50 protein-coding genes, 9 tRNA genes and 1 riboswitch (2 of these 60 only partly in view) are annotated in these 56774 nt (G+C 69.2%); of the genes, 31 read left to right on the plus strand and 28 right to left on the minus strand.

All coding sequences use genetic code 11. From position 1 onward, the window contains the following. The 6 genes from ACFYZR_RS09060 to ACFYZR_RS09085 all read right to left on the minus strand — a co-directional run. Window positions 1-2: a 2-nt sliver of an ABC transporter ATP-binding protein gene (locus tag ACFYZR_RS09060; RefSeq protein ID WP_391907155.1), read on the minus strand. The gene continues 949 nt to the left of window position 1, outside the view; just 2 of its 951 coding nucleotides fall inside the window; only part of the start codon is in view: it crosses the left edge, with 2 bases visible at window positions 1-2; the stop codon falls past the left edge of the window. 144 nt (window positions 3-146) lie between these two features. After that, window positions 147-219, minus strand: a tRNA-Gly gene (locus ACFYZR_RS09065). 78 nt (window positions 220-297) lie between these two features. Continuing rightward, window positions 298-369 (minus strand) — tRNA-Gly (locus ACFYZR_RS09070). Window positions 370-420: 51 nt separating this feature from the next. Beyond that, window positions 421-492: transfer RNA gene (locus tag ACFYZR_RS09075), tRNA-Gly, on the minus strand. A 45-nt stretch (window positions 493-537) separates the two neighbouring features. Further along, a tRNA-Gly gene (locus tag ACFYZR_RS09080) sits at window positions 538-609 on the minus strand. A 154-nt stretch (window positions 610-763) separates the two neighbouring features. Continuing rightward, window positions 764-1081, minus strand: coding sequence for an Lsr2 family protein (locus ACFYZR_RS09085; RefSeq protein WP_391907157.1), 318 nt, complete (start codon window positions 1079-1081; stop codon window positions 764-766). A gap of 317 nt (window positions 1082-1398) precedes the next feature. Between ACFYZR_RS09085 and purS the strand changes: the two genes are divergently transcribed. The 6 genes from purS (at window position 1399) to purM (ending at window position 8314) form a co-directional block, all read left to right on the plus strand. Beyond that, a complete protein-coding gene (gene purS, locus ACFYZR_RS09090) occupies window positions 1399-1644 on the plus strand; it encodes a phosphoribosylformylglycinamidine synthase subunit PurS (protein ID WP_042151546.1) in 246 nt (81 codons plus the stop codon). Further along, window positions 1641-2321 (plus strand): phosphoribosylformylglycinamidine synthase subunit PurQ, encoded by a 681-nt coding sequence (gene purQ / locus ACFYZR_RS09095; RefSeq protein ID WP_391907160.1) that lies wholly within the window; start codon window positions 1641-1643, stop codon window positions 2319-2321. Before purS ends, purQ begins: the two co-directional genes overlap by 4 nt. Further along, window positions 2318-4591: a phosphoribosylformylglycinamidine synthase subunit PurL gene (purL, locus tag ACFYZR_RS09100; RefSeq protein WP_391907163.1), complete on the plus strand. Its 2274-nt coding sequence runs from the start codon at window positions 2318-2320 to the stop codon at window positions 4589-4591. The genes purQ and purL overlap by 4 nt, the downstream gene beginning before the upstream one ends. Before the next feature lie 107 nt (window positions 4592-4698). Next, window positions 4699-5544: a sterol carrier family protein gene (locus ACFYZR_RS09105; RefSeq protein WP_391907166.1), complete on the plus strand. Its 846-nt coding sequence runs from the start codon at window positions 4699-4701 to the stop codon at window positions 5542-5544. 148 nt (window positions 5545-5692) lie between these two features. After that, a complete protein-coding gene (gene purF / locus ACFYZR_RS09110; protein ID WP_391907168.1) occupies window positions 5693-7210 on the plus strand; it encodes an amidophosphoribosyltransferase in 1518 nt (505 codons plus the stop codon). A gap of 39 nt (window positions 7211-7249) precedes the next feature. Then, complete coding sequence (gene purM, locus ACFYZR_RS09115; RefSeq protein ID WP_391907170.1) at window positions 7250-8314, plus strand: phosphoribosylformylglycinamidine cyclo-ligase; 1065 nt, start codon at window positions 7250-7252, stop codon at window positions 8312-8314. Window positions 8315-8488: 174 nt separating this feature from the next. On the opposite strand, the gene ACFYZR_RS09120 is transcribed toward purM, so the two are convergent. Both ACFYZR_RS09120 and ACFYZR_RS09125 read right to left on the minus strand, forming a co-directional pair. After that, entirely contained in the window at window positions 8489-8752 is a 264-nt protein-coding gene (locus ACFYZR_RS09120; RefSeq protein WP_229350151.1) for a DUF3073 domain-containing protein, read from the minus strand. A gap of 385 nt (window positions 8753-9137) precedes the next feature. Further along, complete coding sequence (locus tag ACFYZR_RS09125; protein ID WP_391907173.1) at window positions 9138-10292, minus strand: Leu/Phe/Val dehydrogenase; 1155 nt, start codon at window positions 10290-10292, stop codon at window positions 9138-9140. 192 nt (window positions 10293-10484) lie between these two features. Here ACFYZR_RS09125 and ACFYZR_RS09130 point away from each other — a divergent pair, with 192 nt between their 5' ends. Both ACFYZR_RS09130 and bldC read left to right on the plus strand, forming a co-directional pair. Continuing rightward, complete coding sequence (locus ACFYZR_RS09130) at window positions 10485-11342, plus strand: hypothetical protein (RefSeq protein ID WP_391907175.1); 858 nt, start codon at window positions 10485-10487, stop codon at window positions 11340-11342. Between the two features lie 492 nt (window positions 11343-11834). Then, window positions 11835-12041, plus strand: a complete 207-nt coding sequence (bldC, locus tag ACFYZR_RS09135; protein WP_003949541.1) for a developmental transcriptional regulator BldC — start codon at window positions 11835-11837, stop codon at window positions 12039-12041. 483 nt (window positions 12042-12524) lie between these two features. On the opposite strand, the gene ACFYZR_RS09140 is transcribed toward bldC, so the two are convergent. The 6 genes from ACFYZR_RS09140 to ACFYZR_RS09165 form a co-directional block, all read right to left on the minus strand. After that, window positions 12525-12707 carry a DUF6274 family protein gene (locus ACFYZR_RS09140; protein ID WP_391907178.1) on the minus strand — a complete coding sequence of 61 codons (183 nt, stop codon included), beginning with the start codon at window positions 12705-12707 and terminating at the stop codon, window positions 12525-12527. A gap of 188 nt (window positions 12708-12895) precedes the next feature. Next, window positions 12896-12970: transfer RNA gene (locus ACFYZR_RS09145), tRNA-Asp, on the minus strand. Between the two features lie 122 nt (window positions 12971-13092). Next, the gene (hrpA, locus tag ACFYZR_RS09150; protein ID WP_391907180.1) at window positions 13093-17052 is read right to left on the minus strand and encodes an ATP-dependent RNA helicase HrpA; all 3960 of its coding nucleotides are present in this window, start codon (window positions 17050-17052) and stop codon (window positions 13093-13095) included. 141 nt (window positions 17053-17193) lie between these two features. After that, window positions 17194-17267, minus strand: a tRNA-Phe gene (locus ACFYZR_RS09155). A gap of 25 nt (window positions 17268-17292) precedes the next feature. Then, window positions 17293-17367 (minus strand) — tRNA-Asp (locus ACFYZR_RS09160). A gap of 38 nt (window positions 17368-17405) precedes the next feature. Then, window positions 17406-17478 (minus strand) — tRNA-Glu (locus ACFYZR_RS09165). 138 nt (window positions 17479-17616) lie between these two features. On the opposite strand from ACFYZR_RS09165, the gene ACFYZR_RS09170 reads away from it, so the two are divergent. From ACFYZR_RS09170 to ACFYZR_RS09190, 5 genes are all read left to right on the plus strand, one after another. Next, window positions 17617-17967: a metallopeptidase family protein gene (locus tag ACFYZR_RS09170; protein WP_391907345.1), complete on the plus strand. Its 351-nt coding sequence runs from the start codon at window positions 17617-17619 to the stop codon at window positions 17965-17967. 188 nt (window positions 17968-18155) lie between these two features. Then, window positions 18156-18665, plus strand: a complete 510-nt coding sequence (locus ACFYZR_RS09175; protein WP_391907183.1) for a hypothetical protein — start codon at window positions 18156-18158, stop codon at window positions 18663-18665. Between the two features lie 252 nt (window positions 18666-18917). Further along, window positions 18918-21134: a DEAD/DEAH box helicase gene (locus ACFYZR_RS09180; RefSeq protein WP_391907186.1), complete on the plus strand. Its 2217-nt coding sequence runs from the start codon at window positions 18918-18920 to the stop codon at window positions 21132-21134. 168 nt (window positions 21135-21302) lie between these two features. Continuing rightward, a tRNA-Lys gene (locus ACFYZR_RS09185) sits at window positions 21303-21375 on the plus strand. A gap of 392 nt (window positions 21376-21767) precedes the next feature. Beyond that, window positions 21768-22190 (plus strand): YjbQ family protein, encoded by a 423-nt coding sequence (locus tag ACFYZR_RS09190; protein ID WP_391907189.1) that lies wholly within the window; start codon window positions 21768-21770, stop codon window positions 22188-22190. A 21-nt stretch (window positions 22191-22211) separates the two neighbouring features. Here the strand turns inward: ACFYZR_RS09190 and ACFYZR_RS09195 are convergent, their stop codons facing one another. After that, complete coding sequence (locus ACFYZR_RS09195) at window positions 22212-22688, minus strand: DUF5994 family protein (RefSeq protein WP_391907191.1); 477 nt, start codon at window positions 22686-22688, stop codon at window positions 22212-22214. A 310-nt stretch (window positions 22689-22998) separates the two neighbouring features. Between ACFYZR_RS09195 and ACFYZR_RS09200 the strand changes: the two genes are divergently transcribed. The 3 genes from ACFYZR_RS09200 (at window position 22999) to ACFYZR_RS09210 (ending at window position 24276) form a co-directional block, all read left to right on the plus strand. Next, on the plus strand, window positions 22999-23559 hold the full coding sequence (locus ACFYZR_RS09200; RefSeq protein ID WP_391907193.1) for a DUF5994 family protein: 561 nt from the start codon (window positions 22999-23001) through the stop codon (window positions 23557-23559). Between the two features lie 88 nt (window positions 23560-23647). Then, window positions 23648-23932 (plus strand): hypothetical protein, encoded by a 285-nt coding sequence (locus tag ACFYZR_RS09205; RefSeq protein ID WP_189455805.1) that lies wholly within the window; start codon window positions 23648-23650, stop codon window positions 23930-23932. A 95-nt stretch (window positions 23933-24027) separates the two neighbouring features. Further along, complete coding sequence (locus ACFYZR_RS09210; protein ID WP_126914869.1) at window positions 24028-24276, plus strand: hypothetical protein; 249 nt, start codon at window positions 24028-24030, stop codon at window positions 24274-24276. A 568-nt stretch (window positions 24277-24844) separates the two neighbouring features. On the opposite strand, the gene tuf is transcribed toward ACFYZR_RS09210, so the two are convergent. Beyond that, complete coding sequence (tuf, locus tag ACFYZR_RS09215; RefSeq protein ID WP_391907197.1) at window positions 24845-26038, minus strand: elongation factor Tu; 1194 nt, start codon at window positions 26036-26038, stop codon at window positions 24845-24847. Between the two features lie 396 nt (window positions 26039-26434). Between tuf and ACFYZR_RS09220 the strand changes: the two genes are divergently transcribed. The 9 genes from ACFYZR_RS09220 to ACFYZR_RS09260 all read left to right on the plus strand — a co-directional run bounded on the left by ACFYZR_RS09220 (window position 26435) and on the right by ACFYZR_RS09260 (window position 37493). Next, on the plus strand, window positions 26435-27871 hold the full coding sequence (locus ACFYZR_RS09220; RefSeq protein WP_391907200.1) for an MFS transporter: 1437 nt from the start codon (window positions 26435-26437) through the stop codon (window positions 27869-27871). A 218-nt stretch (window positions 27872-28089) separates the two neighbouring features. Further along, entirely contained in the window at window positions 28090-28929 is an 840-nt protein-coding gene (locus ACFYZR_RS09225; RefSeq protein WP_391907203.1) for a DUF6227 family protein, read from the plus strand. 197 nt (window positions 28930-29126) lie between these two features. Then, window positions 29127-29330: a cold-shock protein gene (locus ACFYZR_RS09230; RefSeq protein ID WP_086571010.1), complete on the plus strand. Its 204-nt coding sequence runs from the start codon at window positions 29127-29129 to the stop codon at window positions 29328-29330. 208 nt (window positions 29331-29538) lie between these two features. Continuing rightward, window positions 29539-31221 (plus strand): DEAD/DEAH box helicase, encoded by a 1683-nt coding sequence (locus ACFYZR_RS09235; protein WP_391907207.1) that lies wholly within the window; start codon window positions 29539-29541, stop codon window positions 31219-31221. A 209-nt stretch (window positions 31222-31430) separates the two neighbouring features. Then, a complete protein-coding gene (locus ACFYZR_RS09240) occupies window positions 31431-32657 on the plus strand; it encodes a PP2C family protein-serine/threonine phosphatase (RefSeq protein WP_391907210.1) in 1227 nt (408 codons plus the stop codon). Window positions 32658-32796: 139 nt separating this feature from the next. Next, window positions 32797-32932: riboswitch (cyclic di-AMP (ydaO/yuaA leader) on the plus strand. 11 nt (window positions 32933-32943) lie between these two features. Continuing rightward, window positions 32944-34161: a M23 family metallopeptidase gene (locus tag ACFYZR_RS09245; protein WP_391907213.1), complete on the plus strand. Its 1218-nt coding sequence runs from the start codon at window positions 32944-32946 to the stop codon at window positions 34159-34161. A 148-nt stretch (window positions 34162-34309) separates the two neighbouring features. Next, window positions 34310-35782, plus strand: a complete 1473-nt coding sequence (locus ACFYZR_RS09250; RefSeq protein ID WP_391907215.1) for an MFS transporter — start codon at window positions 34310-34312, stop codon at window positions 35780-35782. A 53-nt stretch (window positions 35783-35835) separates the two neighbouring features. Beyond that, on the plus strand, window positions 35836-36774 hold the full coding sequence (locus ACFYZR_RS09255; RefSeq protein WP_391907218.1) for an aldo/keto reductase: 939 nt from the start codon (window positions 35836-35838) through the stop codon (window positions 36772-36774). A 77-nt stretch (window positions 36775-36851) separates the two neighbouring features. Next, a complete protein-coding gene (locus ACFYZR_RS09260; protein WP_391907221.1) occupies window positions 36852-37493 on the plus strand; it encodes a disulfide bond formation protein DsbA in 642 nt (213 codons plus the stop codon). A 55-nt stretch (window positions 37494-37548) separates the two neighbouring features. Here ACFYZR_RS09260 and ACFYZR_RS09265 read toward each other — a convergent pair whose 3' ends face one another. Continuing rightward, window positions 37549-37854, minus strand: coding sequence for a hypothetical protein (locus tag ACFYZR_RS09265; RefSeq protein WP_391907223.1), 306 nt, complete (start codon window positions 37852-37854; stop codon window positions 37549-37551). Between the two features lie 88 nt (window positions 37855-37942). Between ACFYZR_RS09265 and ACFYZR_RS09270 the strand changes: the two genes are divergently transcribed. Continuing rightward, entirely contained in the window at window positions 37943-38962 is a 1020-nt protein-coding gene (locus ACFYZR_RS09270; protein WP_391907225.1) for a methyltransferase, read from the plus strand. A gap of 35 nt (window positions 38963-38997) precedes the next feature. Here ACFYZR_RS09270 and ACFYZR_RS09275 read toward each other — a convergent pair whose 3' ends face one another. Together ACFYZR_RS09275 and ACFYZR_RS09280 are read right to left on the minus strand one after the other, a co-directional pair. After that, window positions 38998-39609, minus strand: a complete 612-nt coding sequence (locus tag ACFYZR_RS09275) for a hypothetical protein (RefSeq protein WP_391907228.1) — start codon at window positions 39607-39609, stop codon at window positions 38998-39000. A 92-nt stretch (window positions 39610-39701) separates the two neighbouring features. After that, window positions 39702-39950, minus strand: coding sequence for a hypothetical protein (locus ACFYZR_RS09280; RefSeq protein WP_391907230.1), 249 nt, complete (start codon window positions 39948-39950; stop codon window positions 39702-39704). Between the two features lie 561 nt (window positions 39951-40511). On the opposite strand from ACFYZR_RS09280, the gene ACFYZR_RS09285 reads away from it, so the two are divergent. Further along, a complete protein-coding gene (locus tag ACFYZR_RS09285) occupies window positions 40512-40916 on the plus strand; it encodes a VOC family protein (protein WP_391907233.1) in 405 nt (134 codons plus the stop codon). 1 nt (window position 40917) lies between these two features. On the opposite strand, the gene ACFYZR_RS09290 is transcribed toward ACFYZR_RS09285, so the two are convergent. The 3 genes from ACFYZR_RS09290 to ACFYZR_RS09300 form a co-directional block, all read right to left on the minus strand. Beyond that, window positions 40918-41613 (minus strand): DUF6597 domain-containing transcriptional factor, encoded by a 696-nt coding sequence (locus ACFYZR_RS09290; protein ID WP_391907236.1) that lies wholly within the window; start codon window positions 41611-41613, stop codon window positions 40918-40920. 31 nt (window positions 41614-41644) lie between these two features. Then, window positions 41645-42511 (minus strand): hypothetical protein, encoded by an 867-nt coding sequence (locus ACFYZR_RS09295; protein ID WP_391907239.1) that lies wholly within the window; start codon window positions 42509-42511, stop codon window positions 41645-41647. A gap of 721 nt (window positions 42512-43232) precedes the next feature. Beyond that, window positions 43233-43397 (minus strand): hypothetical protein, encoded by a 165-nt coding sequence (locus ACFYZR_RS09300; protein WP_391907242.1) that lies wholly within the window; start codon window positions 43395-43397, stop codon window positions 43233-43235. A gap of 352 nt (window positions 43398-43749) precedes the next feature. Here ACFYZR_RS09300 and ACFYZR_RS09305 point away from each other — a divergent pair, with 352 nt between their 5' ends. From ACFYZR_RS09305 to ACFYZR_RS09315, 3 genes are read left to right on the plus strand one after another with little or no spacing between them, the layout of a single operon-like run. Next, window positions 43750-45825, plus strand: coding sequence for a helix-turn-helix transcriptional regulator (locus ACFYZR_RS09305; protein WP_391907245.1), 2076 nt, complete (start codon window positions 43750-43752; stop codon window positions 45823-45825). Continuing rightward, the gene (locus tag ACFYZR_RS09310) at window positions 45822-46793 is read left to right on the plus strand and encodes a hypothetical protein (protein WP_391907247.1); all 972 of its coding nucleotides are present in this window, start codon (window positions 45822-45824) and stop codon (window positions 46791-46793) included. Before ACFYZR_RS09305 ends, ACFYZR_RS09310 begins: the two co-directional genes overlap by 4 nt. Next, the gene (locus ACFYZR_RS09315; protein WP_391907249.1) at window positions 46790-47725 is read left to right on the plus strand and encodes a DUF6339 family protein; all 936 of its coding nucleotides are present in this window, start codon (window positions 46790-46792) and stop codon (window positions 47723-47725) included. Before ACFYZR_RS09310 ends, ACFYZR_RS09315 begins: the two co-directional genes overlap by 4 nt. Here the strand turns inward: ACFYZR_RS09315 and ACFYZR_RS09320 are convergent. The 6 genes from ACFYZR_RS09320 to ACFYZR_RS09345 all read right to left on the minus strand — a co-directional run bounded on the left by ACFYZR_RS09320 (window position 47694) and on the right by ACFYZR_RS09345 (window position 56117). Next, window positions 47694-48920 (minus strand): DNA cytosine methyltransferase, encoded by a 1227-nt coding sequence (locus ACFYZR_RS09320; protein WP_391907252.1) that lies wholly within the window; start codon window positions 48918-48920, stop codon window positions 47694-47696. The genes ACFYZR_RS09315 and ACFYZR_RS09320 overlap by 32 nt on opposite strands. Window positions 48921-48997: 77 nt before the next feature. Further along, window positions 48998-50002 carry a DNA cytosine methyltransferase gene (locus ACFYZR_RS09325; RefSeq protein WP_391907254.1) on the minus strand — a complete coding sequence of 335 codons (1005 nt, stop codon included), beginning with the start codon at window positions 50000-50002 and terminating at the stop codon, window positions 48998-49000. A 50-nt stretch (window positions 50003-50052) separates the two neighbouring features. Continuing rightward, a complete protein-coding gene (locus ACFYZR_RS09330) occupies window positions 50053-53031 on the minus strand; it encodes a Z1 domain-containing protein (protein ID WP_391907256.1) in 2979 nt (992 codons plus the stop codon). A 46-nt stretch (window positions 53032-53077) separates the two neighbouring features. Then, on the minus strand, window positions 53078-54058 hold the full coding sequence (locus tag ACFYZR_RS09335; RefSeq protein ID WP_391907259.1) for a PD-(D/E)XK motif protein: 981 nt from the start codon (window positions 54056-54058) through the stop codon (window positions 53078-53080). Beyond that, window positions 54048-55586, minus strand: a complete 1539-nt coding sequence (locus ACFYZR_RS09340; RefSeq protein ID WP_391907348.1) for an ATP-binding protein — start codon at window positions 55584-55586, stop codon at window positions 54048-54050. Before ACFYZR_RS09340 ends, ACFYZR_RS09335 begins: the two co-directional genes overlap by 11 nt. A gap of 144 nt (window positions 55587-55730) precedes the next feature. Continuing rightward, the gene (locus ACFYZR_RS09345; protein ID WP_391907350.1) at window positions 55731-56117 is read right to left on the minus strand and encodes a very short patch repair endonuclease; all 387 of its coding nucleotides are present in this window, start codon (window positions 56115-56117) and stop codon (window positions 55731-55733) included. 181 nt (window positions 56118-56298) lie between these two features. Here ACFYZR_RS09345 and ACFYZR_RS09350 point away from each other — a divergent pair, with 181 nt between their 5' ends. Then, window positions 56299-56774 carry the 5' portion of a DNA cytosine methyltransferase gene (locus ACFYZR_RS09350; protein ID WP_391907261.1) on the plus strand. The gene runs 685 nt beyond the window's last position, so only the first 476 of its 1161 coding nucleotides appear in the window; the start codon lies at window positions 56299-56301; the stop codon falls past the right edge of the window.

Below are 56774 nucleotides of genomic sequence, written 5' to 3' on the forward strand. Positions count from 1 at the left end.
ATGCCTCCAGGCTCCCGGCGAATTCCGCCGGGGCTCAGTGCGGGCTGTCATGACTTCGGATGACGGATGTCATGAGGACGCTCCGGAAGGACATCCCGGAAAACGCCGAAGGCCCCAGTCGCGATGACTGGGGCCTTCGTTCTCTGAGCGGACGACGAGACTCGAACTCGCGACATCCACCTTGGCAAGGTGGTGCTCTACCAACTGAGCTACGTCCGCATGCCTCCGACCGGCTTTCACCGGGCGGCGCGTGCACCACTCTACCTGATCCACAGCGGTGGTCGGTAAAGCGATGAGAGCGGGTGACAGGAATCGCACACTGCGCCTCCCCCTTGGAAAGGGGGCGCTCTACTACTGAGCTACACCCGCGCGCCCATCCAGCCGGTCCACTGGTACTGACGTGGACCGTTGAACGGTCAGAGCGGGTGACAGGAATCGCACACTGCGCCTCCCTCTTGGAAAGAGGGCGCTCTACTACTGAGCTACACCCGCGCGTCCACCCAGACGATCCACGGATGTGGACCACTGGACGGTCAGAGCGGGTGACAGGAATCGCACACTGCGCCTCCCCCTTGGAAAGGGGGCGCTCTACTACTGAGCTACACCCGCAAGACACACCCCGAAGTTCCGGCCGGTTTCCCGGCGTTGCCCCTCGGCGTTGATCCAGACTCTAGCTGATCACCGGGGGCGGTTGGCAAATCCGATGATCGACGGGCCGCGCACCGGTGCGGGCGCGGCCCGTGCGGGCCCCGGGGCGGCCGGCTCAGGCCCCCGCGTTGAACGCCTCGTAGACCTTCTTGGGGATGCGGCCGCGCGGGGGCACCTCCATGCCGTGCGAGCGCGCCCAGGCGCGGACCGCCGCCGGATCGGGTGCGACGGACGTACGGCGGTAGACGCGGCCCGACCGGGACTGCTTGCGTCCGGCGTCCATGTAAGGCTCGAAGATGCCCCGCAGTTTCTTCGCATTGGCAGAGTTCAGATCGATCTCGTACGACTTGCCGTCGAGTCCGAAGATGACGGTCTCCGCGGCAACCCCGCCATCGATGTCATCGGAGAGTGTGACCACTACACGCTGCGCCACGGAAATCGGTCCTTTCGGCCAGTATCACCGCTCTGACCTGCGGTGACGTGTCGGTTCCGGTTGTTCTCAGACCATACTTATTCATGTGTGCGACAAAGGGCAATGCATGACGCGGCCCAGTTAATTCCGTCGCGCCACCCCACCGCAATCGACATCGGGTGATCCCCCGGGATTTTTCCCGGAATTTTCCCGAGTGGGCGCCGTCGCGGCCGAGCAAAATGCGAAGGATAAGCCGAGCATATCTATGCGCGTAGATTTTCCGGGACTGTACGCTGGCGGTACCGCTTCAGCTCACGCACCACACACCGGGAGTGCCAGTGGCACGCGTCGTAGTCGACGTCATGCTCAAGCCGGAGATCCTCGACCCGCAGGGCCAGGCGGTGCAGCGCGCGCTGCCACGCCTGGGTTTCGAGGGGATCGCCGACGTCCGTCAGGGCAAGCGCTTTGAACTCGAGGTGGAGGGCCCGGTCGACGAGGCCGCCCTCGCCCGAATCCACGAGATGGCGGAAACGTTTCTCGCCAACACCGTGATCGAGGACTTCACCGTGCGGGTCGACTCGTGACCGCACGCGTGGGGGTCATCACCTTCCCCGGCACCCTCGACGACCGCGACACCCAGCGCGCCGTCCGGATCGCCGGCCTCGAAGCCGTGCCCCTCTGGCACCGCGACAAGGACCTCAAGCAGGTCGACGCCGTGGTCCTGCCCGGCGGCTTCTCCTACGGCGACTATCTGCGGGCGGGCGCCATCTCCCGCTTCTCGCCGGTCATGGAGAGCGTCATCGACCAGGCGAAGGCCGGAATGCCGGTCCTCGGCATCTGCAACGGCTTCCAGGTGCTCACCGAGACCCACCTGCTGCCCGGCGCGATGCTGCGCAACAACCACCTCCACTTCATCTGCCGCGACCAGAAGCTCCGCGTGGAGAACGCGGACACCGCCTGGACGGCCGACTACGAGGCGGGCCAGGAGATCTCCGTCCCGCTGAAGAACATCGACGGCCGCTACGTGGCCGACGAGCACACCCTCGACGAGCTCGAGGCCGAGGGCCGTGTCGCCTTCCGCTACCTGGACGGCAACCCCAACGGCTCGCTCCGCGACATCGCGGGCATCACCAACGCCGCCGGAAACGTCGTCGGCCTGATGCCCCACCCCGAGCACGCCGTCGAGCCGGGCATCGGCACCGGCCGCACGGACGGGCTCGGATTCTTCACCTCGATCCTGAAGAAGCTGGTCAGCGCATGACTCTCGACACCGTCAAGCACGCCAACGAGACCCCCGACGTCGACCAGCCCTGGGCCGAACTCGGCCTCAAGCAGGACGAATACGAGCGCATCCGCACCATCCTGGGCCGTCGCCCCACCGGCGCCGAGCTCGCGATGTACTCGGTGATGTGGTCCGAGCACTGCTCGTACAAGTCGAGCAAGGTCCACCTCCGCCAGTTCGGCGACAAGGCCCCCAAGAACGATGCCCTCCTCGTCGGCATCGGCGAGAACGCCGGCGTCGTCGACGTCGGCCAGGGCTACGCGGTCACCTTCAAGGTCGAGTCGCACAACCACCCCAGCTACATCGAGCCCTACCAGGGCGCGGCCACCGGCGTCGGCGGCATCGTCCGCGACATCCTCGCGATGGGCGCCCGCCCGGTCGCCGTCATGGACCCGCTGCGCTTCGGCGCCGCCGACCACCCCGACACCAAGCGCGTCCTGCCGGGCGTCGTCGCGGGCATCGGCGGCTACGGCAACTGCCTGGGCCTGCCCAACATCGGCGGCGAGGTCGTCTTCGACTCCTGCTACCAGGGCAACCCGCTGGTCAACGCCCTGTGCGTCGGTGTGATGAAGCACGAGGACATCCACCTCGCCAAGGCCTCCGGGGCCGGCAACAAGGTCATCCTTTACGGCGCCCGCACGGGCGGCGACGGCATCGGCGGCGTCTCGGTCCTCGCGTCCGAGACGTTCGATGCTGCAGGCGATAGTGCCTCCGGCACGGGGAAGCCCACCAAGCGCCCCGCCGTCCAGGTCGGCGACCCCTTCCAGGAGAAGCTCCTCATCGAGTGCACCCTGGAGATCTTCCGCGAGGACCTGGTCGACGGCATCCAGGACCTCGGCGGCGCCGGCCTGTCCTGCGCCACCAGCGAGCTGGCCAGCGCCGGCTCCGGCGGCATGCGCGTCGAGCTGGACCACGTACCGCTGCGCGACGCGACGCTCTCGCCCGAGGAGATCCTCATGAGCGAGTCGCAGGAGCGCATGTGCGCGATCGTCGAGCCCGGCAAGGTCGACCGCTTCCTGGAGATCTGCGAGAAGTGGGACGTCATCGCCACCGTCATCGGTGAGGTCACCGACGGCGAGCGGCTGGAGATCTTCTGGCACGGCGAGCAGATCGTGGACGTCCCGCCGCGCACCGTCGCCCACGAGGGCCCGGTCTACGAGCGCCCGTACGCCCGCCCGGAGTGGCAGGACGCCCTCCAGGCCGACGACGCGAACAAGCTGGCCCGCCCCGGGACCGCCGAGGAACTGCGCGCGCAGGTCCTCAAGGTGATCTCCTCCCCGAACCAGGCCTCCAAGTCCTGGATCACGGACCAGTACGACCGCTTCGTCCAGGGCAACACGGTCCTCTCCCAGCCCGAGGACTCCGGCATGGTCCGCATCGACGAGGACACCAACCTCGGTGTCGCCGTCGCCACGGACGGCAACGGCCGCTACGCCAAGCTCGACCCGTACACGGGCGCCCAGCTCGCGCTCGCCGAGTCGTACCGCAACGTGGCCGCCACCGGCGCCCGCCCGCTGGCGATCTCCAACTGCCTGAACTTCGGCTCGCCGGAGGACCCGGCGGTCATGTGGCAGTTCGCCGAGGCCACCCGTGGCCTGGCCGACGGCTGCCTGGCCCTGGGCACCCCGGTGACCGGCGGCAACGTCTCGCTCTACAACCAGACGGGCGAGACCGCCATCCACCCGACCCCCGTGGTCGCGGTCCTGGGCGTCATCGACGACGTCGACCGCCGTACGCCGATGGCCTTCGCCGACGAGGGCCACCTGCTCTACCTCCTCGGTGACACCAAGGAGGAGCTGGGCGGCTCGGCCTGGTCCCAGGTGATCCACGACCACCTCGGCGGACTGCCGCCGGCCGTGGACCTGGGCCGCGAGAGGCTGCTCGCCGAGATCCTGATCGCCGCCTCCCGCGACGGCATGATCGACGCGGCGCACGACCTCTCCGACGGCGGCCTGGTCCAGGCCCTGGTGGAGTCGTGCCTGCGCGGCGGCAAGGGCGCCCGGATCGTCGTTCCGGACGCACTGGACCCGTTCGTGTTCCTCTTCTCCGAGTCCGCCGGCCGCGCGGTCGTCGCCGTGCCGCGCAGCGAGGAGCTGCGTTTCACCGACATGTGCGGGGCGCGGGGGCTGCCGGCGACGCGGATCGGCGTTGTCGACGGCGAAGAGCTGGACATCCAGGGCGAGTTCGTGATCCCGCTGGCGGAGCTGCGCGCCGCCCACGAGGCCACGATTCCCTCGTTGCTCGTGTAACGCTCGTTCGTAACGCCCGCTCAACTCTCTTCACCAGTACGGGACGGGCCCGGCCGGTTGTGCCGGTTGGGCCCACCCGAAGCCTGGCCAAGGATTAGGCTCGCGCCATGCCTTCCGCACCGCGCAAGCCCCGTGTCCGCAGCTTCGATCCCGCCAAGGTGCGGGCCGCCCTGGAGGGGCAGGTCCGTGCCGTGCGTGACGTGGTGGCCGTGGTGTGCGCCGAACCGGACGCCGCGGCGCTGCTCGCCGCACCCTCCGGGGTGGGCAAGTGGACGGCGGGAGAGCTGATCACGCATCTCACCGGCGCGTTGGAGCTGTTGCCGCGGCACATCGAGGCGCAGCGCTCCGGTGAATCCCCGTCCGTACGGGCCGATATCACCCTGCCGGAGTACGCGGCGGGCAGCGGCGCGCGGGCCGCGGAAGTGGCGGAGAGGGCCGTCGCCGCCGCCGAGGGGCTCGCCGGCCGGGAGCCCAACTCCCTGGTGGACGCGCTGGATCGGGTCGCCGAGCGGCTGTCCGCCGCGCTCGGCGACACGGGCTCCGTCAAGGCCGTCCCCACGGGGCTCGGCGCCATGTCGCTGTCCGACTATGTGGTGACCCGACTGCTGGAGGCCGTGGTCCACGGCGACGATCTCGCGACCGCCACGGGCACCGTCGTACGCCATGACCGGCAGGCCCTCGCGACCGTCACCCGGTTGCTCGCCGACGTGTTGGCGGCCAAGGCCCCCGGCGGCTCCGTGGAGGTCCGGATCCCGCCATTCGCCGTCATCCAGTGCGTCGAGGGCCCCCAACACACGCGCGGGACACCGCCGAACGTCGTGGAGACCGATCCGATCACCTGGATCCGGCTGGCCACAGGCCGTCTGACCTGGGGCGAAGCACTCGACTCCACCGCTGTGACGGCCAGCGGGGAGCGCGCGGACCTCTCCGCACAACTTCCTTTGCTCACCTGAGCGGAGCTCATCCGTGCGCGTTCGGCGACCGTAGAGATCCGGCCACGAACAGGTGATTCACCGTGCCCGCCGAGTGGCTTTGCGTGGTGTGAGATTTCCCGGCCTTCCCCGGTTCGGATGAACCTCGCCCCTGCCATAGACTCAAGGTGTGCCTCGTGGTGACGGACGACTCAACCACGACCTGCTCCCCGGCGAAAAGGGCCCCCAGGACGCTTGCGGCGTCTTCGGTGTCTGGGCTCCGGGGGAAGAGGTCGCAAAACTCACCTATTTCGGGCTGTATGCGCTACAGCACCGTGGACAGGAGTCCGCGGGAATCGCTGTGAGCAACGGCTCCCAGATCCTCGTTTTCAAGGACATGGGACTGGTCTCCCAAGTCTTCGACGAAACCTCCCTCGGCTCCCTCCAGGGCCATATCGCGGTCGGTCACGCCCGCTACTCCACCACCGGAGCCTCGGTGTGGGAGAACGCGCAGCCGACCTTCCGGGCGACGGCCAACGGCTCCATCGCCCTGGGCCACAACGGGAACCTGGTCAACACCGCCGAGCTGGCCGAGATGGTCGCCGCGCTCCCGCGCGACAACGGCCGGGCCACCCAGGTGGCGGCGACCAATGACACCGACCTGGTCACGGCCCTGCTCGCCGGGCAGACCGACGACGACGGCAAGCCGCTGACCGTCGAGGAAGCGGCCGCCAAGGTCCTCCCCGACGTCAAGGGCGCCTTCTGCCTCGTCTTCATGGACGAGCACACGCTCTACGCCGCCCGTGACCCCCAGGGCATCCGCCCGCTGGTCCTCGGCCGGCTGGAGCGCGGTTGGGTGGTCGCCTCGGAGACCGCCGCCCTGGACATCTGCGGCGCCACCTTCATCCGCGAGGTCGAGCCCGGCGAGATGATCGCCATCGACGAGAACGGCGTGCGGACCTCCCGCTTCGCCGAGGCCAAGCCGCGCGGCTGCATCTTCGAGTACGTGTACCTGGCCCGCCCGGACACCGAGATCGCCGGCCGCAACGTCTACCTCTCCCGGGTGGAGATGGGCCGCCGCCTCGCCGCCGAGGCCCCCGTCGACGCCGACCTGGTGATAGCGACCCCGGAGTCCGGCACCCCCGCCGCCGTCGGCTACGCCGAGGCCAGCGGCATCCCGTACGGCACGGGCCTGGTCAAGAACGCCTACGTCGGCCGGACCTTCATCCAGCCGAGCCAGACCATCCGCCAGCTGGGCATCCGCCTCAAGCTCAATCCGCTCAAGGAAGTCATCAAGGGCAAGCGCCTGGTGGTCGTCGACGACTCGATCGTCCGCGGCAACACCCAGCGGGCCCTGGTGCGGATGCTCCGCGAGGCCGGCGCGGCCGAGGTCCACGTACGGATCTCCTCCCCGCCGGTGAAGTGGCCCTGCTTCTTCGGCATCGACTTCGCCACCCGCGCCGAGCTGATCGCCAACGGGATGACCGTCGAGGAGATCGGCAAGTCGCTGGGCGCGGACTCCCTCGCCTACATCTCCCTCGACGCGATGGTCGAGGCGACCACCATCGCCAAGCCCAATCTGTGCCGGGCCTGCTTCGACGGCGAGTACCCGATGGCGCTCCCCGACCCCGAGCTGCTGGGCAAGCAGCTGCTGGAGACCGAGCTGGCCGGTGGCGCGGACGCCGCCGACGCGCTCCGTCGCCCGTAACGCTCCGTAGTACGAAAACGACACGAAAGTTCTGAAGCAATGTCTCAGACCACCGGTGCCAGCTACGCCGCTGCGGGCGTCGACATCGAAGCCGGCGACCTCGCCGTCGAGCTCATGAAGGAATGGGTGCGGAAGGCCACCCGCCCCGAGGTCGTCGGCGGCCTCGGCGGCTTCGCCGGCCTCTTCGACGCCAGCGCCCTCAAGCGCTACGAGCGCCCGCTGCTCGCCTCGGCCACCGACGGCGTCGGCACCAAGGTCGACATCGCCCGCCGGATGGGCGTCTACGACACCATCGGCCACGACCTCGTCGGCATGGTCGTGGACGACCTGGTCGTCTGCGGCGCCGAGCCGCTGTTCATGACCGACTACATCTGCGTCGGCAAGGTCCACCCCGAGCGCGTCGCCGCCATCGTCAAGGGCATCGCCGAGGGCTGTGTCCTCGCCGGCTGCGCCCTGGTCGGCGGCGAGACCGCCGAGCACCCCGGGCTGCTGGGCGCGGACGAGTTCGACGTGGCCGGCGCCGGTACGGGCGTGGTGGAGGCCGACCGGCTGCTGGGCGCGGATCGCATCCGCGAGGGTGACGCCGTCATCGCGATGGCCTCGTCGGGACTTCACTCGAACGGGTACTCACTGGTCCGCCATGTGCTCTTCGACCGGGCCGGCTGGAAGCTGGACCGGGAGGTGCCGGAGTTCGGCCGGACGCTCGGCGAGGAGCTCCTGGAGCCCACGAAGATCTACTCGCTGGACTGTCTCGCCCTCACCCGTACGGCGGAAGTCCACGCCTTCTCGCACATCACCGGCGGCGGCCTCGCGAACAACCTCGCCCGGGTGATCCCCGACCACCTCCACGCGTCCGTCGACCGCTCCACCTGGACCCCGGACCCGGTCTTCGGCCTGGTGGGCGAGCTGGGCGGGGTGGCGCGCCCCGAGCTGGAGAAGACGCTCAACATGGGCGTCGGCATGATCGCGGTCGTCCCGCAGGAGTCCGTGGACGTGGCCCTGGCGACCTTCGCGGACCGCGACGTGGACGCGTGGGTGGCAGGCGAGATCAAGGGCCGTGGCGACCACGCGGAGGCCGTCACGCTTGAGGGTGACTACAGCTGACGTCAGAGCCGTGTGTGGGCAGTCGTGCCGCCTGGGGGCACCTCCCAGCGGTAGCTGGGGGAGGCACGGGTGGGCACACACGGCCCGCACCCGTACGACGGCATCAGGACAGCGCAGAACCCGGTCCGGTGCCCAAAGGCCCCGGACCGGGTCGGAAAAGCTATGGCTGCCGCGTCAAGCGCGACGACGGTACGCGGACTGGTCGGACGGCTGCTCGTCCTCGTCCTCGACCTCGTCGTTGTAACGCGCCGCGTACTGAGCGTACGGGTCGTCTTCCAGCTCGTCCTCGAGCGGCTCGCTCTCCGGCGGCGGCTTGATCGCTGCCGGTTGCGTTGCGCCCAGCTCATTGGCCAGACGTGAGAGGTCGGTCCCGCCGCTGTTGTACTTCAGCTGGCGGGCGACCTTTGTCTGCTTGGCCTTGGCCCGGCCGCGCCCCATGGCTCGACCCCCTCATTGACGGGGCTCGACGGCCCCAGAGTCTTGACACGCGTTCACGTTCATGAGTCAGAGCGGACCCCTGTGAAAGGTGTCCGGCCTGTAGAGCTTCAACGGTACCTGCTTCCGTCGTCATACGGTACGTCGCCCGCATGACGTGCCACGGAGCCGGACCCGAAGGGGGTCCAGTACTCGCTGGTCAGCCCTGATTTTAACGTGTCCCGAGCGCCGACCCGCCGAGGGGTGGTGAGAGATCTCTCCTTCCGCCGCCTTCCGGTCACTCTTCTGTGGGGATCACTGCGGGGATCACCGCAGGGGTCGCCGCCCGTGGCCGGTCGCCCGCCCGGGCGCGAAGATCACCCGAGCGGGTCAACGAGGACACGGGGAGTCACCGGGCGGGTGCCGGGACCGTGCTCACCGCCTCCCGCGCCGCCGCGGCCCTGGCCTCGGCCATGCGCTGCTCGGCGAGCCGGTCCGCCGCGACGGCCGGCGGAACGCCGTCCGCTCTCGCTCGATCGAATATGGCCAAAGTCGTGTCATAGATCTTGGTCGCCTTGGCCTTTGCCCGGTCGAAATCAAAGCCGAGGAGTTCATCGGCGACCTGGATCACTCCACCGGCGTTCACCACGTAGTCCGGCGCGTAGAGCACGTCCCGGTCGGCGAGGTCCTTCTCGACCCCCGGGTGGGCGAGCTGGTTGTTGGCCGCGCCGCAGACCACGGAGGCGGTCAGGACGGCCACGGTCTCGTCGTCCAGCGCGCCGCCGAGGGCGCAGGGGGCGTAGACGTCGAGCGGCGTGCGGACCAGCGCGGCGGCGTCGGCCACGGCCGTGATCCGGGGGTGACGGGCCAGGATCCGCTCGGTCGCGGCCGCCCGGACGTCCGTGATCACGACCTCCGCGCCGTCCTGGACCAGGTGCTCCACCAGGTGGTGGCCGACCTTGCCGACGCCGGCGACGCCCACCCGGCGCCCGCGCAGCGTCGGCTGGCCCCACTTCGTCCTGGCGGCGGCCCGCATGCCCTGGAAGACGCCGAAGGCGGTGAGCACGGAGGAGTCGCCGGCGCCGCCCTGCTCGGGCGAGCGGCCCGTGGTCCAGCGGTTCGTCCGGGCGACCACGTCCATGTCCTGTACATACGTGCCGACGTCGCAGGCGGTGACATAGCGGCCGCCCAGCGAGGCCACGAAGCGTCCGTACGCAAGCAGCAGCTGTTCGGACTTGATCAGGTCGGGATCGCCGATGATCACAGCCTTTCCGCCGCCGTGGTCGAGCCCCGCCAACGCGTTCTTGTACGACATGCCGCGCGAGAGGTTCAGCGCGTCCCGTACCGCGTCCTCGTCGGACTCGTACGGGTGGAATCGGGTTCCGCCCAGGGCCGGGCCCAGGGCCGTGGAATGGAGGGCGATCACGGCCTTGAGGCCGCTCTCGGCGTCCTGGCAGAGCACGACCTGTTCGTGGCCGCCCTGGTCGGAACGGAAGAGGGTGCGCAGTACGCCGTCGTCGGCGCCGCTGGTGGGACGTACGTCGGTCACGGTGGTGACTCCCATATGCCGCGATGTTCGCCCTCGCGAGGGGTGGGCGAGGGCCGGTTGGCACGAGGGTAGGGCCTCGTGGCCCGGGCGGCCGGGCTCGTGCCGAGGATCACTCTCCCGGGCTCCGGCGCCATGGGACGATTCGGACGGTATGGGGAGGGGCGCCCGCAACTCCCCGGAGGTGACCTACGGCTTGAGGGAGCGAGCGTGGGCGTGGCGTCGTCGGTGACCGTGCCGTACGCGGCCTATCTGCGGGTCTACGAGCCGCTGGCCGCGTTCCCGGAGCCGGAGCGGTCCCACTGGCTGCGGTACGCGCGCCGGGAGAGCCTCCCCGGGGCCCAGGACGAACTGCGCCGCTCGCTGGCGGATTTGCTGCCCACCCCGCCCGTCCCGGTCCCGGTGCACGAGAGCGGCGACGCCTTCGTGGCGGTCGTGGACGGTGTGGTGTGCGTCTGCCCCTGGCGCACCCGGCTGCGGGGCTGGCTGGCGTTGCGGGAGCTGGCGGAGCGGTTTCCCGCGCCCGTGCTGGACGCGGCGCTGCCGCCCGTGGTGCGGCGCCAGGCCGCCGCGGACTACGAGCGCTGGGCGGCCCGTAACCCGGACGCCCGGCCGTGGATCAGGACGGCGACGTGGCAGGTGCCGCTGCGCTGGTTCGTGCTCTTCTCGGACGACGAGCGCGAGTACGGCAAATCCGTGCCGGAGAGCGGTGGGGGCGGCGGGGGACTGCTGCTGCGCTACCGGACGCCGATGGTCCAGGCGCGTCGGCGGGTGGCCCGCGGATTGCGTACGCTCCGGGACGCGATGGAGGAGGGGCCGCTGATCGACGGGCTGGTGGAGGTCGGGCGGTGGCTGGAAGAGTTCCATCCGCGGTCGCTGGTGGAGCTGGACTACGGCGGACTTGTGCATATGGTTCCCGAGGCACGGCTGGCCGAGGACCGCTCCGCCGCGGACACGGCGGACGGGCTGGCGGCGCTGCGGGCGGGAGACGGGGCGCGGGCCGGTGCGGCGTACGAGCGGCTGACGGAACGTTGGAGGGCGGTCCGCGACCGGCAGTTCGCCAACTGACCGCCCGGCACCGGCGGCCGGCCGGTGCCGTGATCAGGACCTAGGTCCCGATCCGGGCCATTGCGGCAACCGTGACCTAACGCACTTACGTTAGGTCTTGCGCCCATCGCCCATCCCCATGGCAAAATAGGACAAGGAGTCTGGGAAGGGTTCCTTCCGCCCAAGTAAGGGCGGATAGTTCGGTATTGCGCTCCTTGGCGGATCTGGTGACCCCTGATCTGTTTGATCCCGCTGTGACTGATCGTCACGGCGGGGTGACTGTCCGCTATGACATGGTCCATCGGGTTCCGTCGAGGTTGAACACCTGAGAGGGCAATTCCATCGGTTTGGCCGACGTGGCTGGACAGATGGTGTAGTTGTAGTGCCGAGGACAAGCCGTTCGTCCTATAACCGACTCGGCCCGCGTCCGCCATTTCGGGCAACGCGGGTCAAGGTGCAGAATTTAGAGGAAAGAACCGACGTGATGGTTCGGTTCTCCCGAGGAGGCCGCTCATGACCGCTCGCACCCCTGATGCCGAGCCGCTGCTGACCCCGGCTGAGGTTGCCACGATGTTCCGCGTGGACCCGAAGACGGTCACCCGCTGGGCCAAGGCTGGCAAGCTCACGTCCATCCGCACGCTCGGAGGACACCGCCGTTACCGCGAAGCGGAGGTCCGCGCCCTGCTGGCGGGCATTCCGCAGCAGCGCAGCGAGGCCTGAACAAGCGAGGCCTGTACAGCTGAACAACTGAATGACCGGGCGATTTCCGGGGCCCCCAACCCGGCTCTCGCCCACCTGAAGCTCCACAGACGGTAAACAACGGATGCCTGCCCCAACAGGCGCCCGGCCCACCGACTTGGGCAAGCCGTCGATCGCGCTGGACTCCGCCGGGTCCAGCGCGATCTTTTTATGCGCCGGTATCCCCGCGCGGGCGCGTCCGGAGTGCCCGTACCCGGGTGCACCGGACGCGCCGGCGGAAGACCGGAAGGTCGGTGCAATTGCACATATTAAATTGACCCGGTGTGGGGAGGGGGTGAGTTCCCTTGTGATGGAAATACTTTCAGTGACTCCCGTCACATCGCGGCATGCTTGTCCCCCATCGCGCCGCTGAGGTAAAGGACTTGCGCCCGCGGTCACTCTGCGGAGCCACTGCCCGGCGGCGCCCGTGCCACCCCCCGTCACCGCCGCCGGAGCCGCCGTACGTCACCGGGGGAGGGGTTTCTCCTCCCGTGGCGCCTCCTGGTCGCTCCCGGCCTCCTGGGCGAGCCGCAGGAGCCGGTGGCAGACCGGGCAGTGTCTCGTCAGGTGGCGATAGCCGGCCGCGGCGGAGAGATGGGCGCGCAGCAGCGCCCTGGTCTCGTGCCGGCTGCGCTCGGTCGTCGTCATAGGGCGCGGCACCTCCCACTGACTGGGGTACCCCTGGCACGTGTCGCAGTCAAGGTCGAAAGCACGAGGCCCGGATCCGGGGATCCGGATCCGGGCCTTCAAGTCGGCTGGGCTCCCGGGGCACTTGACCCGGGCCGTACAAACGACGGAGCCCGTACCCCTGGGGGATACGGGCTCCGACTCTACTGCGGTCCTGACGGGATTTGAACCCGCGGCCTCCACCTTGACAGGGTGGCGAGCACTCCAAACTGCTCCACAGGACCTTGCTTGCTTTCCCGCTCTCGCGTTCTTGCGAGACAGACTCTACAGCAGGTCAGGGGGTGCGGTCGAACCAGCGCCCCGTGACGGCGCCCACAGTCGCGGGGCGCCGTCCGCGGGCGTCCCGCTACGGGGCCAGCTTGTCGATCGCCTTGACGATCCGCTTGTCCGACACCGGGTAGGCCGTGCCCAGCGCGTGGGCGAAGTAGCTCACCCGGAGCTCCTCGATCATCCAGCGGATCTCCCGGGCCTCCTGGGGCACGGGACGGCCCTTGGGGAACTGCTCCAGCAGCCACGCGTACTCGTCGCGCATCTCCGCCACCTTCGCCATCCGGGTCCGGTCCCGCTCGGCGTTGGTGGGCAGCTGGGTCAGCCGGCGGTCGACGGCCACCAGATAGCGCAGCAGGTCCGGCAGCCGGCGGACGCCGTGCGCCGTGACGAAGCCCGGCTTGATCAGCTCCGCCAGCTGCTGCTTGACGTCCGCCAGCGATGTCAGCAGCACCGGGCTCGTCGTGGCCTTCAGCCGGCGCTCGCACGCCTGCCAGGCGGCCAGCACCTCCTGCGTCCGGCGGATCGTGTCCAGCGTCGCGTCGACGATGTCGGCCCGGACGGCGTCGAAGAGCTTGCGGAAGGACTCCTCGTCCCACACGGGCCCGCCGTGGGCCGCCATCAGCTTGTCGGCGGCGCCCGCGACACAGTCCTCGAAGAGCGCCTGGATCGAGCCGTGCGGATTCCGCGACAGGGCGAGCTTCTGCTGATTGCCGAGCTTGTCCTGGGCGAACTTCGCCGGGTTCGACGGCAGGTTCAGCAGGATCAGCCGGCGGACGCCGGCCCACATCGCCTCGCGCTGCTCGGGCTCGGTGTCGAAGAGCCGCACGGCCACCGAGGACCCCTCGTCGACCAGCGCCGGGAACGCCTTCACCGGCTGGCCCGCACGACGCGTCTCGAAGGTGCGCGGCAGCGTCCCGACCGTCCACGACGTCAGCCCCGAACGCTGCTCGGGACGGGCGGTGCCGCCGGAGGCGCCATCCGCCTTCTCCGCGGCCTGCTCGAAAGCCTTGGTGATCGCGGCCTGCGTCTTCGGCTTGAGCCGCAGCCGCAGGGCCTCCAGGTCCTTGTCCTCGGCGATCTTGCGCTTGCGCTCGTCGACCACCCGGAAAGTGATCTTCAGATGGTCGGGGACCTTGGCGAGGTCGAAGTCCTCCGCCTCCATCCGCACCGCCGTCATCCGGTGCAGCCCGTGCGCCAGCGCGGTCGTCAGCGGGTCCTGCAGGGGCACCGCGCTGTCGAGGAAGCGCTGGGCGAAGTTCGGCGCCGGGACACAGTTGCGCCGGATCGGCTTGGGCAGCGACCGGATCAGCTCCGTGACCAGGTCCTCCCGCAGCCCCGGGATCTGCCAGTCGAAGCCCTCGGCGGAGACCTGGTTGAGCACCTGGAGCGGGATGTGGACGGTCACACCGTCCGCGTCCGCGCCCGGCTCGAACTGGTACGTCACCTTGAACTTCAGCCGGCCCTGCCGCCAGGAGTCCGGATAGTCGTCCTTGGTGACGGCCTCCGCGTTCTCATTGATGAGCATGGAGTGCTCGAAATTGAGCAACTCCGGCTCTTCACGCCGCTTGTGCTTCCACCAGGAATCGAAATGCGCCCCGGAGACCACGTGTTCCGGCAGCCGCTGGTCATAGAAGTCGAACAGCGTCTCGTCGTCCACGAGAATGTCGCGACGACGGGCGCGGTGCTCCAGCTCCTCGACCTCGCCCAGCAGTTTGCGGTTGTCGTGGAAGAACTGATGGTGCGTCCGCCAGTCGCCCTCGACGAGCGCGTTGCGGATGAACAGCTCACGGCTGGTCTCCGGGTCGATCCGCCCGTAATTCACCTTCCGCTGCGCCACGATCGGCACGCCGTAGAGCGTCACCCGCTCGTACGCCATCACCGCCGCCTGCTTCTGCTCCCAGTGCGGCTCGCTGTACGTGCGCTTCACCAGGTGCTGGGCGAGCGGCTCGACCCATTCCGGCTCGATACGGGCGTTGACGCGCGCCCACAGCCGGGAGGTCTCCACCAGCTCCGCCGACATCACCCAGCGCGGCGGCTTCTTGAAGAGCGCCGAACCCGGGAACACCGCGAATTTGGCGTTGCGGGCACCGACGAATTCGTTGTTCTTCTCGGTGTCCTTCAGGCCGATGTGCGACAGCAGCCCAGAGAGCAAGGACTGGTGCACCCGATCCGGCGCCGCGTCCTCCTCGGCCAGGTGGATGCCCATCGTCTTCGCGACCGTGCGCAGCTGGTAGTAGATGTCCTGCCACTCACGTATGCGCAGATAGTTCAGATACTCCGACTTGCACATCCGGCGGAAGGCCGAGGAGGACAGCTCCTTCTGCTGCTCGCGGATGTACCGCCACAGGTTCAGGAAGGCGAGGAAGTCGCTGGTCTCGTCCTTGAACCGGGCGTGCTGCTGATCGGCCTGCGCCTGCTTCTCCGACGGCCGCTCGCGCGGGTCCTGGATCGACAGCGCGGCCGCGATCACCATCACCTCGCGGGCACAGCCGTTGCGGTCGGCCTCCAGCACCATGCGGGCCAGCCGCGGGTCCACCGGCAGCTGGGAGAGCTTGCGCCCCAGCTGCGTGAGCCGCTTTTTCGGATCCTTCTGCTGCGGATCGATCGCCCCCAGCTCCTGGAGCAGATCGACACCGTCCTTGACGTTGCGGCGGTCCGGCGCGTCGATGAAAGGAAACTTCTCGATGTCGCCGAGCCCCGCCGCCGTCATCTGGAGGATGACCGACGCCAGGTTCGTCCGGAGGATCTCCGCGTCCGTGAACTCCGGCCGCGCGAGGAAGTCGTCCTCCGAGTACAGCCGGATGCAGATGCCGTCGCTCGTACGGCCGCAGCGGCCCTTGCGCTGATTGGCGCTGGCCTGCGACACCGGCTCGATCGGCAGCCGCTGGACCTTGGTGCGGTGGCTGTAGCGGGAGATCCGGGCGAAGCCCGGGTCGATGACGTACTTGATGCCGGGAACGGTCAGGGACGTCTCGGCGACGTTCGTGGCGAGGACGATCCGGCGGCCGGTGTGCCGCTGGAAGACCCGGTGCTGCTCGGCGTGGGAGAGCCGCGCGTAGAGCGGCAGCACCTCGGTGAACTTGTATTTCCGCTTCTCCAGCGCGTCCGCCGTGTCGCGGATCTCCCGCTCGCCGGAGAGGAAGACCAGGATGTCGCCCTCCCCCTCCCGCTGGAGCTCGTCGACGGCGTCGCAGATCGCGGTGATCTGGTCACGGTCGGCGTCGGAGGACTCCTCCTCCAGCAGCGGCCGGTAGCGGACCTCCACGGGGTACGTACGGCCCGAGACCTCGACGATCGGCGCGTCGCCGAAATGGCGGGAGAAACGCTCGGGGTCGATGGTGGCGGAGGTGATCACGACCTTGAGGTCGGGGCGCCGGGGGAGCAGCTGGGCGAGGTAGCCGAGGAGGAAGTCGATGTTGAGGCTGCGCTCGTGCGCCTCGTCGATGATGATCGTGTCGTACTGGCGCAGCTCGCGGTCCGTCTGGATCTCGGCGAGCAGGATGCCGTCGGTCATCAGCTTGACCATGGTGGTGTCGCCCACCTGGTCGGTGAAGCGGACCTTCCAGCCGACGGCCTCGCCCAGCGGCGTCCGCAGCTCCTCGGCCACGCGCTCGGCGACGGTACGGGCGGCGATCCGGCGGGGCTGGGTGTGCCCGATCAGGCCCTTGATGCCGCGGCCGAGCTCCATGCAGATCTTGGGGATCTGGGTGGTCTTGCCGGAGCCGGTCTCACCCGCCACGATCACGACCTGGTGGTCGCGTATCGCCTCGAGGATCGCGTCCTTCTTCTGGCTGACGGGCAGCTGCTCCGGATAGTCGACGGCCGGCACCGCGGCCCGGCGGTTCGCGACGCGCAGCTCTGCCGCCTCGACCTCCGCCGCGATCTCGGCCAGGACGGCCGTACGGGCCTCGGGCTTGCGGACGCGACGGGCCCCGTCGAGCCGTCGCCCCAGCCGCTGCGCGTCGCGCAGCGTCAGCTCGGGCAGGCGGGCGGCGAGGTCGGCGAATGCGGCGGGGGCGGCAGGCTGCGTAGACATACGGGATCCAGGATCGCACCACGCGCCGCGAAGCGGCGAACGCATTTAGGGGCGGCCGGGGGCCGGCAGGTCCGGTGGGGCCGACGGAGCGGTGGGCCCGGAAAACACCGAGGCCCCCATCTTTCGATGGGGGCCTCACTGTGGCTGGGGCCGGGGTCGAACCGGCGACCTTCCGCTTTTCAGGCGGACGCTCGTACCAACTGAGCTACCCAGCCATGCGATCATCGAGATGATCGCAAGCGGTCCTGACGGGATTTGAACCCGCGGCCTCCACCTTGACAGGGTGGCGAGCACTCCAAACTGCTCCACAGGACCAAGCTATGTGCGAGACAAGTCTCGCACATGGTGTTGCGTGCCCCCAACGGGATTCGAACCCGTGCTACCGCCTTGAAAGGGCGGCGTCCTGGGCCACTAGACGATGAGGGCTGATGGCCCACCTGGGCGCTTTGTCGGCGCCTCGGGGACGTGAGAAGCATATGGGATGCAGGGACCGATCGCCAAAACGGTTTGCCGGAGGCCTCCCGGGACCCTCCTCCGGAGGCCCTCGTGCCGGACAATGGCGGGGTGCTGGAGATGACGCGCGAGGAGTTCGAGGAACTGGTCGCCGAGGGCCTGGACCGGATCCCGCCGGAGCTGACGCGGCTGATGGACAACGTCGCCGTGTTCGTCGAGGACGAGCCCGAGGCCGGGCACCCGGATCTGCTGGGGCTCTACGAGGGCACGCCGCTCACCGAGCGCGGCGAGTGGTACGCCGGGGTGCTGCCGGACCGGATCACGGTCTACCGCGGGCCGACGCTGCGGATGTGCGCCACACGGGACGAGGTCGTGGCCGAGGTCGAGGTGACGGTCGTTCATGAAGTGGCACACCACTTCGGGATCGACGACGAGCGCCTCCACGCGCTGGGCTACGGATGACGCGCGGTCACGGATGACGCGCGGACGAGGCGCGAATGAGGCCGGACGAGGCCGGATGGCGCGCGGATGACGCCCGGACGAGGCTACGGATGATCGAGGGCTGATCGCCGGGAGCCGCGCGTGTCCTGCGCGGGGCGGGGCCAGTTGGGCAGGGCGCTCGTCCCCTGTACCCGAAGGCGGTCCCATTCATGCGCGCATCGTCAGCGCACGCGGCAGCGTTCACCCGTTTCGCGGCCGCGGCCGCCCTGGCCCTGACCCTGGGCGGGTGCCTGAGCGGGTGCATGAGCGTGAGCGACCCGGGCCGTCCGGCGCCGTCCGGGACGGGCGGGCAGCGCGAGACCGGGACCCAGCCGGACGGCGGGCTGCGCCCCCCGGCGGGCCGCCTCGGCCACGCGGACGGCAAGGCGGCGAAGGGCGGGGCGAGCGGCAGCCCCTCGGTCAAGGACGCGCGTCCCTCCGCCTCGGCATCGGCCTCGGCCGCCCCGGGGATCTCCCCGTCGGCGTCCCGGCAGCCGGGCAAGCCGGGGGACCGGCCCAAGCCGCCCAGCGGCCCCAACCAGGGCGGCTCCCCGGCGCAGGGGAAGCCCCCCGTGCCCACCCAGCCCGCCACACAGGCCCCGCCCACCCAGGCCCCGCCCACGGTCCCGCCCCCCACGACGCAGTCCTCGCCGCCCCCGCCGCAGCCGGGGCCCTCGTAAGCGGGCGGGAGCGCGGTGGCGGGCGTAGTGCGGGGGTGGTGTGGCGCAGGCCATGCGACCGGAGCTTGCGCGGCCCGCCGGTGGGTGCGTATGGTGGTAGATCGTTTGATCCCATTTGCCCGGCGCCTCGCAGAAGCGCGCCGTGTGGCGCGTTCCTTACCTTGCCGTGGCTGACCGCATCGAGGCGGTCATTTGTGAAGCCGACACGGAGCTTGGGCGCGTGCCGAAACTCCGGAAGGTTTCGCATTTCGCATGTCCATTTCCACTGACACCACCACCATGCCCGAGGCCGTCGAGCCGGCCGAGATCGCCGAGATCGCGGACACGGCCGTGGACACCACCGAGGCCGTCGAGGCCGCTGAGCCCGCCGAGCCCCAGATCACCTTCGGTGACCTGGGCCTGGACGACGCGATCGTCCGCAAGCTCGCCCAGAACGGCGTCACCACGCCCTTCCCGATCCAGGCCGCGACCATCCCGGACGCCCTGGCCGGCAAGGACATCCTCGGCCGTGGCCGCACCGGCTCCGGCAAGACCCTTTCCTTCGGTCTGCCGCTGCTGTCGACCCTCGCGGGCGGCCACACCGAGAAGAAGCGCCCCCGCGGCCTGATCCTCACCCCGACCCGTGAGCTGGCGATGCAGGTCGCCGACGCCCTCCAGCCGTACGGCGACGTCCTCGGCCTGAAGATGAAGGTCGTCTGCGGCGGTACGTCCATGGGCAACCAGATCTACGCCCTGGAGCGCGGTGTCGACATCCTCGTCGCCACCCCGGGCCGTCTGCGCGACATCATCAACCGTGGTGCCGCCTCCCTCGACAAGGTCCAGGTCGCCGTCCTCGACGAGGCCGACCAGATGGCCGACATGGGCTTCCTGCCCGAGGTCACCGAGATCCTCGACCTGGTGCCGTCCGGCGGTCAGCGCCTGCTGTTCTCCGCGACGCTGGAGAACGAGATCGACACCCTCGTCAAGCGCTACCTGGTCAGCCCGGTCACGCACGAGGTCGACCCCTCCGCGGGTGCCGTCTCGACCATGACCCACCACGTCCTCGTCGTGAAGCCGAAGGACAAGGCCCCGGTCACGGCGGCCATCGCCGCCCGCAAGGGCCGCACGATCATCTTCGTCCGCACCCAGATGGGCGCCGACCGCGTCGCCGAGCAGCTGCTCGACGCCGGTGTCCGCGCGGACGCGCTGCACGGCGGCATGACCCAGGGCGCCCGTACCCGCGTCCTGGAGGACTTCAAGGCCGGCCGGGTGAACGTCCTGGTCGCCACCGACGTGGCCGCCCGAGGCATCCACGTCGACGGCATCGACCTGGTCCTCAACGTCGACCCCGCCGGTGACCACAAGGACTACCTCCACCGCTCCGGCCGTACGGCCCGCGCCGGCCAGTCCGGCACGGTCGTCTCCCTGGCCCTGCCGCACCAGCGCAAGCAGATCTTCCGCCTGATGGAGGACGCGGGCGTCGACGCCTCGCGCCACATCGTCGGCGGTGCCGGCGTCTTCGACGAGGACGTCGCCCGGATCACCGGCGCCCGTTCCCTCACCGAGGTCCAGGCCGACTCCGCGGCCAACGCCGCCAAGCAGGCCGAGCGCGAGCTGCGGGACCTGACCCGCGAGCTCGAGCGCGCCCAGCGCCGTGCGACGGAGCTCCGCGAGGAGGCCGACCGCCTGGTGGCCCGCGCCGCCCGTGAGCGCGGCGAGGACCCGGAGGCCGCCCTCGCCGCCGCTGCCGAGGAGGTCAAGGCCGAGGCCGAGGCCGCCAAGGCGGAGGAGGCAGCCATCCCGGCGCAGTCCGCTCCCGCCCAGGAGCGCCGCGACGAGCGGGGCAACTTCGAGCGCCGTGGCGGCGGCTTCCGTCGTGACGACCGTGACGAGCGCGGTGGCGACCGTGGCGGCTTCCGCCGTGACGACCGCCGTGACGGTGACCGTGGTGGTTTCCGCCGCGACGACCGTCCGTCGTTCCGTCGTGACGACCGTGACGAGCGCGGTGGCGACCGTGGCGGCTTCCGCCGCGACGACCGCCGCGATGGCGACCGTGGTGGTTTCCGTCGTGACGACCGCCCGTCCGGTGGCTTCCGCCGTGACGACCGTCGTGACGACCGCCGTGACGGTGACCGTGGTGGCTTCCGTCGTGACGACCGTCCGTCGTTCCGTCGTGACGACCGTGACGAGCGCGGTGGCGACCGTGGCGGCTTCCGCCGCGACGACCGCCGCGATGGCGACCGCGGTGGCTTCCGTCGTGACGATCGCCCCTCCGGTGGCTTCCGCCGCGACGACCGCCCCTCCGGTGGCTACCGTTCCGCCGGTGGCGACCGCCCGTTCAACCGCGACCGTCGTGACGACCGCCCCTCCGGCGGCTTCCGCTCCGGCGGCGGCGACCGCCCCTACGGCCGTCGTGACGACCACCGTGGCGCCGGCGCCGGCTCCTTCGACCGCCGCACCGACAAGCCGCGCTGGAAGCGCAACGGCTGATCGAGCGATCGGTCCAATGGCTGGTCTCCACAGCTGAACTGAGGGCCCGTACGGCATTCACGCCGTACGGGCCCTCGGCCGTCCGGAGCCGTTTCCGGACATCCGCGCGAAGTCCAGGGCCATAACGACTCGGGCATCCACGGTCGGCCGGGCTATGCTGCGGTGTGCGGGCCGTTAGCTCAATTGGCAGAGCAGTGGACTTTTAATCCATTGGTTGTGGGTTCGAGTCCCACACGGCCTACCGCTCGATGAGGTCACCGCACCACCGGTGACCTGCATCTTTTCGCCCCGGCTGGGCTTCTCCAGCCGGGGCGCAGGCGTGGAGGTCCCCGCCGCCATGGATCAAAGCAGCACCCGCGTGACGTGGGTCACGCGGGTTGATCGGGGGCAGTCCGGCCGAGCGATCGCAGCCGCGCTGCCGTCTGGCTTCGGATCGGACTCGTAGGGCGTCCAGCCGTCCTGTACGAGCTCCTTGGCCACCGTTGGACCGGCACCGACGCCGGCCGCGTGGGGGAGCTACGAGCCGTCAGCCGGCGGCGCGGTGTACCTGTGGGGGATGGGCCGACCGGAATCCCCGCGGAACAACCCGTCCAGCCGTCAACGCTGTTCCCGAACAGCGGGTACTGGTGAACCATGACCGGCACCTTCACCACCCGCACTGTCGACGTGACAACCGGCTCCGCCGAGACCATGCACGACCTGACGAACGCGTGCGCCGTGTTCCTCCGGGAGGTCGCTCACGGGCGGGATGGGCTGCTGAACGTCTTCACCCCGCACGCGACGTCCGGTCTGGCGGTCATCGAGACTGGCGCGGGTAGCGGCAACGACCTGTTGGCGGCCCTCCGTGAGGTTCTTCCCGCGGACGACCGTTGGCGGGAACGTCACGGTGATGCGGGCCCCGGGCGCGGCCACATGCTCCCGGCTCTGGTTCCGCCGCACGCCACGCTGCCTGTGATCGGTGGTGGGCTGGGGTTGGGGACCTCGCAGTCCGTCGTTCTGGTGACCACCGATCGGGGCGGCCCCGACCGCCAGGTCCGGCTGTCCTTCCTCGGCTGACCCGAGCCGTCGCCTCGACGTTCAGGTCCGCGGGGTGCTGCCCGTGTCGATGAGGATCTGTTCGGCCCGGGTGATGTTGCCGGCCTGTACGGATCTGGCCATCGCGGCACGTGCCGCGTCGGGCGTGGCGTCGGGCGGGACCACCAGCAGGGCGAAGTGGTCGTTCTCGCCCCGGGTGATGAGGACCGTGTCGTCACCGACCGGGGAGGAATCGATGCGCACGACCCGGTCCTCGATGATCAGCCGGGTCGGGAGCTCTTCCCAGGCGCTCGCGTCCAGGCCGACGCGTGTGATGGGGCCGAGGTGCTCGGTCAGGGCGGTGATCAGGCCGGGAAGCTCGGCACCGATGTCGCGGGAGCGTGGCCACCACGCGCCGTCCAGGATTCCCCCGCGCTCCCGTGTCGTCTCCAGCCGCAGGAGGGCCGTCCCGGGTTTCACGGCGTGGTGGATCGCGTCCGGCAGAAGTCCGGGGAGGCGTGGGGTGTCGGAATCGGCCATGGCCTGCTCGCCTGTCTCCGAGGAATCGGCGTGTCCGTTCGTCGTCCGGGGTGCGTCGTGCGTCGCACTCACCGGGCGAGCCACCCGCCGCAATCCCACCGTACTCCGCAGGCCCGTGGTGGGCTCGCCCACTCGACCGCGCACACCCGTGATCCCGGAAATCGCCCGGTTGCGCATGGTCTGCGAACCGCCTGCCGGAGTAGGGTGAAGAAACCGGGAAAACTTCGTACACCGGCCTCCATGCGGGTGTCGTTCCCGGTGAGTCACAACGCCGGGCAGTCGACGACGGGCCCGGGGGCAGGTTCGCATCATGGCTGTCACCACCGACCGTAGGCCCACCGACGGGCACGCCCCTTCGCCGCCCGCCCGCCTGTCCCTGACGCCGGGGACGGCGCCGGGCCTGCTGGACGGTGCCTGGTGGCCCCGCTCTCGCGACCTCTCCCGCGAGCTCCCCGCACTGGCGGAGAGGCTGGACCACTCCTGGGGGCGGGTCACGCGCGTCTCGGTGAATCCGGCCTTCTGGCCCGTGATCCCGCGCAAGGTTCCCGTCGGCGGACACACCGTGCACGTGGGGTGGTTCACCAATGAGCAGGACCCGCACAAGCTCCTGCTGTTCTCCTACTCCGCGGACCGCCTGGACCTGCTGATCATCCCGCCGGAGACCGAGCCGGCCGCGGCCGGCCGGCTGATGTCCGCCGCGACCACTCCCGGAAGCCTCCTCACCGCGAGCCGGCTGATGGAGGACGAACGAGAGGCCGAGGACGCGACGCAGTCACGGGACCGCGAAGAGGAGTGGGAGACAGAGGGTGGGACCGCGCCGCCACCGGCCGGGAACCCGACCGGGCCTCCGTGCTCCGCCCAAGGGACATGAGGGCCGTGGAGACCGCTGTCACAGCCGCCACGAGCAACCGCACGGGGACCGCGGGCGACTCCGCCGCTTCTCCGGCGAGGAAGTGACCATGACGTCCGCACACACCACCCCCGTACCAGCGGAACCGGGGCCGCCGGCAGGGCGCGCCGACATCCGCATCACCGCCGCCTCCCCCGAGACCGCCCGTCGCGTCGCGGAAGTCCTCCGTCGCTGCTTCGATTCCACCGAGCAACGCAGTTATCCGGCCGGCCGCGAAGGCGGTACCCGGCTCCACCTCACTGTCGACACCACGCGTCCCGCCGAGCCCGCGCGATCCTGGCTGGCGACCAGCCGGAGCGTGGCGGCCGACCACCCGCAGGACGACGAAGCCTGACAGTCCGTGCATGCCCCTGCACATGCCCCCAGACGGTGGGTGCCGCGACCTTCTCCCGTAGGGCGAAGCTCGCGAAAGGACCGTACCGTTGGCCCATGAGCGTCTTCATCAAACTGGTGGAAAATCGCCCACCGAAGGAATACGCGAACGATCGTACGGCGGACATCTCCTACGACGACACCGTCGAGGGTAACGCCGAGATCAGTTACCAGTACGACGTACTTCCCGGCGGCATTCTGAGAATCCTGCGGGTCACAAGAGGAGAGGAAGCCGTCATCCATGCGGTCTACGCCCCGGGCCTGTGGTTCCGCGTCGAGGGCCTCTGCCGCGGCACTACGGAATAGTGGCCTCCCATGCGTGCGCTGCCGATCATGGACCTGTGTCGTTGTCCATCTCCTTCACGGACGGAGCAACGTGGCTCCCAGTTCCGTTGCGGGCGGGTCCGACTGGCACAAAGGCGCAGGTCAGTCAGCCCTCACAAAATGCGTGAGCAATGCGTGAGCGGTGCGTGCACGGACGCCCTTGGACAAGCTCGGACGAGCCTGTCTCAGCTGGACGCCACACCCGTGCTGACCTGCGCCGGAGTCGCTGAGCTGGATTACGGCTCGTCCTCCTGGACGATCTCCTCGGGACTTTTAATCCATTGGTTGTGGGTTCGAGTCCCACACGGCCTACCGCCGAGGCCCAGGTCAGACCGTTCTGACCTGGGCCTCGAGGCTTTTCCCCAGGCTTTCCCCCGGGTGGTTTCCCGCCGCCACGCCGCCTTGGGTCCGGTGTCCGGCCAGGGGCGGACGCTAGCGTGTCGATCGGGAACGGGGCCGCCGGTCCGGCTTCCAGGGTCCTCTGGCCAGCCCTTGGCGAAGTCCCGTTCCCACCCTTTCCTTCTCGTCGCCCCCCATCGACCGCGTGCCCCTAGGCCGTGATCTTGGTGACCTGGCCGGCGCCGACAGTGCGGCCGCCCTCGCGGATGGTGAAGCGCAGGCCCTCCTCCATGGCGACGGGCTGGATCAGGGACACGGACAACTCGGCGTTGTCGCCGGGCATGACCATCTCCGTGCCCTCCTTGAGGGTCACCACGCCCGTCACATCCGTGGTGCGGAAGTAGAACTGGGGGCGGTAGTTGTTGAAGAACGGGGTATGACGGCCGCCCTCGTCCTTGGAGAGGATGTAGGCCGTGGCCTCGAACTCCGTGTGCGGGGTGACCGAGCCCGGCTTGATGATGCACTGGCCGCGCTCGACGTCCTCGCGCTTGATGCCGCGGAGCAGCAGGCCGACGTTCTCGCCCGCCTGGCCCTCGTCGAGCAGCTTGCGGAACATCTCGATGCCGGTGACCGTGGTGGTGGTCTTCTCGGTCTTGATGCCGATGATGTCGACGGTCTCGTTGACCTTCAGGATGCCGCGCTCGATGCGGCCGGTGACGACGGTGCCGCGGCCGGTGATCGTGAAGACGTCCTCGATGGGCATCAGGAACGGCTTGTCGACGTCGCGCGCGGGCTGCGGGATGTTCTCGTCCACGGCGTCCATCAGGTCCTCGACGGACTTGACCCAGGTCGGGTCGCCCTCGAGCGCCTTCAGGGCGGAGATCTTGACGACCGGGGCGTCGTCGCCCGGGAACTCGTACTCGTTGAGGAGCTCACGGACCTCGAGCTCGACGAGCTCCAGGATCTCCTCGTCGTCCACCATGTCGGCCTTGTTCAGGGCGACGACGATGTACGGAACGCCGGACTGGCGGGCCAGGAGCACGTGCTCCTTGGTCTGCGGCATCGGACCGTCGGTCGCGGCGACCACGAGGATCGCGCCGTCCATCTGGGCGGCACCGGTGATCATGTTCTTGATGTAGTCCGCGTGACCCGGGCAGTCGACGTGGGCGTAGTGACGCGCCTCGGTCTGGTACTCGACGTGCGCGATGGAGATGGTGATACCGCGCTGACGCTCCTCCGGGGCCTTGTCGATGTCCTCGAACGGCGTGTACGGGTTCAGGTCCGGGAACTTGTCGTGGAGCACCTTGGTGATCGCCGCGGTAAGGGTGGTCTTGCCGTGGTCGACGTGACCGATGGTGCCGATGTTGACGTGCGGCTTTGTCCGCTCGAACTTCGCCTTCGCCACTGGGAAACCTCCAGTTCGCCTCAGCAGGACGAAGGAAGGCCGGCGGCCGCCGATCCCTCGCGTCCTGAAATGGTCCACATCGCGCTCGCGTGACGCTCGTGTCCGCCACGGCAGACCTTTGGATACGCGGAGCAATGCTCCCGTCACCCTATGTCGTCATGGCGTCATCTGGCGCGCGGCACGTCCTCGGATGGCCGAGCGCGCCCCCTGTCGTCCGCTTCCCGAGACGGCGGGCGAACAACGCCACACGTGCGGGTGGCGGCGCGACTGGACTGCTCCCGGTTTGACGGCGAATGCCCGGGAGGCGATCTGGACAGTCGCCCTACTGTGTGCGGCCACCGGAAGCGGATGTGCCGGAGGTAACACGTCATGAGTCATGGGCCAGAGGCATAGGCGATGAAGCACATACGCCTGTTGCGCTGCCGATCCGTGCGAGTGCTGTGGCTGTCGATGACCCTGTCCGTGCTGGGCGACCGGCTGTACGGGCTGGCCGCGATGTGGGTCGTGTACGAGGCGACGGGCTCGTCCTCCCGGACGGGCCTGGTGGCCGCCGTCGAGTCGCTCCCCTACATAGCCCTCGGCGGCGCCGGGTCCGTGATGGCCCGCTTCTCCCGCTGGCGCTCCCTGGCCTGGGTGGACGCCGGCCGGGCCGCCGTCGCGCTGGCCGTGCCGCTGTTCTGGTCGCCGGACACGACCGGCTTCCTCATCACACTGGCGCTCGTCCTGCTGCTCGGCACGCTCAGCGCGCTCTTCGACCCCAACTTCGGCGCACTGGTCCCCCAGCTGGTGTCGGTCGAGGAGCTGCCGCTGGTCAGCGGCCTGTTCGATCTGACGTCGAGGATCGCGGGGGTGGTCGGGCAGGGGAGCGTCGGGGTTCTCCTGCTGCTCGTGTCCGAGATCGAGCTGTTCGCCGTCGACGGCTGCACGTTCGTCGTCTCGGCCCTGGCCCTCGGCTGGCTCGGCCACCGCACGGCGACGGACGGCCCGCCGGCTGCCGGCCCGGCGCGCGGACCGGGGGGCGGCAGGACGGGCGCCGGGGCGGGTGCGGCGGCGGACGACGGGGCGGACGACGGGGCGGACGCCACGGCCGGGGACCGGGCCTGCGGACGCACCGGCCCGGTGGGCGGCGACCCGCCCGACGAGGCCTGCGGGCGTACGGGTCCGGTGGGCGGCGACCCGCCCACCGCCGGGCGGCGGCCGGCGAGCGTACGCGCCCGGTCCCTGCTCCGCCGCCACCCCCGGATCGCGATCGCGGTCGCCGTGCACGGCGTGGCCCTGTTCACCGCGGCGGTCTCGACCGTCGGCCTGCCCCCACTGCTCGTCTCCCGCTTCGGCCAGGGCGCCACCGGATACGGCCTGGCCCTCGCCGCCACGGCCGCCGGCGGACTCGCCGGGAACCTGCTCACCGGCCAGCTCGCCGGCCAGTTCGCCGGACGGCCGACCGATGCCGGCCCGTCCGCGCCCGCGGAGTCCTGGATCGCCACGTACTGCCTCGCCTGGGCGCTGTCCGGATTCGCACTGGCCGGACTGGGTGTGGCGGACTCCATGACGGCGGTGGTCGCCCTGTGCGTCGTCTCCGGCCTCCTCTTCCCCGTCTGCGCCGTGACCTTGCGCGCACACCTGATCCGCTTCGCCCCGGCCGAACGCCTCCGGCTCCTGACGATCGACCAGACGGTCACGCGGTCGGCCGGGATGGCCGGACTCCTCCTGCTGCCGCCCGTCGTGGACGCGGCCCCGGCCGGGGCGTTCGCGGGGGCGGGCGCCCTGCTGTCGGCGGCGGCACTGACGGGCTGGTGGCTGGGCGGCCGGACGACGGACGACCGTGCCCCATAAGGGGCGCGAGGCAGTGCCGTCATGCGGCTACCGCCGCGTGGGCGCGACCAGCCACGGACGGCCCGCAGCCGGGATCCGGCACCTCGCAGGGGCGACGAACGCAAGCGCGAGCGCCCCCGCCAGTTGGTGAAAACCCCGCCCCCGGCATGTGTTCACGCCGCTACGGTAAGTGCGCGGGACGGGCAGTAGTGGTGTGGCGAGGTCGGGAGGCGACGGGCATGGCGAAGACGCGAGCGGGCGGGGGCGAGGGCGAGAGCGGGCGGCACGGCGAGCCGGACGGCTCCACCGGCTCCGAGCCGACGCCCGCCGAGCAGGTGGCGGAGCTGCTGAAACGGGCCCAGAACGGCTTCGAGATCGGCGAGCCGCTCCTGGACCGGCTGCGTACGGCGCTGATGCACCAGACCGAGCTCCGCTCGTACCGTCAGCGCAACGACGGCCGGCGCCCCCTCCGGTGCAACACCTACCGGCACATCTTCCTGCTCGCCGACGGCAGCAGCCTCGTGCTCTTCGAGCTGGAGCACGACACGGGACCGCAGGAACGCTTTCTCTACGAGCTCTACACCGACGACGGCGCGCTCGACGCCGCCGAGCGCCGGGTGCACGACCGGATCGGCGGCGGGGGCATCGGACCGGGGAGCGAGTCCGAGGAGCTGCCCGCCTGGCTGGCGGAGGAGCTGCTCCTCGCGATGGGCCCGACGCGGCCCCGCCGGGAGTACGTCTCCGAGGCCTCGCCCGACCACGCCCGCAGGCTGCTGCGCCGCGCGGAGAACGCGGACGGGCCCGGGGAGGTCGTCCGCGAGCTGCTCCAGGGGGCGCTCGGCCACCACATCGCGCTGATCACCAAGCCCAGGCGCCGGGGCGCGGGCCGCGACGCCACCCCCTGGTGCCGCTTCTACGAGCACGCGTTCCTGCTGGAGGGCGGCGGCGAGGTCAGCCTCTGGGAGCTGGAGCACAACATGACGGCCGACGGACGGCTCGTCTGTGAGGTGTATCTCGACGAGGCGGAGGCCGAGGTGGCCGCCGACCGTCACGCCAGGGCGCAGGGCGTCGACTTATAGGGGCGCGGGCGGGGGTGGGGGAGGCGGCGAGGAAGAAGGCCATGGTCATGGCGGGTGGTCGTATGGTACGGTCGATCGAGTTGCAATTGTGGTACCCATGAACTTGTGTGCGCCTCGGTTCTGTAGCCGATGGCGCATTTTTGTTTTTGCCGGTCTGTTCCGGTCTGGGGACCCACCCCATCCAAAGGAGTAAGACTATGGCTACCGGCACCGTGAAGTGGTTCAACTCGGAAAAGGGCTTCGGCTTCATCGAGCAGGACGGCGGCGGCCCCGACGTCTTCGCCCACTACTCGAACATCGCCTCCAACGGCTTCCGTGAGCTCTTCGAGGGCCAGAAGGTCTCCTTCGACGTCACGCAGGGCCAGAAGGGCCTGCAGGCGGAGAACATCGTCAACATCTGACGAACCCGGCCGGATCCTTCCGGCCCAGCGTGACGCCACCGCGCGTCACGCGGCACAGCACGACAAAAGGCCCGCGCCACTGGGTGCGGGCCTTTTGCCGCCCGCGCCAGCGCGCCCAGGGCTCACGCCGGAACGTCCGTCCAGGGCCGCCCCGCGATACGAGGTCCCCGAACCGGGCGTGCCACCCCACTGAGGGAAGGTCCCCCGAATGACTCGTTCCGCACGCCCCGCCCGCTCCTCGGAGTCCCGCTCCGCCGACTCCGCCCGTTCCGGCCGTCCGGCGGGCCCCGCCCGTTCCGGCCGTCCCGCCCGTTCCCGTGGCGGACGTCAGCCCGAGCGTCGCCCCGCCGCCCCTCTCCAGGGTGAGTTCGAGACGCCCGTCAGCACGACGCCGGCCCTGCCGGCCGTCGACTCCTTCGCCGCGCTGGACATGCCCGGCGGTCTGCTCTCCACGCTGACCCGCGAGGGCGTCACCGAGCCCTTCCCGATCCAGGCGGCGACCCTCCCCAACTCGCTGGCCGGCCGTGACGTCCTCGGCCGCGGCCGTACGGGCTCGGGCAAGACCCTCGCCTTCGGCCTGGCGCTCCTGGCCCGTACGGCGGGGCGGCGCGCCGAGCCGAAGCGGCCGCTCGCGCTCGTCCTCGTGCCCACGCGGGAGCTGGCCCAGCAGGTCACCGACTCCCTCACCCCGTACGCGACCGCCGTCAATCTGCGGATGACCACGGTCGTCGGCGGCATGTCCATCGGCCGGCAGGCCCAGACCCTCGCCCGGGGCGCGGAGGTGCTCGTCGCGACGCCGGGACGGCTCGCGGACCTCATCCAGCGCGGTGACTGCGCGCTGCGCGACGTGGCGATCACGGTCCTGGACGAGGCCGACCAGATGGCCGACATGGGCTTCCTGCCGCAGGTCACCAAGCTGCTGGAGCAGGTCGCCCCGGGCGGTCAGCGGATGCTGTTCTCCGCGACCCTGGACCGCAACGTCGACCGGCTGGTCCGCCGCTTCCTCACCGACCCGGTGACGCACTCCGTCGACGCCTCGGTGGGCGCGGTGGTGACCATGGACCACCACCTGTTCCACGTCACCGACCAGGACAAGAAGGACGCCGTCAGCCGGGTCGCGGCCCGCGCCGGGCGCGTGATCATGTTCGTGGACACCAAGCGCGGCGCCGACCGGCTGGTGAAGAAGCTGCTGTCCCAGGGCGTCCGGGCCGCCGCGCTGCACGGCGGCAAGAGCCAGCCGCAGCGCAACCGGGTGCTGGACCAGTTCCGCACCGACCAGGTCACCGCGCTGATCGCGACGAACGTCGCCGCGCGCGGCATCCACATCGAGGGTCTCGACCTCGTCGTCAACATCGACCCGCCGGTCGACCACAAGGACTACCTCCACCGCGGTGGCCGTACCGCTCGCGCGGGTGAGTCCGGCACGGTCGTCACGTTCGTGCTGCCCGAGCAGCGGCGCGAGATGAGCCGGATGATGACCACGGCCGAGATCACCCCGAACGTCATCAAGACCTACCCGACCGACCCCGAGCTGGCCCGTATCACCGGTGCCCGCGAGCCCAGCGGCGTCCCGGTCGTCATCGCGCCGCCGGCCCCGGCCCAGCCGCAGGGCGGCCAGGGCGGCCAGGGCGGCCAGGGCGACAAGGCCAAGCCGTCGCGCTCGCGCGGTTCCCGCTCCCGCTCCGGCTCGCGTTCCGGTTCGGGTGCCGGTGCGGCCGCTGGCTCCGGCTCCGGTGCGGGCAACGGCGGCGGCCGTCCGTTCCGCGGCTTCGGCGGCAACGGCGGCGATGGCTCCCGGCGCTCGGGCGGCACCCGTCCGGGCAACGCGGTCGGCGGCCGTTCGCGCCGAGGCGGCGGTGGCGGCGGCGGTCGCCGCCCTGCCGCGTCCTGAGGCTCCGAAGTCCTGAGGCCCTGAGGCCCTGAGGCCCTGAGGCCCTGAGGCCCTGAGGCCCTGAGGCCCTGAAGTCTTGAAGTCTTGAAGTCTTGAGACCCTGACCGGGCCGGCGTTCCCGAACGGCTCAACCCCGTTCGCCGCTCCGCATCCCAGCCGCAAAGGTGGGATGCGGAGCAAGGAACGTCGGCCGGTCAGGAGAACACACGGTGGGGAAGCGAGACGGGCCGCTGCCCGGACCGGATCCGCTCTGCGAGCCGCTCCCCGGGCGGGCGACGGCCGTCGCAGCCCGCTGTCTCGCCCGTTGTCTCCCCGCCGCCGTCATCGCCGGCGGCATCGCATTCGACGTCCTCACGCCCCCCAAGTACTCCTCCGCCCCCTTCTTCGTCTCCGCGCCCCTCGTCGCCGCCCCGCTCCTCTCCCTCTTCGCCACCCTGCTCACGGCGGCCGTGGCCCTGGCGGCGATGGTCGCGCTCTCCCTCGCGCGGCAGGCGCCGGAGATGGGCGAGTCGGTGACCGAGGTCGTCACCGTCCTGATCGTCGGGGTGCTCGCCCTGGGCATCAACCGCGTCGTACGGCGCGGCAATCTCCGGCTGGCGTCCGTGCGGAGCGTCGCGGAGGCCGCCCAGCGGGCCGTGCTGCCCACGCCCCCGGCCCGGATCGGCGGACTCCGCGTGGCCGCGCGCTATGTCGCCGCGCAGGCCGACGCCCGGATCGGCGGCGACCTCTACGCGGTGCAGGACACCCCGCACGGCGTCCGCGTCATCGTCGGCGACGTACGGGGCAAGGGACTCGGCGCGGTGGAGGCGGTCGCGATCCTGATCGGCGCGTTCCGGGAGGCGGCGGAGCAGGAGCGCACGCTGGAGGGGCTGGCGGTACGGCTGGAGCGTGCGCTGCGACGGGAGGGCGCACGGCGCGCGAACGTCGATCAGGCCGAGGGGTTCACCACCGCCGTCCTGGCCGAGGTCCAGCCGGGCGCGGGCGCCCTGCGCATCGTCAACCGCGGCCATCCGCCCCCGCTCCTGCTCCATCCCGACGGCACCGTGGGGGACACCCACCCCCGAGCGCCCGCCCTGCCGCTGGGGATGGAGGACCTGGGTGTGTGGCCGGACCGGGTGGAGGAGTGGGAGTTCCCGGTGGGGGCGACGTTGCTGCTGTTTACCGACGGGGTCACCGAGGCCAGGGACTCGGCCGGGACGTTCTATGACCCCCGGCCACGGCTGCACGGCAAGCAGTTCCGCAGCCCCGACGCCCTGCTGGACTCCCTCACGGCGGATGTGTCCCGGCACGCGGGCGGGCGTACGGACGACGACATGGCCCTGCTCGCCATCCGGCGGATCGACGGCAGGCTCCGTACCGCGCCCATCACCCACAAACGTCCCCAGGTCACCGCCCGTACCGTGCGCCTGCAATCCCCTCAGATCCATAACGACTGACGAACTATCAGAAGTAAGCGCCTTATAAAGCGCCCCAACGCGCCTGCTGGATTCACCCTTTCGGCTTGGAATCCAGCCGCTCTGTCTATTAACGTTCGATAACGCAGCGCGGTCGTTGCAGCCGTCGCAAGGGCGGTGCCGTGCGCCTTCGCCGAATCCCGTGGGCGGAACCGGGGAACCATCTTTTGGGGTGAATCGGGCCTGCACACCGGCCCGTAGGGGACCTTCCTTCTCCGAACCCGACAGCTAACCCGGTAGGCGAACAGGAAGGAAAGGAGTCGCCTTCGTGGCGTCCAACAGGTCCGACAGCTCCGCGTTCGACGGCAGTTCGTACGACCCTCCGTTCGTTCCCGCCTACGTTCCCCCCTACGAGCCGGATCCGACTCCTGAGGCCCCCGGTGCCCCTACGCCCCGGTCGGCGGCCGACGAGTGGGTCCCCGGCGAGGACCACCCGGCGGCGCCCGTCCGCGGCCGGCACCGCGTCGTCAAGCCGCGCGGCGGCACGATGGCGCGCAGCGGGGCGGTGCTCGGCGCCGGAATGATCGCGGCGGTCGGGGCGGGCGGCATGGCCAGCGCCCAGGACCGTCCGCAGGCCTCCATATCCATGCCGGACCTCACCCAGAGCATCCCGGTCGTCGGCGCGTTCATGGCCGGCGGCCACGAGCAGGGTCAGCACGAGCAGGGTCAGGGCGGACAGCAGGCTGCCGAGGCGCGGCAGGCCCCGGTCGAGACGGTACGTACCGTGCGCGACACCGCCGACGCCGGCGAGGTGCTGCGGGCCCGCATCCTCCAGCAGGCCGAGCACCAGCAGGGCGCCGCCGAGGCCGAGGCGCAGGCGCGCGTCGCCCAGGCCGCGGCCGAGCAGCACCGCAAGGCGGCGGCGGAGAAGGCCGCGGCGGAGCGGGAGGCGGCCGAGCGCGAGGCGGCGGACGCGAAGGCGGCGACGTACGAGGCCGCGCAGCGGGAGGCGCGGGAGGCACGGGAGGCGGCGGATGGCGGCACCGCGACGGCTGAGGCGGCGGGGACGACAGGCGCCGGCTCTTCCAGTTCATCCGACTCGTCAGGCTCGTCAGGCTCGTCCGGCTCCGCGCACCGTGGCACCGGCGGTGGACCCTTCACCCTCCCCGTGGCCTCGTACACCCTCACCGCCGGCTTCGGCCAGGCGGGAAACATGTGGTCCGCGAACCACACCGGCGAGGACTTCGCCGCTCCCACCGGCAGCCCGGTGAAGGCGGTCGGCGGGGGCACCGTCACCCAGGCGGGCTGGGCGGGCGCGTACGGCTACCGCATCGTGCTGACGCTCGACGACGGGACCGAGGTCTGGTACTGCCACCTGTCGTCGATGGTGGTCACGTCGGGCAAGGTCGGCGCGGGCACGGTCATCGGCCGGGTCGGCGCGACCGGCAATGTCACCGGGCCGCATCTGCACCTGGAGGTACGGCCGGGTGGTGGCGCGCCGGTGGACCCGCTGTCGTGGCTGCGGGGCAGAGGCCTGGAGCCGTAGCCGCGAGCTGCGAGCCGCGAGCCGCGAGCCGCGAGCCGCGAGCCGCAAGCCGCAAGCCGGACAGGCCAATCAGGTCATAGCGGCCGGAGAAACCTCCGATATCGGATATCCCGGGAATGTTCTGTGAGCGATCGGGAAATCAGATGACGTGACGACCACCGCGACGATCACCACGTCCGTGCCCGCCCGCCTGGACCGGCTGCCCTGGTCCCGGTGGCATTGGACCGTGGTGATCGGTCTCGGCACGGTCTGGGTCCTGGACGGCCTGGAGGTCACGGTCGTCGGCAATATCGCCGGCCGGCTCTCCGAGCAGGGCAGCGGCCTGCCGATCACTTCCGGCGGAGTGACGGGAGTGGCGGCCGCGCTCTATGTGGCGGGCGCCTGTTCCGGGGCGCTCTTCTTCGGCCGGCTGACGGATCTCTTCGGCCGTAAAAGACTCTTCATGGTCACGCTCGCGGTCTATCTGGCCGCGACGGCACTGACCGCGCTCTCGTACTCGTCCTGGTGGTTCTTCACCTTCCGCTTCGTGACGGGTTTCGGCATCGGCGGCGAGTACGCGGCGATCAACTCCGCCATCGACGAACTGATCCCGGCCGCCTACCGCGGCCGTGTCGACCTCATCATCAACGGCAGCTTCTGGCTGGGTGCCATCGCGGGCTCATTGCTGTCGGTCCTGATGCTCGACACCAGCATCTTCGCCAAGGCCGTCGGCTGGCGGCTGACCTTCGGACTGGGCGTGATCCTGGGGCTGGTCATCCTGCTCGTACGCCGTCATGTGCCGGAGAGTCCGCGCTGGCTGTTCATCCACGGCAGGGCGGAGGAGGCCGAACGGCTCGTCACGTCGATCGAGAAGCGCGTCGTGGCGGAGAAAGGCGTTCCCCTCCCGCCCGCCAAAGGGCGGTTCACCATCCGTCAGCGCGAGAGCTTCGGATTCCGTGACATCGCCCGTACGGTCTTCTCCGACTACCGGCGCCGGGCCGCCCTGGGCCTCGCCCTCTTCATCGGCCAGGCGTTCCTCTACAACGCGATCACCTTCGGTTTCGGCGCCATCCTCACCCGTTTCTTCGGCGTCTCCACATCCCGCACCGGCTATTTCTTCGCCGTCATAGCGGTGGGGAACTTCCTCGGCCCGCTCTTCCTGGGCAAGCTCTTCGACACCCTCGGCCGGCGCATCATGATCTCCTCGACATACCTCCTGGCCGGGGTCCTGCTGTTCGGCACCGCCTGGCTGTTCGGCGCCGGGCACCTGAACGCCGTCACCCTCACCGCCTGCTGGGCGGTGGTCCTCTTCTTCGCCTCGGCGGGCGCCAGCAGCGCCTACCTCACCGTCTCCGAGATCTTCCCGATGGAGACCCGGGCCATGGCCATCGCCTTCTTCTACGCGGTGGGCACGGCGGCGGGCGGCATCAGCGGCCCGCTCCTCTTCTCGGCCCTCACCCAGAGCGGCGTCGTGGGCGACACGGTCGTGGCCTTCTGCCTCGGCGCGACGCTGATGTGCGTGGGCGGAGTGGTGGCCGCGTTCCTGGCCGTACGGGCGGAGGGCCGCTCGCTGGAGGACATCGCGACACCCCTGTCCGTCCACCCTCCCGATCCCCTGCCGGCACCGGCGCCCGCGGAATAACGGGCCCGGCAGGGGAGTTGAACCTTCGCATGGCTGAGAACACGTCTGACAACATGCATCGCACGAGTATCGGCAGTCTCTCCGTCCACCCCCTGAACCTGGGCGGAAACGTCTTCGGCTGGACGGCCGACGAGAAGCAGTCCTTCGCGGTCCTCGACACCTACGCCGAGGCCGGCGGCAACTTCATCGACACGGCGGACGTCTACTCCGCCTGGGTGCCCGGCAACCAGGGCGGCGAGTCCGAGACGATCATCGGGAACTGGCTCGCCGAGCGCGGCAACCGGGACGCGATCGTCGTCGCCACCAAGATCGGCAACGGCGTCCCCGAGCACCGCGGCCTGGCCCCCGCGACCGTCAAGGCCGACGTCGAGGCGTCCCTGCGCCGCCTCCGCACGGACCGCATCGATCTGCTCTACACCCACGTGGACGACGATTCGGTCCCGGTCGAGGAGATCATCACGACCCTGGACGGCCTGGTGAAGGAGGGCAAGGTCCGCGAGATCGCGGCCTCCAACATCACGGCGGAGCGGCTGCGCGCCTCCCTGGACTTCTCCGACGCCGCCGGCCTGGCCAAGTACGTGGCGATCCAGCCCCACTACAACCTGGTCTCGCGCGACACCTACGAGGGCGAACTCGCCTCCGTGGCCGCCGAGCACGGCCTGGCCGCGATCCCGTACTTCGCGCTGGCCTCGGGCTTCCTCACCGGCAAGTACCGTCCGGGCACGACGGTGGACAGCGCGCGTGCGGGCGGCGCGGCGCACTACCTGGAGACGGAGCGGGGCGTGCGCGTGCTCGCCGCCCTCGACGAGGTGGCCGCGGCCCACGACGCCGAGCTCGCGACCGTGGCCCTGGCCTGGCTCGCGGCCCAGCCGACGGTGGCGACGCCGCTGGCCAGCGCCCGTACGGTGGAGCAGCTGCCGCCGCTGCTGGCGGTGGCGGACCTGAAGCTCACGGGGGAGGAGTTGGCGAAGCTGACGGGGGCGTCGGCGTAGGGACTTGGGATTGGCCCATGACCGCGGGCATCAAATGGACCAACGCGGCGGGACAAAGACTCCATAGGCTCGCGGTCATGACAAACACGATGACCAACCCCACGACCACCACCACGCCCAACAAAGTCGACTTCTACTTCGACCCCATCTGCCCCTTCGCCTGGATCACGTCCCGCTGGATCCTGGAGGTGGAGCGGCAGCGCGACCTCGACCTGCGTTTCCGCGTGATGAGCCTGTCCGTGCTCAACGAGGGCCGCGAGGACCTGCCCGAGCGCTACCGCCGGCTCATGGACACCGGCTGGGGCCCGGTCCGGGTGTGCATGGCGGCGGCCCAGGAACACGGCGAACACGTGCTCCGGGACCTCTACACAGCGCTGGGCACCCGTATCCACACCGCCGACCGGGAGGCCACCGCTGAGGTAATCCGCGAGGCCCTGGCCGAGGCGGGCCTCCCGCCGTCACTGGCGGACGCGGCGCACACGACGGACTACGACGAGGCGCTGCGCAAGAGCCACCACGAGGGCATGGACCCGGTCGGTGAGGAGGTGGGCACGCCGACGCTGCACATCGACGGCGTGGCCTTCTTCGGCCCGGTGCTGACGGCGATACCGCGGGGCGAGGACGCGGTGAGGATCTTCGACGGGGTGCGCCTGCTGGCGAGCTACCCGAAGTTCTTCGAACTGAAGCGCACGAGGACGGGGGATCTGGACTTCAGCTGAGCCCCGAAGGGGCGCGGGGAACTGCGCGACCAGCCACGACGCACCAGCAGAACGCTCACCGGCGGCTGCAACCCCGCTCCACAACCCAGGAAGCAAGCGCGACGGCCCCGGCGACCCCGAACACGGACGGCCAAGCCCCGACCTTCTTGGCAAGCGGATGCGACCCGGCGAAGGCGGCGACGTAGAGCCCACTGAGCCCGGCGGCGGCACCCGCTCCGGCCGTCTCCTTCCACTGCTTGGCGGCGAGAGCCCCGGCGGCGGCGAGGGCCACTCCACCGAGGGGCCGCTGCTTGGTCCACCGCGCGACGCCATAGCCGCCGATGAGACCGCCGGCGGCCACCAGGGACGTAGGAACTGCCACAGCAACAACCTCCGCATCAAGGGATCTCGTCCTAAAGCTAACGCTGGAGGAAGAGGAATTGTCCGCCGCCCTGGGCATGAATCGCTGAGTGACCGATGAAGCGAGCGCGGCCGGCGCTGCCCGGATCATTGAGGAATCCCTGGGCTTCCTCTACCCCGCCGCCCTGCGCGCTGCGGCCGCCGTGGGCGTGGCGGACCACCTGGCCGACGGCCCGCGCACGGCACAGGACCTGGCGGCGGCGACGGGCGCCGACGCCCGTAACCTCGGCCGCGTGCTACGCCTCCTGGCCACCCGGGGCCTGTTCGAGGAGGACGCGCAGGGCCGTTTCCACCTCACGGCGGCAGGCGACGCCCTCCGCACCGACGCCCCCGTGTCCGTCCGCTCGGCGGTCCTGATGAACACCGACCGGACGATGTGGCTGCCGGCAGGCGAGATGACCAGATGCCTGGAGGACGGCACGTCGGCCTTCGCCGCCATCTTCGGCATGCCGTTCTTCGACTACTTCGCCCAGGACGCGAAGACCGCAGCTGTCTTCCACGAGGGCATGGCCGCCATGTCGGACCCCGAGAACCAGCCCATCGCGGACGCGTACGACTTCCCGCCCCGGGCCACGGTCGTCGACGTGGGCGGAGGCCACGGCGGCCTCCTGCTGTCCGTCCTGCGTGCCCACCCCGACCTCCGGGGCACCCTCTTCGACCAGCCCCACGTCCTGGCCGGCCACCGCCTCGACACCCCGGACCTCGCCGACCATTGGACCCTGACGGAAGGCGACTTCTTCACCTCGGTCCCACCAGGCGACATCCACATCCTCAAACGCATCCTCCACGACTGGGAGGACGATCAGTCCGTCACCATCCTCCGCAACTGCCGCCGCACGCTGGCGCCGGGCGGCCGAGTCCTGGTCATCGACGCGGTCATCCCCCCGGGCAACGCCCCGCACCAGGCGAAGACGCTGGACCTGCTGCTGATGGCGTCGTTGGTGGGCCGCGAACGCACGGAGCGGGAATTCGAGGCCCTCTTCACGGAAGCGGGCCTACGCCTGACCCGGGTGATCCCGACGGGAACGGTCCTGTCGATCGTGGAGGGCGTGGCGGTGGTGGACGCATAGGGGGGCACCCCGAACACCTACGACTACGACTACGACTACGACCGGAACCCTATGATCCCGAACCCCGGCCGGGCCTCGGCGTGCCCCAGCCACCCGATGACGTCCATGACCGCCTCGACGACCTCGGGCTCCAGCGGCGGCGCGTGCCCCTTGCGCTTGGTCTCCTCGAACTGCTCCAGAGCCTTGGCGCACTGCTCCGGGGTCCACTCCCCACACCCCGGCGCCTCATACGGCCGCGGCAGGGGATCAGGGAAGCTGCTGTAGCTGAACTCCTCCACAGAAACCGCCGTGATCCCGAGGGCCCGCAGCCCGTCGTCGACCACCGACAGCCAACTGCCCCGGAAGGGGCAGAAGGAGGAGTTGTCGAGGAAGGAACCGGTGAGGTCGCACAGCCGTTTGTACGCGTACCCGTACTGGAAGGCGTGCCCCTCATCCCCACTGAACGGCCCACCGTTGACGACGGCTTCCAACGCCTCGTACGCCGTGGGCGCGCCGTCCTTTATCGCATGCGAGAACCAGTCGTCAGCATGCGCCAGGTCGTCCGCGAAGTTGTCGCGGATGACCTGCAACAGCCCCTCATCACGCGAACCGACCAGGGCACGCGTCTTGGCAGGGTCCAGCAGATACACACTCAGTCCCGAACTCATGTCCCTGAACCTAGCGGTGACCACTGACAACGCGGCCTGCGCGAGGAGCGGGCGTCGTGGGGCCCGAGTAGGGGCTGGGCCGACGCGTCACGTCACGACAACTGCGTGAACGCCAGGGAAGCGGCCAAGGCCAGGGCGACCGTGCCCAACAGCGAGAAGTACCACGTCGGAAGCTCGGACCTCGTCTTCCTGAGCAGAATCCCGGCCGCGGGAATCAGGATCGCCAGAATCGCGAGGACGGTGACCAAGGTGCGCATCTCTATCCTGTTCAGGTGGGTACCGGTCAGCAGACGAATTGCGAGACTGGGGCGGAAAACGCCGGAACGGATAGACAAGAGCACTCAGCCCTCATCCATGCCTCAGCCAGAACACAAAGGCGAAGGCGGCCAGCAAGGAGAAGCCGACAGCCCCACCGGCTCCGGGTTTGCGCCGCGTGATCAGGCACCAGGTGAGGGTCCCGAGCGCTGGGATCCATCCGCATGCGTACAGGACCCAGCCGGCCAGTCTGGCTGTTTCACTTTTCCCGACGTTGAAGCAAATGAAGGCGGCCGTGATGAACAAGGCCGGTGAGCCCCAGAGGCTGTCGGAGACGGCTTGCTCCCTGCCGGAATCTCGCAAGCCGTCCCTCCACGTCGACGCTGAACGACCCCGGGTCGCGTCTTGCCGAATGTGTGACGAATCTATGTCGCGAGTGATCAAAGGGCAAGAAAGATAGAGGAGTTGGCCAATTCGGTCGATCGGTGTGGCTGCTTCTTGACGCCGCGCTGGGTTCGATCCGGCCGACGGGGAGCGGACAGGACAACTGAGCCGTACCCGGCCTTGGCTCCGGTGTAAGGTCGGTCGGCTCCTGAACGTCCGATTCCTTCAAGACCCGGCGTCCGCCCTCTCCCTACGCTCCGGGCATGAGCACCACACCAGCACCCGAATTCCACTCCATCGGCCTCGTCGTCTCCGACCTCACCGCGTCCCTCGCCTTCTACAGACGCCTCGGCATCGAGTTCCCTGACGGTTCCGAGGACCAGCCGCACGTAGAGGCCACTCTGCCGGGTGGGCTGCGCCTCCTCCTCGACCCGGAGAGCACCGTCCGCTCCTTCCACCCGTCGTGGCGTCCACCGACGGGCGGCAGCCGCATGGGTCTGGCATTCCGATGCGAGGGCCCTGAGCACGTCGACGCGGTGTACGAGGACCTGGTCGCCGCCGGATACCACGGTGAGCTGAAGCCGTGGGATGCCTTCTGGGGCCAGAGGTACGCCGTGGTGCACGACCCGGACGGCAACGGCGTCGACCTCTTCGCCCCTCTGGCGTGACCTACTGCCGCACCAGCCCGGACAGCGGCTCTCCCGCCAACTCCCGAACATCACGAGCCAGATGCGCCTGGTCGGCAAAGCCGGCCCGGGCGGCGGTCTCCGCGAAGGGCACACCGTCGCGGGCCAGCGCGAGGGCGCGTTGCAGACGGAGGATCCGGGCGAGGGTCTTGGGCCCGTAGCCGAACGCGTTCAGGGCAAGCCGATGGAGCCGCCGAGCACCGAGCCCCACCGACTCGGCGGTAGCCGCGACGGACCGGCCGGCCACGAGGGACGCCACGACCGCCCGCAGAAGCGGATCAGAAGGCGGCGCGTCGGCCGCGAGACGCAGCGCCAGATCCTCAAGAGCGGCGGCCGGATCGGGCGCCGCGTCGACTCGCTCCGCGAGTCGACGCACTTCGGCACCCGACCAGATGTCGGCGAGGTCCACACGACGATCCCGCAACTCATGCGCGGGCACACCGAGCAGGGCGGGGGCGGTACCGGGATGGAACCGCACCCCCGCCCAGGGACCACGCGCGCCGATACCAAGCCGGTACGCACGGGTATCAGGCCCGGCGACAAGAAGCCTGCCCTCGGTCCACAGCAGATCCATGCATCCATCGGGCAACACGGTCACGGCTTCGCCGCCCTCCGCGCCCCGCGTCCACACCACGGCGCGCGGCAGCCGGGAAGCGCGTTCTGCGTAGGTGAGGGACACGCCAAGAAGGCTACGCGGCGGGTTCCGCCCCTTATCGGCTCGTACGTGCCATGGCCCGCAGCTCCGACACGTACGCACGCACATCGACGGCCACCGGACCGGGCCCATCCGGGCGCGGGCTCTCGCCACGACAGCCGCGGCACAGACCACCGGGCAGGGCTTCGGGCCGTCCCGGTACGCCGCAGCCGGTGCACTCCATGACCCGACGCCGGGGCAGCGGCGACGACGGCTCCGGGGTGCTGGGCGTCTCGGGCGGCATCTTCTCGGTGAGCCTCGTACGGGTGAAGGCTCCGGGATGGTGAACGACGTCGGGGAGCCCGGCGGCGAGGGTGCGTACGAGGTCGTCGGGCGTGACCCCGCGCAGGAGCCATTCGTCAGCGAGCTCCTCGAGGGCGGAGCACTCGGCGGCGGAGAGGCCGAGCCGCGGCTCGGTACGGCCGAGGCGGACCAGAGCCTCATAGGCGGCGGAACGGGCGGGCCGGGCGGGACGCGGCGGCGCGTCCCGAGCGGGGGCTGGGGCAGAGGCGTCCTCCCCCTCCTCGAGAAACGCCTCCCACCAGGCATCATCGCGCGCGGTCCGGGAGAAGTACGAGCGGGTCACCCACTGCGTACGGCCTTCGCCGACGGTCTCCCGGATGCGCCGCAGGTGACCGGCGTCGGAGAGGTTGTTGAGGGCGGTCTGCACGGCCTGCTGCCCGTAGGCGGGGATCTGCTTGGCGAGGGTCTTGATGTCGACGGCGGCGCCGTCGGGAAGCCGGTCGATGTGGGAGGCGATGTACGCCTCACGGGCCGGGAGTTGCGCGAAGTCGTCGCGGGAGCGCGGGGCTTGGTCGGGCGCGGAACGCTTGCCGAAGCCGGACGCGGCCATGGGGACAGCGGTAAAGTTGGCGTCAGCCACGAGATCGCTCGTTTCGATCTAGGTGGTCAGACCCCGGCCCTGGTGTTGGCGCACCGGCCGGGGTCGTTTTGTTGCGCCGCACGCTACACGGCAACGACGGGCCGTGGCGACACGGTTGCGTAAAGTCATCCGCGTGTGCTCACGCGCGACTTGGGAGGGAGGGTGGGTTATCACCCACCACCCATTCCATGAACAGAGCGCTCGAATCCCGCCCCCCGAATCCCGAAGCTCAAGCGCCGGAGTCGGATCCCCTGGTCGTCGCTCCGCGACTGGGCCGATCGCCCCACCCGGAGCCCGGATCCCGAGCTTCGGCGCTGATCGGCGCGTACGCCGTCTCGACGCATTCGGTGTGGCCGGCTCTGCTGTGCGAGGACTTGAACCATGCTTCCCCCGGTGAAGCAGGAGGCACTTCCTGCGTCACATCTCCCTGAGCGCACGTGAGATGGGGGCGGAGGTTGCCGTTGCCTCCAATGACTCGTCGAGGGTCACTGACAGGCATGGAGGGCTTCCCGCACTCAGCAGGGCAAGCCCTCCTGCTGTCCCCAAGGAGGCCGAGGGCGTGGCGACGACTCTGTCTCACAGCGGCTGACCGGCCTCGACCGGACCGGCCTGGAGGCGGTGGCGTCGACGGAGGCGCTGACACGGAAGTGCGAGGAGGCACGGGCGAACGTGTGCGCCCCCTCGCACTCTCTCGGGGACACCCCACCGCGATGCGGTGGGGTCAGTTCTCCCGGGAGGCGGTGTCGAGGTCGCGGACCACGACGGCCTTCAGTCCGGCTCCGTGTGCGGAGATCGTGGTGCCGTTGGGGCCGTAGAGCACGGTGGCCGAGCCGACGTTGTTCGCGTCGCACTCCAGCTCAAGGACGACCTCACGGTTTGCGGCCATGCATGCTGCCTTTCTGTGGTAGCTGCAAAAAAAGTCTTTTGCGGCTTATGTCCAAATATTGGGCGGGATGGGGAGGGGGGTTCGGGTGGGTATTCTCCCGGGCTCGTCGACCCGTCGCTTCGGCTGCCGCACCCCCCTTTCTTCATCCCCCAGGGTGTGCGAGCAGGATCAACCATGCCATCATGATCGAGCGCGCGTGCGGTGTCCAGCCCGATGCAGAACGAATTTGCGAGTCGAGAAGGCCTGTATGTCCTGTTTTGGGAAGGTGTCGATTCATGAAAGTGAATCCGACTCCCTGTGATTAACTGCGCGGCGTGCGAAGGGCAGGGGTCGAGGATCGGGAGGGTGCAGGGTGCCGCAGGATTTTTCGGAGTGGCTCAAGGGGCTGTTGCGGCAACGCGGGATGTCCCAGAAGGACTTGGCCGCCGCGATCGATGTGACTCCCGCAGCAGTGAACGCCTGGGTCAACGGGCGTTCCGAGCCCCGCTACGAGAAGATCGCCGCGATCTCCGATGCGTTGGGGGTTCCTGCCGAGGACGCGATCAGCCGGCGCCGGCCCGGTGCTTCGTCGTCCGAACTCTCCTGGATCTTCCGCAAGGCGCCCGCTGACGGCGGGCGCGAAGGCGGCAACGCGGCGGCCTTCGCCTTCTCGGCGAACTTGGAGGTGCTTGCCCGGGAAGCCACCCAGAACAGCCTCGACGAACGACTGCCCGGCGGGGAGCCGGTCGTCTCCCGGTTTGTGCTGCACGAGCTCACAGGGCACCACCTCGACGAATTCCTGAAGGCGCTCCGTTGGAACGAGATCGAGAAGCACCTGCACGCGGCGGCCGACCCCGGCCAGAAGGTCGGGCGTGTACTCCTCGACGGACTCCAGGAGCTGGAGCGCACTCGACGCCTTGTGCTGCTCAGGATCGATGACTTCAACGCCACCGGCTTGACCGGTCCCGACTACGCCGACGGGCGCTTCGCCCGGGTGGTGCGCAGAACGCTGGACAGTGGCAAGGCGGGTGCTCAGGGCGGTTCCTACGGCCTGGGCAAGGCCGCACTCTGGGCGGCGAGCCGGTTCGGGCTGGTGCTCGTGAACAGCACGCTCTCGGAGAGCCAGGACGGAAGGTACGAGCGCCGCATGGCGGGGCGGCTCGAACTGCCGTGGCACGCTCTGGGGACGGAGGAATTCGCCGGCCCCGCATGGTTCGGTGTGACGGACCCGGACCGCGTCGACTCCGCTCGCTCGTGGTGGGGTGATCGGGACACCGCTCGAAGCCTGTACCTGGAACGGGACGACACGGCGCCCGGAACGTCCTTCCTCGTGGTCGGGGCCTACGACGGATCCGGAGACACCGAACAGCTGGAGGAAATGCACGAGCGCCTGGTATCGGGCGTAGCGCGTAACTTCTGGGCATCCATGGTGAGGGGCGAGAGCACGGCACCTCTCCTTCGGGCCTCCGTGACTTCGTGGCGGAACGGCCGAGTGGCCAGGCCCGAGGAGCGCATCGATCCGCACCAGTACGAACCGGCACGGTCCAGGGCCGTGAAGGCATTCCTGGACGGTCGTACCGTCACCGACTTGACGGCGCGTGAGGATGTCCTCGCCATGACGGTGCCCCTCAAGCTGCCTCGTCTGAAGGAGAGCGTGGCCTCGGACCGTACGCCACCCGCGACGCACGACGCCGTACTGCTCATCACGCCGGCGGGTGACGACGAGCCCGCGCCCGACCACATCTCGTACATGAGGGCCACGCGCATGGTTGTGCGCAGCAAGAGGATCGGTGATCTTCCCCTTGGGCACCGGAGTTTCCAGGCGGTCCTGCTGGCCGGGGCTGCCACGCTCAAGGACACTCCGGACGTGGCGGCAGCCGAGCATCTCCTCCGGGCCTCCGAGCCTCCGGACCACAATGACTGGACCGGGACCGAGGACCTCACTGCGATGTACATGCGCGGTGCACGGCAGTGCATCGTCAACTTCAAGCGGCAGGCCGAGCAGAGTGTCCGTGAGGCGCTCCAGACACAGGATGACGGGCAGAGGGACGACGAGGGCCCCGAGGTTCTCAGGGAACTGCTTCGCCTCGATCCTCCCAAGGCACAGCGGACCCAGGGCTTCCCGACGATCCACGCGGTCGAGGGCCACGTGGACGAGCAGTCGGCATGGCGGGTGACTGTGACGGTGAAGTGCCCTGAGCGGGAGGACCCCTGGGTGCTGGCCCCCGTGGTTCGGTTCATGGGCCGTGAAGGCGGTGGGATCCCCGTCAGGTGGGCCGGCAGGCTGGTTCCGGTCAGGAACTGCGAGCTTACCGAGGAGGGGAACCTTTTGTTCCGTGGGCGCAGGGGCGTGTTCAGCGGTGTGACCGACGTTGCGAGTCATCCTGTATCGGCGGCGATGTCCCGCATCGAAGTGGACGTGCCCCGCGCGAAGGAGACCAAGGCATGAAGGCGGTCTTTCCCTATCCTGTTCTGTCGAGTGAGGTCGTCCTGGCTGCCGACGAGGTCGTGGTCGACAACACCCCTCGCTCATTGGGCTTGATATCCGATCGGGAGCACGTTGTCGCTCTGCACGAGGTGAAGGGGCGCTGGAACGAGATCCGGATCAAGGTGTCGGTGAAGGTGGATGCCGGTGAGCTGGATGCCGGACCGTGGACCTCGGTGTCCTGCATCGCTGTCGCCCGCAACATGAAGACCAGGATTCGGCATACGTTCGAGCTGGTGCGTACGGATGACGGGCTCTGGCGGGGCGAAATCGAGCTGCGTCGGGGAGAGCAGTGCGACGCCTGCGAGCTCGACGCCTGGATCGTGGCGGATGTCGCTGGAGAGCCGGGCCGCTTGATCGGCACCGCGAGCGATCGATGGCGTGTGGACTTCGAGGCGAAGACACCCACGCAACAGCGCTCCATCAAGATGGTCTGGAAGGACTTCACGGACGACACCAACCACGAACTCACGGAGTTCCGTGACGATCCATGGCTTCTCGACGCGCAGGCCGACGAACCCGTTCTCTACCTGAATTCCTCGGTGGAGGGGCTGCGCGGCGTGCTGGAGAATGCGGCCACCGCTGAGCAGAAGGTGGTCCGTGAAGTGATGGCTGCTCAGATAGCCTCCGAGGCATGGTCCGCGATGTTCAACGCTGCGGTTTATGCGAGTTATCAGGAGGACGGGCAGGTGCAATGGCCCGGCGGCTGGCACGAGGATGTCCTCAGACGAATGCTGCCGGACGTCTTTGCGGACCGTTCCCCCGGTGAGGGTCTCACTGATCTGGTTGAGAGGCGTACGGAGGGACAGAGCGGCGGGGACCTGCAGAGGCGCGTCATGCATGCCGCGACCCTCCAATCACGTAAACCGAAGGCCGTGGCAGGCGCGCTCAAGTCGCTCGCACGGATGGCCAGTGCGAAGGAGTCGGTGTGAGGACTGCCGGGTCGGAAACGCCCCAGGAAGAGGAGATGATCGGTCGGCTGCCGGTCTCCGTGGCCGTCAAGGCCCTTACTGCCGGTGTCCTCGCCGGCTACGAGCCGGTGCCCGCGCGGCGTCTTCTCAAGAGTGCCGACTTCTCCGAGGGAGCGGTGCCGAAGAGGCAGGCGAAGTCGATTCGCCTGCTGTGCGATGAGGCCATGCGTCGATTCCACGACAAGTCGCCGACGGCGTCCGATGCCTGGCTCGCTCCCCGACTGCACTACACCTTGCGGATCACGAGGGCCGAGGCTGCGGATGCCGGTCTCTGGAACTTTCTGGCGATGTGCGTGGCTCCGGATTTCGTGCGGTGGCGGTGGGGGAGGCCGAAGGAGGACGACCGCCGCGCAGTGGGTCAGGCGGCCCGTTACGCCGGCCCCTGGCACTCCCAATGCTTCTCCCGACTGTGGTGGGCGGCAGAGCTCTTCCGGGACGGGCCGGACTACCGTCCGGTGGAGATCGCCTGTGGCAACCAGGACGTCCTGAACACGGTCCTTCGCCAGGAGCTGGCCCTGCACCGCCCGGCCGCGCAGGCGGTCGTCCGGCTCCTGAAGGACCGCGTGATAGCCACCGGCCGAGAGGTGAACAAACTGGCGCAGGCGGCGTATGCGGCGTCCGCCACGATGATCTACGAAGTCTTGGCGCCGGACGAGCTGCAGGAAGCCGACGAGCTGCAGGACTGGATCGACGCCATTGGGGACGCTGTGGAGGCACCCGACGACCGCCTGCCGTCCGGGCCGGACGACGGTCGGGTCGACGAATGCTCCATAACCACGTTGGTGGAGTGGTTCGAGCGACTGGCGGCTGCGGCTGTGCGGGGGGAGGCGGAGGAACCGGTGGTCTCCCGTGCCGAAGGCGTCAGTCTCGCGAAGACCGCTTCTGGTTTCTGAGGGCTTCGTAGACCACTGAGGCGAGCGCCTTGGCCAGGCCGATGGGTACGGCATTGCCGATCTGCCGGGCGATCTGGGTCTTGGTGCCGTACCACTTGAACTCTGGGGGGAAACCCTGGATGAGGGCTGCCTCGTACTGGGTGATGGGGCGGTGCTCCGTGGGGTGAAGGTACCGTCCCTTCTCGGGCTTGAAGTGCTCCGTGCGAATGGTCACGGAGGGACGGTCCGAGTGCATCCGCCCCATGACGTCGCCCGAGCCGCTGTTGTGGTTGTCCCAGCTTTTTGTCGAGAGGTAGACACTCTCGCCGTTGATGTCGGCGTGCTTACCCCGCAAGTCGTGTCGATTGCCGCCGGGCGGAATGGCGGCGTAGCGGGCCAGGGACAGCGGTTCCGGGGCGCGACGGATGTGCAGCTCGGTGGTGAGGTACGGTCCCGGCTGGCGGAGTCCCAGAGGGGAGGAGTCGTCTCCGGGACGATCAGGGAAATCCTGGAGCTGTACTTTCTTCGTCCGATCGAACACGGCCGGTCCGACGGCGACCCAGGGCAGTGGCCGCGTTTTGCTCTGATCATCCAGCGGCGGTTGCCAGGCGTGGGCCTTCCGGTCGTGGGTGGGGCACGGGTGCTCGACCGGGCGCAGATCCTTGCGGGTGCCGATGACGATGGTCCGCTTGCGGGCCTGCGGTACGCCGTAATCGGCAGCGTTCAGGATCTGGACATGAAGCTCGTAATTCTCGAGTTCCTCGCCGGGGGCGGTGATTTTGTTCAGTTCCGCGAATTGTCCCGAACGGATGAACCGGTCCACGTTTTCCATGATGAAGACCTTGGGCGAGACCTTTTGCACCACACGAATGTATTCCTGCCAGAGCAGGTTCCGCGGGTCGTCCACGTCCCCCTTCCCCAGACCCGAGAACCCCTGGCAGGGGGGCCCGCCCAGGATCACCTCGGCATCGGTGAAGTCGCCCGGGTCCCAGACGCTGATGTCGCCGGCGTGCACCTGAGCATCCGGGAAGTTCGCTGCATACGTGGACGCTGCGGCCTCGTCGAACTCCACTGCCGCCACGGAGACGAACGGGGACGACGCATGCCCCTCGGGTGCGTATTCGTGAAACCCCTGCGAGAAGCCCCCGGCGCCCGCGAACAGATCGATCACCTTGATCGGTTCGACGTGGGCGGAGTCGGAGGCAGGGCTGGTCATGGTGGGGAAGTCTAGTCTGCGGGGGATGCTGCGCCGAGAGAGCACGGGCTGACCCTTCGCGCCGCCCGGCTCGTGGCTCATGCCTCCCCATCCCGTTCGTGGCCGAGCGCATCGGCTATCGCCCGCCCCACTGCCTCGGCGACCGGCGGCGGTGACGCGTGACCGATCTGACAGTACCGCGAGGTCTTGTTCCCCTTCAGTTCCCAGCCCGGTGGAAACGCCTGCAGGGCGGCGACCTGCGGGATGGTGAGCTTGGGGAGCAGCTTCCGGTCCTCGGTCTCCGGCGGCCAGGGGAAGTCATGCGGGGGTGCCGTGTCCCCCAACGAATTGCCGTTGACCCCCAGCTTCTCCCACGCAGCCTTGCTGCCGCTCTGCCCGAGGTCGGGTCCGCCCCGGTTCTTCGATCCACCGACGATTGTCGGTGCAGGTCTGGCCGCCCGTGCTGCCCAGCCCGACGCGTGCGGCCAGCCCCGTTCGGCCATGGAGGCCTTGAGCGTGTCACCCACGGTGGGGGTTCGATCCACCACGGGCGCGGGCCACTGGAACCGGCCCGCGTGGCCCTTCCGCAGTGCTACGAAGAAGCCCTGCTTCCGCTCCTGCGGGACGCCGAAGTCCGCCGCGTCGAGGACAGCTCGATGCAGCTCGTAGCCCAGGTGCTCCAGCTCGTCATGGACAAAGGCGCGAAGATCGGTGAGGTGCTCGGACTCGACCAGATCCGCGATGTTCTCTATCAGGAGAGCTCGAGGCCGCACCGCGTGGACCAGGTAGATCGTCGCCTTCAGGACCTCGCGCGCTTTGAGGTCCTGTGGAAGCTTCCTTCCGCCCTTCAGCGACCTCACCCGAGGCGGACCGGCCGCCATGAGGTCCACGTCGTAGAGGTAGGGGTGCTCCGCGGGGTCGAAAGTGAGCAGGTCGGTCTCCAGGACGTTCCACTCACCACCTTTGTTGGCGCGGAGGGTCTCACACGAATCCTGGTCGTTGTCGATCAGAGCCAGGGGAGCGAATCCTGCCTGTTCCAGCCCGAGAGCCTGTCCTCCGGCGCCGGCGCAGATCTCGAGAGACGTGAGGCGAGGCGTCGGCACGGTGGATCTCCTGGAAGGCTCGGGTGGAACAGGCGAGGAAGGCGCTCGGGTCACTGCGAGATGATCGCTTCGTTCTCTCGGGACGCGTCGATCGTGGTGAACCGGACCACCTGATTGCTCCGGCCGCGCGCCGCCGAAGGGGCGACAAAGGCGAAGGCCATCACCACTTTGCCGGGGTCGATGCGTCCGTCCGGAGTGATCGCATCGGTGTTCCGCTTCTCCACGATCGGATACAGCGCAATCGCTCCTCGCCGCTCCGCCACGTACTGCTCGGTGGCGTCATCTCCGCAGGAGGGCAGCGCGCCGGCGATCCGGAGCAGCGCGGCGCGGTGCCGCGGATTGCTGATCGCGCCGAACAGGGGGTCGCGTCGCCGTTCCACGCCGAACCACGAGAAGGACCGGGCGGAGTCGCCGAGGACGATCTGCTGCCGCCGGGTGGTGTGCTGCGGGGCGACGACGAGCCAGTCGTCGATCTGCCCGGAGTGCTTGGTGATCTCCTCCAGGTAGGCCAAGTGGGGTGCGAACTGCTCGCCGGAGTGCCACTTCAGGGCGGACAGAACGCTGAGCATCCCATCCGCGGGCACGGTGCCGACGAGGGCATCCACACGGTGGCGCCTCGCAACGTCGTCGAACTCGTAGGTGAAGGCGGTCGGGACAGTGTGCAGTTGTTCCAGGACCGGGGTCCAGAGACCGACGTTGTGTCGCAGTGCCGCCGGCTGTGTCGGGTAGGCCGTCGGCTCCTGCCATTCCCCCGGGGACCTGACCTCGACCAGCCGGGCGTTGTACATCTTGTTCGGGCTGGTCGGCTTGAGCCAGGGGAGGTGCTGGGAGACCAGTGGCGGAACCTGTGCAGGGGTGACCTGGGGGCGGCCGTCGACCAGGACCGAGTACTGGGCGAGCTGGGCCCGGAAGGACTCCTCGTCCCGGCAGATGGCCTCGAACCCTTCGTAGAGGTCGAGCTCCTTGCTGCCTGCCGTCTCGTTCCTGCCGATCCAGAGACGCACCAGGTCGCGATAGCCCTCGCGGAAGCCGAACCAGCGGCCCATCTGCATCATGGTGGATGCGTTGCCGGCGCGGCGGCGGTAGTACGAGACGGTCAGGCCTTCCACGGTGAAGCCGCGGGACAGCTTCTGCCCGCCCAGCAGGATCTTCCAGATGGAGCGGCGCTCGAAGTCGGCCTCGCCGCTCTCGATGTCCTTGTCGCCGTTGACGACGATGACGGGGTTGAGATCGCCGCCGATGCGGGCCGTCGCGGCACCGAGGTAAGGGGCGAGCTTCTCGAACGATTCAGGGACGGCGTAGCCGTCGGCTCGCTCACGGGAGACGGGGAGCAGGTCGGACTCGAAGAGCTCACGCAGGCGGGCGTGGCCGGCCGCGCTCGTGTAGCCGGACTCGTCCCATAGCTTGAGGATGCGGCCCTTGAGCTCCCGGTGGTCCGCGGTGAGCCGGGACTCGTGCACCAGCATGGTGTGGTGCCGGTACGTCTCCGGAGGGACAAGTGGATCTTCGGTCTCCCGGAAGATTTTGACCGCAGCGGTGAGGACGAACATGTCCATGGCCCGCCTGAGCGAGAGACCGTCGTCCTCCTCCTCGGAGGCGTCGATGGAGCGGATGTATGCCAGCTCATTGGAATTGGCTACGGTGCGCTCGTCCTCCGGGACCTGCGGGTCGAGGTCGTGGAAATCCTGGACGCCCATGTATCCCTTCGGGCGCGACAGGGAGATCAGAAAGTCCTTGGGGAAGATGTCCGCGGTGTCGCTGGGATCGATGAACACATTGGCGAACGGCGTCGCGGTGTAGCCGACGTACTGGGCGCGAGGGAGCAGGCTCAGCAGTTCCGAGAGTTTTTCGTTGATCGCAGTGCGTTCTGCGTTGCCGCTGCGACGGGGGTTGACGGTGTTGACCGATGCTTCGTCGGACTCGTCGTCGATGATCAGTGTGGGGATCTCGCCGAGCAGTCCGCTGATCTTCTTCAGGTCCTTTACGAGCTTGGCCAGCACCGTCTTGTTCTTCTTAACGACCATCAGGCGTGCCGCAGCGTGGTCCAGGTTGCGGGGGTTGTACAGAGGGAGCGACTTCTCCCGCTTCTCGATCTCGAGGGCGCGGATGCCCTGAGCGAGGGACTTGTAGTCGTTCTCCCGCGTGGTCAGACGCTCGATGTCGAAGCCGCCGCGCTCCGAGGGCAGCCCGGAGTGGTCGATGAACCGGCCGCGCAACCAGTCGCGGTCGTCCGCGTAGTCGGACTCGGTCTCCACCGTTCCGCGCAGGATGTTGTCCCGGCCGACAAGCTCCATGTCGAGCCGTCGCTGGGTCTGACCGCGCAGAAGGTTCAGCGTTCCACCGAGCACGATGACCAGTCGGTAGCCGGCGTCGACGGCTTTGGCTATGACACCGGTGAAATTGGCGGTCTTGCCCGACTGGACGTAACCGACGACGAGGCCCTTCGACTGGTACGCCTCGACGGATGTAGGGTCGGCCAGCCGTTCCACGACGCGCTCGGCGGCCTCGCCCAGGTCCGCCACAGTCCCGTCCGACCACCCTTTGGCCTCCCGCAGGTAGCGCTCGTACGCGGGCCAGTACCAGTCGACACCCCGCGGAGCACCGATCCCGCGCCAAGGGGTGTACTCCTGGCTGATGACGACAGGGCCCGTGTGCTTGTTGACAGGGATCTCGGCCTCCAGCAGCTTGCTGGTCGCGAGCTCCAGGCCGAGGAGGCCGAAGACAACCGTGCGGCGTTCGTCGGTGCGGGCCGCGGTGCCGGCGCACCAGGCTTCGGTGGTGGCGTCGGCCGCGTAGTCCCAGTCGGTCAGGTGCTTGCGCCACAGGCGCAGGAGGGCGCCCGTTTCCTCTCCGTCACGGGTGAGGGCGTCCCGGAACGCGGCCTCCGACGTGTCCACGACGACGCCCTGTGCCCCGGCATAGAAGGCGACGCTGGGTGACAGCGGCATGGGGCGCCCGGCCCGCATGGCGGCCAGGGCGGTCCGGTGCAGTTCCAGGAGCGCCTGGGCGCCGTTCTCGATGGGCGTCATCAGTCCATTCCTCGAAAATGTGACGGGGTGAAGGGGTACCGGCCGGTCACTGGGCGAGCGCGAACCGATCGCGCAGAGCTGCCGGTGGATCGGGTGAGGGCTGCAAGCCGGTGAGATCGATGCGGTAGTCGATGTCTTTGATCCGGGCGGCGACGTCCTGAGGAAGGTTTCCCAGTGCCGAGCGGTCCAAGGAGGGAAACCGGTCGTCGGCCATGAGGACGAGGGGAGTACTGCGCATCCTCCATCGCTCGTCGTCCTGGCCACGCGGCAGAGCGAGCCGGTCCAGGAGCATGTCGAGACGATCGAGAGCGGCCGGCGCATTGTTGGAGACCCGGGCATGTACGGCTCTGACACACTCGGTGAGAGTCCGCCCTTCCGTACCGCCCCGGGTGACCTGTATGGAGACGATCCACAGAGGGCGTCCCGGGGCGGGCGTCAGCTGGTCGAATCCGTGGACGGTGTGCAGGCGCTCCTCGGAGGCGGTCGTCTTCACTTCCACGTCGTACTTGTCGGTGCCGAAGTCGTGCTCCTCACCGAACGGGCCTTTCCACGATTCGACCGCATTGCCCCAGCCATGGACCCTCGCCAGGCTGCCCAGGACCGCCAGCTCGCCCATCAGAGCGATGCGCCTCTCTGTGGTCAGATCCCGGGGCCTCTCGAGCAGAGCGCGCCATGCGCGTACCGTTTCGCCGAAGGCCTGCTCGGGCGTGCGACCCCCGACTGTCACCCGATCGGCGACACCGCACAGAAGGTCGTGGAAATCGCGCAACAGCGTTCGCTGCGTCGTACGCAGTCGGGCCATGCGGAGACCTTCAAGGGCGATCTCCTCCACGCGAATGAGTGGATGCGGGGACTTGGGAAGCCGCTGCCTCGGGCCCAACTGGAGGTGGAGCGCTATGTCGCGGTCATCGGTCACCACGTAGTCGACCCTGGGCGACTGCGGGCCGGCCAACGGGATGGAGATGCCACGCCCCGAGGCCAGGTATTCCTCGATCTCGGACCAGTTCGCCCGTATGTCAGCCGTCATGGTCGGCCACCCGGTCGAGTTCGCTCCGGGCGGCCGATACCAGGATCGATTGCCAAAGCTGCAGATTGTCCTTCTCGCGGGAGCCGCTGTACTCCTTCTCGAAGACTCGGTGCAGCAACAGGTACATCAGGGACTTGAGCATCGGGGCGTCGTTGAGGCTGCCGTTCCGCCCGCCCAGGATGGCCCGGCGGTAGTGCTGATTGAGGACAACGGAGCGGTTGTCCCTGTCGAGTTGGAAGAAGAGGTCCGTCTCCAGCTTCTGCCACACGATCGAGATCGGTTCCTCGAGAGGAAGCAGAGGCAGTTCCTCCTCGATCGTCACCCGGACCTCGGGGGCGACACCGCGCCCCGGGCCGATCACAGGCTTTCGCGCGGTACCGGACCGCTTACGTGCCTCCCGGTAGGCGGTGTCCGCATCCGCGAGGTACTGGGTGAAAAGGCGTCCCTCTGCGTCTGTGGCCTTCTCGAGTCCCTCGATGAACTCGGGGGAGGTGTCGACTCCCGACTTCTTCACGGTGAGGCGGAACACGTCGTTGGGCAGCGAGGGAAGATCCATGGCGACCCGCGCAAGTGAGAGATGCTGCTCGGGCTGGCGGAAGTTGTTCCACCCACCGGCCTGCACGAGACGGTTGTTGCGGTAGAAGTAGAAGCCTTGGCGATCGAGTACGGTGCCCACCGCTCGATACTCGTCGAGGTTGGACTTGGGCGGCCACACGTGGGCCTCGAACGTGAGGTCTGCCGTGGGGCCGGGCATGCTGGTGGTGAACTGGCGTGGGTAGTTCGGGTTGCCCGTCACCGGGTAGCCGAACGGGTCGAGCGGTTCGACGCCGAAATCCAGGTAGACAGTGCGTGTACGGACGTCCTCGACAGCGATCGTGATGTTGAAGTCCTCGCGGGCCAGGAACCGGTGCAGATACAGACCGAGGTGGAGCCCCAGCTTGTTGATGGTTCGCTGGAGATAGCGGTCGGTCTGGCCGCTGCCACCGTGCTTCGGGAAGTCCTTTACCCCGTCCCAACGGACCACGGTGCCCTGCCATTGGATGGGGCGATTGTTGTCGTACCGGTCTATGAGGCTCTGCGCATAGGCGTGATCGACGATGTCGCACTGGAAGCCCGCTCGGGCATGCTCCGTCAGCCATCGTCGGCCCACCGTTCGCGTGCGTTTGGTGGTGCTGACGACGGTGACTGCGTCAGCGTGCGAGAGCGAGGCCGACTTCAGGCCTGTGCCGAACATGCCGAGAGCGCCGGATGCGTAGCTGCGACGGCCGCCGACGGTCATCGCGACGTCCAGTGCCTCCTCGTCCATCCCGTGGCCGTCGTCGACCACCAGGAGCGAGACCAACTGGTCGCCGTCCCGGAGGAAGTGGATGACGACATCCTTGGCACCTGCGTCGATGGAGTTGTCGACCAGGTCGGCTATGGCCACTTCGAAGCCGTACCCCTGGCTGCTCAGCGCTTCCACGTAACGGGGGTCCGGGGGCAGACGTTTGCTCCCGGTGATGGGGACGTCGAACTTCCAGTCGGTCATGTTCAGCCTTGGATCCAGGTGGTCGTCGTGAGTCACTCACCGTGACGGTACTTGTACGATCAATCTAAACCGTAGTGCACGGATCCGGCGGTGAGGCAGGATCCGTGCAATCAGGAATGCGCTCAGGGCTGATATCGGTGGAGATCAGCGCCTGGAGGCCCGTGCTGCGTTTACGGCTGCGGCGATGTCGGCGGCTACGGCCGACGGATCCTCGTGCTCCCAGAACCGCAGCACCGTCCAGCCCGCTTCGATGAGCTGTTCGGTGGTCTCCTTGTCGCGGGCCATGTTGCGGTCCAGCTTCTGGCGCCACCAATCGGCATTGGCCTTGGGGCTGGTGGCGTGCTGTGGGCACCCGTGCCAGAAACAGCCGTCGAGGAAGACGGCGATCCGTGCACCTGGGAATGCGATGTCGATGGATCGCCGAGGCATGCCCGGGACGGGGCGATGGAGCCGGTAGCGGTGTCCCTCATGGAAGAGCAGGCGCCGCACCGCCAGCTCGGGAGTCGTGTCACGGCTGGCCTGGCGGCTCATGCGGGCGGAAACGCCGGGTGAGGAAGGCAGGGCGGGCACGTTTCCATTCTGCCGCCGTCGGGCCCTGTCCCGGGGTGGTGCGGAGAGGATGCCCATCCTGACGTGTTCGAACATCTGACCTCATTGTCACTCCCTGGTGCCACACTGGTGCGACTGTTCCAAGTCGCACCCAGGGGGGCCGATGCGCTTCAGAGATGACCTGCTGTCCTCGATAGAGATCTGTGCCGGTGCCGGTGGGCAGGCACTCGGCCTGCACGCGGCTGGTTTCCGGCACTTGGCTCTCCTGGAAATCGACAAGCATGCCTGCGCGACCCTGCGGAAGAACGTGGTGGGGCATCCCGAATGGAGCGGATGCGAGGTCATCGAAGGTGATGTGAAGGACGTCGACCCCTTCGTGCACCCGCAGCTGGAGAAGTTCGGGCTGGGGCCGGGGGATCTGGATCTTCTTTCCGGCGGTGTGCCCTGCCCGCCGTTTTCGGTGGCCGGCAAACAGCTCGGCGAGGACGACGAGCGGGACCTCTTCCCCAGGATGCTCGAGCTGGTGGAGCAGCTCCGACCCAAGGCGGTCATGATCGAGAACGTCCGGGGGATCCTTGAGCAGAAGTTCGCTGCTTACCGCGAAATGATCGTGTCCGAACTTGAGGGATACGGCTATGA

Source organism: Streptomyces sp. NPDC001678 (assembly GCF_042892945.1).
GTDB lineage: Bacteria > Actinomycetota > Actinomycetes > Streptomycetales > Streptomycetaceae > Streptomyces.

Bases quoted from the DNA above. Each gene is read 5' to 3' on its own strand.
- ACFYZR_RS09125 (WP_391907173.1), bottom strand. From the start codon at position 10,292: ATGGGAGTCACCACCGTGACCGACGTACGTCCCACCAGCGGCGCCGAC.
- ACFYZR_RS09230 (WP_086571010.1), top strand. From the start codon at position 29,127: ATGGCTACCGGCACCGTGAAGTGGTTCAACTCGGAAAAGGGCTTCGGC.
- ACFYZR_RS09300 (WP_391907242.1), bottom strand. From the start codon at position 43,397: ATGGCCGCAAACCGTGAGGTCGTCCTTGAGCTGGAGTGCGACGCGAAC.
- ACFYZR_RS09275 (WP_391907228.1), bottom strand. From the start codon at position 39,609: ATGAGTTCGGGACTGAGTGTGTATCTGCTGGACCCTGCCAAGACGCGT.
- ACFYZR_RS09195 (WP_391907191.1), bottom strand. From the start codon at position 22,688: ATGGCCGATTCCGACACCCCACGCCTCCCCGGACTTCTGCCGGACGCG.
- ACFYZR_RS09285 (WP_391907233.1), top strand. From the start codon at position 40,512: ATGAGCACCACACCAGCACCCGAATTCCACTCCATCGGCCTCGTCGTC.
- ACFYZR_RS09335 (WP_391907259.1), bottom strand. From the start codon at position 54,058: ATGACGGCTGACATACGGGCGAACTGGTCCGAGATCGAGGAATACCTG.
- ACFYZR_RS09190 (WP_391907189.1), top strand. From the start codon at position 21,768: ATGACCGGCACCTTCACCACCCGCACTGTCGACGTGACAACCGGCTCC.
- hrpA (WP_391907180.1), bottom strand. From the start codon at position 17,052: ATGTCTACGCAGCCTGCCGCCCCCGCCGCATTCGCCGACCTCGCCGCC.
- purM (WP_391907170.1), top strand. From the start codon at position 7,250: ATGTCTCAGACCACCGGTGCCAGCTACGCCGCTGCGGGCGTCGACATC.
- ACFYZR_RS09140 (WP_391907178.1), bottom strand. From the start codon at position 12,707: ATGACGACGACCGAGCGCAGCCGGCACGAGACCAGGGCGCTGCTGCGC.
- ACFYZR_RS09200 (WP_391907193.1), top strand. From the start codon at position 22,999: ATGGCTGTCACCACCGACCGTAGGCCCACCGACGGGCACGCCCCTTCG.
- ACFYZR_RS09225 (WP_391907203.1), top strand. From the start codon at position 28,090: ATGGCGAAGACGCGAGCGGGCGGGGGCGAGGGCGAGAGCGGGCGGCAC.
- ACFYZR_RS09205 (WP_189455805.1), top strand. From the start codon at position 23,648: ATGACGTCCGCACACACCACCCCCGTACCAGCGGAACCGGGGCCGCCG.
- ACFYZR_RS09180 (WP_391907186.1), top strand. From the start codon at position 18,918: ATGTCCATTTCCACTGACACCACCACCATGCCCGAGGCCGTCGAGCCG.
- ACFYZR_RS09105 (WP_391907166.1), top strand. From the start codon at position 4,699: ATGCCTTCCGCACCGCGCAAGCCCCGTGTCCGCAGCTTCGATCCCGCC.
- ACFYZR_RS09330 (WP_391907256.1), bottom strand. From the start codon at position 53,031: ATGACGCCCATCGAGAACGGCGCCCAGGCGCTCCTGGAACTGCACCGG.
- purL (WP_391907163.1), top strand. From the start codon at position 2,318: ATGACTCTCGACACCGTCAAGCACGCCAACGAGACCCCCGACGTCGAC.
- ACFYZR_RS09340 (WP_391907348.1), bottom strand. From the start codon at position 55,586: ATGACCGACTGGAAGTTCGACGTCCCCATCACCGGGAGCAAACGTCTG.
- ACFYZR_RS09210 (WP_126914869.1), top strand. From the start codon at position 24,028: ATGAGCGTCTTCATCAAACTGGTGGAAAATCGCCCACCGAAGGAATAC.
- ACFYZR_RS09320 (WP_391907252.1), bottom strand. From the start codon at position 48,920: ATGACCAGCCCTGCCTCCGACTCCGCCCACGTCGAACCGATCAAGGTG.
- bldC (WP_003949541.1), top strand. From the start codon at position 11,835: ATGACCGCTCGCACCCCTGATGCCGAGCCGCTGCTGACCCCGGCTGAG.
- ACFYZR_RS09220 (WP_391907200.1), top strand. From the start codon at position 26,435: ATGAAGCACATACGCCTGTTGCGCTGCCGATCCGTGCGAGTGCTGTGG.
- ACFYZR_RS09310 (WP_391907247.1), top strand. From the start codon at position 45,822: ATGAAGGCGGTCTTTCCCTATCCTGTTCTGTCGAGTGAGGTCGTCCTG.
- ACFYZR_RS09260 (WP_391907221.1), top strand. From the start codon at position 36,852: ATGACAAACACGATGACCAACCCCACGACCACCACCACGCCCAACAAA.
- ACFYZR_RS09235 (WP_391907207.1), top strand. From the start codon at position 29,539: ATGACTCGTTCCGCACGCCCCGCCCGCTCCTCGGAGTCCCGCTCCGCC.
- ACFYZR_RS09175 (WP_391907183.1), top strand. From the start codon at position 18,156: ATGCGCGCATCGTCAGCGCACGCGGCAGCGTTCACCCGTTTCGCGGCC.
- ACFYZR_RS09345 (WP_391907350.1), bottom strand. From the start codon at position 56,117: ATGAGCCGCCAGGCCAGCCGTGACACGACTCCCGAGCTGGCGGTGCGG.
- ACFYZR_RS09120 (WP_229350151.1), bottom strand. From the start codon at position 8,752: ATGGGGCGCGGCCGGGCCAAGGCCAAGCAGACAAAGGTCGCCCGCCAG.
- ACFYZR_RS09255 (WP_391907218.1), top strand. From the start codon at position 35,836: ATGCATCGCACGAGTATCGGCAGTCTCTCCGTCCACCCCCTGAACCTG.